This is a genomic window from Pantoea alfalfae, from assembly GCF_019880205.1.
Lineage (GTDB): Bacteria > Pseudomonadota > Gammaproteobacteria > Enterobacterales > Enterobacteriaceae > Pantoea > Pantoea alfalfae.
In genome coordinates, this window is record NZ_CP082292.1 from 1,663,130 (window position 1) to 1,720,800 (window position 57,671).

The window sequence follows — 57,671 nt, forward strand, 5'->3', positions numbered from 1 at the left end:
ACTCGAAACGGATCTACGGTTAATCAAGAATGCCGTAGGTATTTTACTGGCGATGACCGAAACCGATCAGAACGATAAATTTCGTAATGAGATTAATCGGCTGATCTCAACTCTGGAGGATCGCAGCGATGACAACAATTAACAGCCTTAAGGCTCCTATGTTACAACGGCGCAAAGTTATCCTCGGCTGCATTCTGCTGAGCTGTTCGATGATTTGCATTCTGATGACAATTATTTTTCTCTACGTCAGTAACACGGCAAATAAGCGGGTTGAGGAGATCCGGGCAGATTATCGGGTCATTGCAGCGCGGCGTGATGAGCGGGTGGATTTGCTGACCAGTCAGGTTGCAGCATTACAGCATAAGCTTGATGTGATACCTGATCGCGTCGCCGACAAAACGATCACAAAAGTAAAAGAAGTCGTGATTGAGAATGAGGTGCCATCCGCGAAACCCACCGGGAAACCGTAACTTCCGATTATTCTTAGTGCGGATTCGCTATGATCGACTAGTTTTAAATCTCCGGACGACATTTTGTACCTGAACTGACGTCCGCTGATTGGCCGGTTGATGAACCGCTAAGCCTAAACACTTTTGATAACTGACCAGAAGGAAATTTAGCATGAGCGATTCAACAGAAACCAAAACCAAAAATGACTATCTGCGCGATGTGACTTCGCAGCTTAAAGAGATGCGCCACTACGCGCAGACCAACACCGAAACCCTGTCCAGCCATTGGTTAGCGTTTGATGCTGGTGAGTATAAAGATAAGACGAATGCCGACCGTATCGATGCGTTGCTGAATAAGCAGGGGAAACTGCTGGAAGATCTGGATGCCGCCATTCAGGACATCGAGATTGAAATTAATCACAGTGAGCAGGAGAGCTGATTCATCTCCCGCTGACTGATACGGTGGCCGCTAAGAGATTAGTCGGCCACCAGCCACATTTCCGCTTCGTCGAACATCTCTTCAACAATACGCGCAACTGTCGCCTTATCGTTCTTACTCAAATCAGTATCAATCGCGTTACGTTCCATCGGCTTGACCTTAACTTCGATGTCAGGAAACACCCGATGTACCCGCTTTTCCAGCTCCTCACGAATCATCTCGCGAGCACCCGGTAAACCGGCAACGTTGCGCTTGTCATAAATCAACTCAACAAACATGATGGCAATCCATTCAGGGCAAAATCGCTGATATATAATACTGTAAATAAAAACAGTAGCAAGGCGGTGCGCCTGATTTCGCGTAAATTTTTATCTCGCGAAAACCTCCATCTTCGACTAGCAAAATGCGCACGCATCGCGACATAATGCTGGCTTACTTTTCAGGAGGTCCGCGATGCGACAACTGGTCATTGATATTCTGCTAAAGCTGGCAAAGATGGACGTCGATGCAAAAGAGCTGACGGCGCAGCTTGAAGCGCAGTCCCTGCTGGTTGCAGCGCTGCTGGTGCAGGCGAAACAGGACAACTCGCTGACCATTACAGAAACGGTGCAGGATGCCATCATTACCGCTTCGCAATCGTCGACTGAGTTTCTGCAGTCGGATGTTGATCTGCTGCTGACGCATATCAATCGTCTGCTGGCGGTTGCAAGCTATGTAGAAGTGAAAGGCAAAGCCACGGAAGAGCGAGAGTAGGGCCATTTTTCAATACACCTCCGGAGAGGAAAGCCCGGCAATCTCTCCGGAGGCAGTGCAGTTGCTTTGCCCAAAAGTGCAATCATCACCTGCGGCTTAACGTGAAGGTATCGCGTTTTTGCTTTACTGCTCTATCCGATGCTGTGCGACAGACTGAGAGGTGTCACTTATAGCTCTTCAGTGCAGGGAACGTTACAGCTCGTTTTTGATGCAGAACTCTTCCCAGCTCATTCCCAGCGACTCAGCATGAGATTTGAGATAGGTCTCGATAGCCTCAGCCGCTACCGCTTTATCGGGCTCAGCGAGCTGAATAGAAAAAATCATCCCATCCAGATTCTTCTGCCGTAAAAAGGCCGCATAGATGCGTTCGGCGTGCCATTCACGCAGCTGTCGCAGCGACAGATTAGCGGCACGGGCATCGCTCTCCGTTAACTCATCCAGTGCTGACTGAAAGTCGGGATGCGCGGTAAAAAACATTTCACGTGCCTGGGCATAATAGGCTTCTGGCGTTTTCATATTTATATTCCTGAAAGGCTGATGCAGCGCGTCAGTGTATCGGGTTGTCTTCCGCTTGTCAGGCGTGCCAGAGCCCATTCAGACTGCCAGTAGCCGATTAAAACGCTGACCGATGTCCTGGCTCATGAGTAAATTCTGCTGCAATCGGCCGCTTGCGGGTGTCTGAACAGCCAGATACCTTGCGCTGCGCGGTGAAAAAATTATAACGTAGCCGCCATTGACGCGATCTTAGGGATTAAACATGAAAAAGTGGATGCTGATTGCCGCGCTGGCACTGAGTGGCTGTGCGCAAATCAACGATTATGAAAATGCGGTACAGGCGCCGGCACCGGCTGATCTGCAGGGGAACTGGCAAACCGTCGGCCCACAAAGCAGCCTGATCAGCGGACAGGCAATAGCCAGTCTGATTATCAATGCGGATGGCAGCACGCTGGATTGCCGCCAGTGGATGCGTGTGATTGCGAAGCCAGGCAAGCTGACCCGTCTGAACGGTGACTATGTCAACGTCACGCGAAAGATTCGGGTGATGCCGCTGGTCGTCGATAACAGTGAACTTAAGTATGACGGGCTGACCCTGCGCAAAGTGGCGCGTCCGACACTAGAGTGTCAGCAGGCACTGGAAGAAGTGGCAAAACAGCCGAAAGCTGCTGTCATTCAGAATATTGAACCGCAGCTGTTGCGCACGCCGATTACTGAGCATAACGCGCAGTCCTAACCGCAGCCCATAAAAAAACCGCCCCGGCAGCACGCGAAAGCGTCCGGCAGGGCGGTTATACGCTTATTCAGTCACTTATTCTGCTACTACCCAGACGCTGACGCTGCCACCGTTACAGGCAAAGACGGCTGTACCGTGCTCGTCAGCCGTAATGGTCTCTTCACGGTTCCCCAGATGATCGCGCCAGACCTTACCGGCAAAGCCTTCGCCCATCGGCACACTTTTCTCGCCCGCATCGCCGTTCGACATGATCACCACACAGCCTGGCTGCGTTTCGGTGCCGCTGCGGCTGAACGCCACGCAGTTGGGGTGATCAAAATAGTCGGTCTGCACGCCCCAGCCATACTGCTGACGCGCCCGGATTAATCCTTCCAGTTCAGGAATGACCGGCATCTCAATTTTGTGCGTCTCGCCGTCGCCGCCCTCATCTTCATAAGTCGCCCCGAACAGGTCAGGATAGAAAATGGTTGGCACGCCCTGCTCACGCAGCAGGATCAGCGCATAGGCCAGCGGTTTGAACCAGGCCTCAACCGGCGCTTCGAGCGACTGCAGCGGCTGGGTGTCATGGTTAGCCACGATGGTCACGGCATGCCACGGCTCCGCCACCACCAGCGAGTTAGCAAAAATCTGGCTCATATCGTAGGCGCTGCCTGCGGTTGAGGCCTGATGGAAGTTCATGTGCAGTGGCGCATCAAACAGCATAGTTTTGCCTTCCACCTGATGCACATACTCCTGCAGCTTCTCGGTTTCAAACGACCAGTACTCCGCGACGATAAACATCGGCTCTTCAGCGACGTCCTGAATATGATCGATCCACTCTTTATAGAACCAGGCCGGAATATGTTTTACCGCATCCAGACGGAAGCCGGTGCAGGGCACCTGTTCCATCACCCAGCGTGCCCAGTATTTCAGCTCTTCCCTGACCGCATTGTTGCGGAAATCGATGTTGGCACCCATCAGATAGTCGAAGTTGCCCAGCTCGTTATCGACCTGATCGTTCCAGCCTTCGGCGGTGTAGTCGTTGATGATTTTGAATACGCCGTTCTCGTCCGGGTTTTCGATGTGGTCTACGCCGCTAAAACATTTGTGGTCCCAGACAAATTTCGAATACTCACCTTTCCGCGCCGGAAAGGTGAATTTCGTCCAGGCTTCACATTCGACGACCTCATCATAAATTTCATCTCGGTTGTCCGGATTGACGCGGTTAACGCTGATCGCCTCTTTCTCGTCCGCGCCCATTTTGTGGTTCAGCACCACATCCAGCAGCACCCCAACGTTGTGGCTACGCAGGGCTTCCATGGCAGCCAGTAACTGCGCTTTATCACCATATTTGGTGGCAACGCCGCCTTTCTGATCAAATTCCCCCAGGTCGAACAGATCGTAGCTGTCGTAACCCACTGAATAGCCCCCCGACCCCCCTTTGTAGCAGGGTGGCAGCCATGCCATAGTGATACCAATTTCGCTGAGCCAGGCCGCGCGATCGGCGACTTCCGGCCACAATTTGCTGCCATCCGGGTAATACCAATGGAAAAACTGTAATAACGTTGGGTTTTGCATGTACCACACTCCAGGGGGATGATGAAAATCAAGTATGGAGTAAGCGGCAGAAAAGAGACGCCGCGCAGAAAAATAAATCTGGCGGCGTAGCAGAGCAGGGGATCAGGAGAGGGTTTCGCGCGGTACCATCACAATGCCGCCCTGGTTGGCATAGGCGGACATCACCGATTTCTGACGGCTGTTCTGACCGACCAGCGAGGCCAGCTCATCCATCCGCGCCTGCAGCAGGCGTTTTACTTCGCTTTCGTTGTCGAGAATACGGCGCAGTACCGGACGTAACTGCTCCTGCGTCTGTGATGAAGGCGATACTGCCTCTGTCGACTGGGCTAAGTCCTGCACCGCATTGACATACTCCATCTCCCGGCTGATCAATTCATCCCATTCGCCCTGTGCGGCATGACGCAGCATTCCCTGGCTGAGATCGAGTAACTGTTGGTAAACGGCAATCAGATGCGGTGCAGTAGTCATTAAACGGCGTCCTGAATCAGGTTAGGTTGAACCACTTCTTTCCACGCGTCCGCGATGTTGCGCAGCAGGCCTTCGACCTCCTCGACCGCGGCAACATCATTGTGCAGGTTGGCCTGCAACAGGCGACGCGTCATGTAGTTGTAAAGATCCAGCAGATTGTCTGCCAGCTCATCACCACGGTTTTCAGCCAGGCCCTCTTTCAGACCCGCTTCGATAATATTGATGGCTTTAGAGATGGAGCTGCCTTTGCCTTCGATATTGCCATCCTGCATAAACAGGCGGGCGCGGATTAACGCGCTCAGTGCGCCGTCGAACAGCATCACGACCAGCTGCTGCTGGCTGGCGCTCATCACGGCGCTTTCTACGCCAATTTTTGCATAGGCTTTGGTGCCTGTAGCGCTGTACATGGACACTCCTGTTATTTTTTAGACGAATCTGACGTATCGAACTGCTGTGTCAGATAGGTACTGGTCGAGTTAAGTTTACTGATAGCCATATCCAGTTGGGTAAACTGTGTTTTATAACGCGCAATATCCGCATCGATGCGATCGCTGGTGGTGTTATAAAGGGCGGTTAAGGTATTCAGTGTTTTACTGACGCCATCAGTCGCAGCCTGGACAATCCCTTTGGATGCCAGCCAGTCAGTCAGTTTGCTGTCGATTTTCGCAGTAATGCCAGTTTTACCGTCACCCACGATCATCTCTTTCACGCCCGCCGCATCTTTATCCAGGGCGGCACTCAGCTTGGTCGAATCCAGTTTTAATGAACCGGTGGTGGGATCGGTAGTAACACCAATCTGACCCAGTGATTTATAGGATGATGAGCTTTGCGCGTTGGTCAGCATCGTCTTGAGCTGCGTCTCAATCGTCCGTAACGTACTGTCACCCAGCAGGGCGCCATTACTGGAGTCCTGTGAATCCGTATTGGTATCAACCTTGGTGTATTTGGTCAGGGTGTTGAACTGATCCAGCAAGGTGTTGTATGCATCCACCCAGGCACTGATGGCGCTGGAGGCTTTTGAGGTGTCTTTGGTAATGGTCAGCGTCTGACTGCCAACCGTCTGCGCAGTCAGATTTAACGTAATCCCTTCCAGTGCATCACTGATCTGGTTGCTGCTGTTTTCAATTGCAACGTTGTTTACCGTAAGCTGAGCATTCTGCGCTTTAACGCTTTCTGTCATTACATTGCTGCTGGCGGATGCGTCAAAGCCCACAATTCCCTGCAGCGTGTTGTCACCGGTGACGGCAATCGTTGCCACCGCATTGTCGCTGCCGGTTTTATTGGCGCTCATAGAGAGTCGGAAACTGCCGTCTGACACCTTAATGATACTGGCGGTGATACCCGCATTCGCGCCATTAATAGCGTCACGCATACCGGTCAGCGAGGTCTGATCGGCCGAGAGCGTCACGCTTTTGCTGGTACCATCTTTTAAGGTAATCGCAATGCTGCGGCTGGCGACTGAGCTGTCACCCAGTGCGGTAGTGCTACTGCTCTGCACAGCTGAGGTCAGAACCTGCGCCTGCGCCAGCTGCGTAACGTTAATCGCATATTTACCGGCGACGGTGCTGCTGCCAGAGGTCGTGGCACTGAAGGCCGTGGAGCTGCTGGTTGCGGTCGTTGCGGTAAACAGGTCCGCACTGTTCAGCTTGGTGTTGGCCGTCTGGAATGTTGTCAGAGAACTTTTCAGGGTGGCATAGGCACTGAGTTTGGACGTATAAGCTGACTGCTGTTTTGAAATGGGTGTCAGTGCCGCTTTTTCCGCGGTGGTCAGACTGTCAAGCATGGTACTGAGTGGCAGGCCGGAACCCACACCGAGATTACTGATACTGGCCATGTTAATTCCTTTATAAGGTCGACAGGGAAATTGATACCTGGGTTATCGGCCTTGAATAGGTAAAGTTTAACGTTATTTGCCTTAGGGTAATGAGGTAAATAAGCACTATAGAGAAGGGTAATTCAGTGACTAGAAAATTAATGAATTAAGTCTAAAGAAGTCGGGACGGGTGGCGATAACTTAAAACGTGACAGGCTGAAGCAGAAAAATTCGCCTGGTACTAAAAAAATTCTAAAGGTTGTTAAACGGCAGACGATAACAACTTTGACGGCGCTGAAGCCGGCGGGTTGAAGCCCACACCTTAACCGAAAGACTTGATTAACAGGAAAATTTATCATGGCCCAAGTCATTAATACCAACAGCCTCTCGCTGATCACTCAGAACAACATCAACAAGAACCAGTCAGCTCTGTCTACTTCAATGGAGCGTCTGTCTTCTGGTTTACGTATCAACAGCGCGAAAGATGACGCTGCTGGTCAGGCGATTGCCAACCGTTTCACCTCTAACATCAAGGGTCTGACTCAGGCTGCTCGTAACGCCAACGACGGTATCTCTGCTGCGCAGACGACTGAAGGCGCGCTGTCAGAAATCAACAACAACTTACAGCGTATCCGTGAGCTGACTGTACAGGCTTCAAGCGGTACTAACTCAGATTCTGACAAATCTTCAATCCAGGACGAAATCAAATCACGTCTGGACGAGATTGACCGCGTATCGGGTCAGACTCAGTTCAACGGCGTGAACGTGCTGGCTAAAGACGGAAAAATGAACATCCAGGTTGGCGCTAACGATGGCGAAACCATCACTATCGACCTGAAAAAAATCGACTCCAAGACCCTGGGTCTGGATAGCTTCAACGTGAACGGTCCTGCTGGTACCCCAACTGCAGCTGGCGCAACAGAATTTAAAGCTGCTTACGGTTCTACTACCAACGTAACTGGCGCAACTGTTGCTGAATCAACTGCTAATGCCCTGTCTACCCGTCTGGGTGTGGCCACTTCTGGTGTTGCTGTAGACACCGGTACTGTCTACAAAGATGACAACGGCAAAATGTTTGCTAAAGTCACCGTGACTTCAGGCAGCGATGCTGAAACCAACAACCTGAAGGCAAATGGCTTTGATATCGCCAGCGGCGCAGCCGGCGCGAAAAGCTTCTTCGTAGCGGTTGACCCACAGTCTGCTGATACAGCAACCACTGCTGGCACCGCAGCATTCAAACTGGACACCTCTAATATGAGCCTGTCCAGCCTGACTACGGGTGCATCATCAAGCCCACTGGCTAAACTGGATGAAGCGATTGCGAGCGTGGATAAGTTCCGTTCTTCACTGGGTGCGATTCAGAACCGTCTGAACTCAGCCGTGACTAACCTGAGCAACACCACGACCAACCTGTCAGCTGCACAGTCTCGTATCCAGGATGCTGACTACGCAACTGAAGTTTCAAACATGTCTAAAGCGCAGATCGTACAGCAGGCTGGTAACTCAGTGTTGGCAAAAGCTAACCAGGTTCCACAGCAGGTTCTGTCTCTGCTGCAGGGCTAATCGATTCCCTCAGAATCCACGCAAAAACCCCGCCTCGGCGGGGTTTTTTTATGGCTGGAGAATAGTCCAGCGTTGCCGTTCTGGCAGATTAGGCCCTCTTTGCTGTTTTACTTCTCCGATTGAACCCAGGCACAAAGATTATGCTAAAGCAAAATGTGCGCTGCTCTCAGTCGGTCATGACTCAGAGGAGTCAGTGAGAGAGAGTAAAATGCATCAACATGATCTTGTCAGCATCATCATTACCGCCGGCGCTTCAGCCTGGTTTACAAACGCACTCGACAGTGTGCTCAGCCAGGATTACCCGCAGATTGAAATCATTGTGGCTGATTACAGTGACGCGCCTTTTATTCATAAGAAGCTACAGGGTTATCTTGTCCGATACGGCCATCTTCTCCGCTATTTAAAAATAGATGATGGGACGGTACCGGTTTATCAGGCTGCCGTCAGCGCAGCGCGCGGAAAATATATTAAATTCCTGTCAGATGCCGATCTCCTGAAACCTGCCTGCGTCTCCACATTAGTCTCAGGCCTGATGACACAGCCTGAGTGCCGTGTGGCGGCCTCCCGTCGGGAGCGGGTAGGTCCACAGGGTGAAGTGCTGCCCGAGCTTATCTCAACATCGGCTTTGTACAGTGAAAACAGCATTATCAACGGCCAGGATTTGCTGCGTAATCAGACACTGAAAGCGTACAGTCTGCCGGGAGAAATGACCGCCGCGCTGTTTTACCGCGAAGATCTCACCAGCAGCCTTATCGATCATTCACTGCTCACCACCGGCGATCCGGCATTACAGGCGGTTCCGGCGCTGGTTATTTTTCACCATTTATTGAGGCACAGCCACCTTCTCTGGTTTGCCACGCCGTTGTGTAGCATTCGTGCTTCAGATGTGGAATTTCAGCCTCATCAGCGTGAAAGTAACGATATTTTCAGAGACGGGCGAGAGGCGTTATATGAAAAGATCCGTAACGAAAGCTGGTTTAATGATGTCGACCATGAGCCACATCTGGCGCGCGTTGCTTCCACGGAGCGACCTGATCTGTTTGGCATTAAAAATCTTTCTGAAGAGCAGCAGAAGAACTTTACCTTAGACACGCTTGCGACGTGGAGAGCTTCACGCACCCTGAATCCATTGCAGCATAATATGCTGGTGGATCTTGCCGCGACGCACACGCATCCCGTCAGCGTGCTGGTCGTGATTACGGTTACAGAAGAGACCGTCACCGGTCTGGATATACTTTTGAAATCGATCGGCCAGACAGCGACAGTGGGCATCCGGTTTGAACCGGTTATCGTTGCCATCGACGTAACGCCTGACACGAACGCTGAATGCTATGCCGCAACAGAGCAGAGCCGAATCAGTGTCATCAATCAAATCATCCATGAACGTGAAGACCAGTGGATCATGTTTCTTGAGGCGACCACGATTCTGCACGCCTCCGGTATGATCGCATTGAGCAAAATGCTCCTCGTTCAAAACCATTATTTAGCACTCTATGCGGATGAATTTTTTTATATCGATAATGCACCACTCGGTGCCGCTTTCAGGCCCGATTTTAATCTTGATTTACTGCTCAGTTCGCCCAAAACGATGGCGCAACACTGGTTGTTCCGGCGAGAGCTGCTGTTAGCGGCGGAAGGACTGGATGCCGATTATCCCGCTTCAGCAGAGTTTGATCTCATTATTAAGCTGATTGAATCTCAGGGGTTTGAGGGTATCGGTCACCTCGCTGAGCCGTTGTTAACAGGCCATCTGAAAAGCAGAGATATCCTTGAAGATGTGGCGATCATTGAGCGGCATTTGCATAATCGCGGCTACCCGGATGGACGGGCGGCATTAGATAAATTCTTCAATTACCGTTTACGATACAACCATCCCGATAAGCCGGTGGTTTCAATCATCATTCTGGCTAACTGGGATCTCGCCTCGCTGATTAGTTGCGTCACGACCGTGCTGGAAAAAACCACCTGGCACCAGTACGAGATGATCATCATCTCTGATAACCAGGGGACGACTGAGCGGGATAAATGGTTGTCAGATATTGCAAAAGTTGATCCTGTCCGTATAAAAACGGCAAGCTTTAACGGCGCATTCAGCCACAGTGCTATGGCTAATCTCGCCGCTGAACAGGCTACAGGAGACTATCTGCTTTTCATGCATTGTGAAATGGCGGTCACTGACGGTGAATGGCTCGATAATCTCCTGAATCATGGACTACGGCCTGAAGTCTTTGCTGTGGGTGGAAAGCATCTCTCATCTGACAATAAGATCAGGCATGCGGGTTACGTCCTGGGGGTAAACGGTGCAGTGGGTGAAGTCTTCAGAGGTAATGACGACAAAGACGCCAACTATCTGGGGCGCATGAATGTCGATCAGAACTACAGTGCCGTTTCGGGTGATCTGATGCTGATGCGCAAATCGGTATTCGACGAGCTGGGAGGATTTGATCAGGATAAGCGCTTATATGCTGACGTTGATCTGTGCCTGAAGGCGCGGGAGCAGGGCTATCTGACGGTCTGGACACCTTATGCCCGTCTGCATCGTCCCGCAGCACGCACCAGCCCGTTCCCGGATGAAACCGTGCAGACGTCCAGTAAATTAAAACAGCTGGAAGAAGACAAAATTTATGCTGAATGGATGCCGGTCGTGGCCAGTGACCCTGCGTATAACCCAAACCTTTCAATGCGAAGTCGTCACTTCGAATTACGAAATGACGATGTTAACTGGCTGCCGGTCAGAGCAGAAAATCTGCCCACCTTTCTTGCGCATAATGCCGATATTTACGGTTGCGGACATTACCGTATTACTCAACCGCTTGAGGCGATGATAGCGGAAGGCGTTGCTCAGGGGAAAAGCGGCATGACACTGCTGACATTGAGTGAGATGGGGCAGTTCAGCCCCGATAGTCTGATTATCCAGCGCCGGTATGCACCAGCATTTCATAACTGGATGGAGCGAGTCAGTAAACTTCACAACGTATTTAAGGTGTTTGAACTGGACGATTACATCATCAATCTGCCCATGAAACATCATGGCCGTCACGCTTATAAGCAGGAGACGGCAAAATTAATACGTAAAAGCCTGAGCTTTTTTGACCGCTTTGTGGTCTCTACCGCACCACTGGCCGACGCGATGCGTGATATGCATCCGGATATCGTTGTGATGAAAAATCGCCTTCCTTCAGAGGCCTGGGGCAGCCTTCGCTCACTGCGTCAGCAGGGTAAGAAACCCCGTGTGGGCTGGGCTGGCGGTGTCAGCCATCGGGGCGATCTTGAAATGATTTTCGACATTGTCCGGGAATTTTCTAAAGACGTTGAATGGATCTTTATGGGTATGTGTCCGGATAAACTCCGTCCTTATGTGCACGAAATACACAGTGGCGTTGATCTCACACTTTATCCTGCAGCGCTCGCGTCGCTCAATCTCGATCTGGCGCTGGCACCGGTTGAAGACAATATCTTTAACGCCTGTAAAAGTAATTTGAGGTTACTGGAATACGGTGCCTGCGGAGTGCCCGTTATTTGCAGCAACGTTGCCTGTTATCGGGACGATAATCTGCCAGTTACCCGTGTTAATAACCGGTTCATTGACTGGCGCGAGGCTATCCGGATGCATCTGGCTGACCCGGATGCCAGCGCAAAAATGGGAATGGAATTGCAGGCTGAGATCCGACGTAACTGGATGCTGACCGGTGAGACCCTGCGGCTGTGGGCAAAAGCATGGCAGCCCTGATTCCTTTCGGCAGCTGTTAACCTTTCAGGCTATCTGATCAAAATTTCAGATGGCCTGAAACAGCGCAGAGCACAGAACGGTTAAGTGATTTCATCAACCTGGCGGGCGGAGTTGCAATGTCTGAATTTAAACATCCTTATTATATATTTTCACCTGATTATCGGGAGTCGTCCGGCGGTATTCAGGCTTTGCACAAACTCTGTCATCAAATCAATCTGCATGGCGGCAATGCATGGATGGTAAATAGCGATATCACCAATCCTGCCTGGAATACGCCTAAACTGGATGTTGAAATTTATGATCAGCATAAAAAATCGGAGCTGATCCCCATCGCTGTTTATCCTGAAATTTATTCTGGTAATCCGATTAAGGCTGACGTCTGTGTGCGCTACATGTTGAATCATGAAGCGCTGCTCAATGGTAATCGTCTTAATGAAACAGAAGAGGATCTCTTTTTCTGGTATAGCTCACAGCTGATTGTGAAAGAACCTGACGTTGATTTTTTAACGATGGTAGGCCCGGATTTAGCGATGTTCTCGGATGACGGCAGAGTAAAAACGACAAAACTTCTCTATCTGAATCGGGTACCCGAAGAGAAAGTCGATTTTACTGCTTTACCCGACGATATCACGATTATATCGGTTAAAAATCCTCGTCCTCTGGCAGAGCTGGCAGAAATTTTAAAGTCGGCCACGGTGATGTACACCTTTGAATGGTCCGGAACCTGTAACCTGGCTGCATTGTGTGGGGTGCCGGTGGTTTCTCTGGTCGCCCCGGGTTATGAAAAACTCGCCATCTCCGATGCTTCGATTCGCGATATGGGTGGGGCGGGTGTCTGCTTTAGTGACGATCCCGCGGAACTGGAGAGCACGCGTGCCGGGCTTTATAACGTTCGCGACCACATGCGAAAATTTGAAGCAAATTTCTCGCAGCAGTTAACGCACTTTTTTAGTAAAACGCAGACGGCTGCAGAGAAGAAAAGTGAAGAGAAGTTTGTCTCAACGGAAAACTGGCTGGCCCATTATCCCGTGCCTGAAAAATCTCTGGCTGAAACGGATGGCGGTCTGTCCCTCAGCGTGGTGGTTCTGGATGACAACTCATCGCAGCAGGCACTTGATATTACACTCACCTCACTTCATACGCTGTGCGTGGATATTAACATCTACGCCACTGTGGAAATGAGTGAAAAGGATTCAAAACCGAATCACTTCAGCCGCTGGTTAAGCCAACTGCTGGCTGAAGACCAGAATGAATGGATACTGTTCCTCCATTCTGGCGACAGAATTTTCCCGAATATTTTCAACAGTCTCTCTCTTTTCAGCGAAAAAATCACGACCTCGCTGGCATTTTATACAGACCGTATCTGGCTGGATTCGGATGGGGAGACTTCGTCACTTTTTCTGCCCGATTTTGATCCTGATTACTTTTTAGCGAAGCCAGAGTGCTTTGCCAGGGGGGCTTTCTTCAGACGTGAATTGTGTATGGAGATAATTAAATCACGTGACATTTCACCCCGGACGGTTGAAATCGATTTTTTATTCCCACTGCTCAATGCGCGAATGATGGCTGATATTCAGCATATCCCGCTGCCTGTGTTAGAGATGTTATCAGCAGACAATAATAATGACGAGTTAACGCAGGCTTTACTGGCAGAGCACCTGACGCTGAGAGGGTACAGCACTGCTTCAGTTGAAAAAAATAAGAACGTGTTTGCTATACATTACAATACCTCAGCAATTAAAAAGCTTACCGTCGTTCTTATCGTAGACAATGAAATTGATCAGGTTAAGCGGACGCTGTCGACGTTTGTCGACACCGTCACTGATACAGCCTATGAAATCATTTTTATCGATAATCTGTCAGAAGACGAGAGCGTCAGAGCATGGCTATCTTCACTCTCAGAAATAAATGAAGATATCTTCAGAGTCTATTTCGTTGATGAGAAAATCAGCAGCGTCAGTGCGCTGAATTATGCTCTCTCTGTGGCGCGCGGTGAATTTACACTTTATCTTTCCTGTGGGGTTTATTTTAATAATAAAGCCTGGCTGAACGCATTGCTGAACCATTGCGGGCGTTCTGAACTCCTCGCCTGTGCGCCATTTTTAACTGATAAACGTCACCACCTCTACTCCCCGGGCATTATTGATGGGACGGTACGCTGCCACTATGATCAGTTCAACGCAGCAGACGGGACGTACAGCCCGGAACAGATTGTTCCGCAACGCTATTTACTGCTCAGCAGCGAATGTATCATGTTGAGAACCGCAGCCTGCCATCAGGCAGGAGGGCTTAATGAAAAGTTCACTACCGTCCATGAGGCAGTCAGCGATCTGCTGTTAAGGGCGTCAGAAAAAGAATCTGTCATGTTAGCCGTTCCTCAGTCACGGGTATGTTGCGATGAAATCATGTCAGAAGCAGAACTTATCCCCGGCACTGCGCTCTTTACAGCCCAGTGGATCGACCGGTTAGCCCGTGACCCTGTTATGAATCCTAATCTCTCCTGGAGTGGTGAGCGTTTTGTACGGGAAAATAATAGCGCGCTGATAGCGGCCCGGCTGGGCTTAAAATCCGATTCGCTATTTTTGTCTGATCCCGAAGACTGCGAGGAAATTCAGCGTGTCAAAGATCGTCATCAGGCGATTACCCACTCCGCAAGCGGCTTACACACTCTGGTCACTCATCGTTTATCTGCTGGTGAACTTTACAGACTAAAACCTGAGTATGTTGTGCTGAGCGATGTGATGGCCAACAGACAGGTGCGGCTGTTACAGAACCGGCATCTTTTCCCTGACACCCGTTTCATTGTTGACATAACCCGGGCGTCGTTTAGCACGAACAGTCATCAGCGTGATCGTGATGCGATTATGCAGGGCGCGGACATGCTGGTGGTCAGGAATGCCGCTGCGCTGAAACTTTTCAGCCACAAAAACATGCTCCTTCAGGAGGATAAGCTCGGCACGGACTGGCAGGGACTCGTTCAGCCTGATTATCGTTCAGCCGAAAATGACGCAAAGCCCAGAGTGGGCATCGTGCTGACGGATTTGCACCCGGAAGACTGGCGGCACATTGAGGTGCTTATCAAGGAGATGTGTGAAGATGTCTGCTGGATTGTTTACGGAGCCTGTCCTGAAGCATGGAAAGCCTCTATCCATGAATATCATCGCAAAGTGCCGCAAAACAGGCTTGCGCCGTTGTTTCAGTCCTTAAATTTAAACCTTGCGCTTGCACCTCTCTCAGATTCGTTACTCAACCAGGCGGAAGGGCATCGTGTTATCGCGCAGTTAGGTGCCTGCGGTTACCCGGTGCTGGCCAGCGATCACGATGCTTATAAAGAGATAATGAGCGTTGAGCGTATTAAAAATAAAACGTCGCAGTGGCGATTTATGATTAACAAAATGATCCGCAATCCGCTTTTAATGCAAAGCCTCGGTGAAAACCTCTATCAGGAAGTTAACAGACGCTGGATTTACCAGTCGGGAGAACTGCCGGTATGGCTTGCCCGTAAAGATCGCTGATACCGGGAAGATGGGTACGTATACGTACCCATTCGGTGCATGGATTTCCACAGCCTGGCACACTCAGCCAGATAATGACGATCATCCCTTCCGTTACAGTTCCCCTCCAGCCTGCCGATAACTCCTCACAGAACAACATCATTTTTTGATTTTAACTTTGTGGAGTGTCTATGCGCTTCAATTATGACCTGTTACCGGGCGAGCGGCTGACCTTCGAGGAGATCGCCCGGCGTTATGCGCTGCAATATCCTGATGATAAAGAGCTGACGGCGCGCGCCTTGCTTAGCCCGTCTACCGGCCTGCGCACGCTGAAAATCCGTGCGGTGTTCGCACGCGAAGAGAGCAACAGTCCGCTGGAAGATCTGCTGTTCATCTCCCATGACAACGAGCGTAAAAATTATCTGCGCCGCTTTGAGCACTACCTTAAGCAGAATCTCTCATTCCTCTATTTTCGTCGCAGCGACAACGAGAAGCGCGACAATCTGTGGAAAGTGATGGGCAGCAGTCAGGTCTTCGCAATGATCGATCCACAATCGGCCACGGCACAGAATCTGTTAAACAGTCGCGGCTATAAACTGGTGCTGATGCATCAGGATGATGAGGACATCTACTGGCAGCTCTTTAATCCGCAGGCGGACCCCTGTTTTCCGCAGTCGCAGCGTATTCAGTTCATCGTGGTGCTCAGTACGCCGCAGCACAAGGTCCCTGCAGCGGTGATGCCGGGTACTGAAGTCGGCCGTCGCGTCAAAGCACGGGTGCTGCAGCGTGCCAGCCAGGCGGAATTCAGCGCCGGTGTCAAAGCCCGCTACGGTGCCTGCGTGATGACCGGCACCGAGCTGACCGAACGGCACAACTGGCCGTGGGTGGAAGCCTGCCATATCGACACGCAGGAAGGCGATGATGGCGTCCTGGCGGACAACAGCATCGATAACGGCCTGTTTTTACGCAGCGATCTGCAGCGGCTATTTATTAACCGACTGATTAGCATTGATGCTGAATCAGGCGCGATTCAGGTGCATCCCGGCGAGGAGGCGCGGCAGCACATTGCGCCCTGGTATCAGGAGCTGGAGGGGCGTATCTGCAGTTTGTGGGCCGCGGTGCCGCCCGCAACGCGGCAACGGCTGCGCGCCCGTCGTTAATTCCAGGAGGCGTGCAGAAATAACTGCACGCTGACTTAACAAAAATCAAATAGCCTCGTTTTACCCCGCCTATTCAGCCAATCGAAAACGCTACAGAATTGGATAATCATGCCGATAACTTCATTAACGCAGGGTAGTCAACGTGAACGATTTCTATACCGCCGAAGGCGTGATGGACAAGCATTCGCTCTGGCAGCGCTACGTGCCGCTGGTGCGCCATGAAGCGTTGCGTCTGCAGGTTCGCCTGCCGGCCAGCGTTGAGCTTGACGACTTGCTGCAGGCGGGTGGGATAGGGCTGTTAAATGCCGTAGAGCGTTACGACGCGCTCCAGGGCACAGCTTTTACCACCTACGCCGTGCAGCGTATTCGTGGCGCAATGCTCGACGAGCTTCGCAGTCGGGACTGGGCACCACGCAGCGTGCGTCGTAACGCACGTGAAGTGGCGGGCGCAATGCACAGAGTGGAACAGTCGCTGGGGCGTTCTGCTTCCGAGCAGGAAGTGGCGCAGCAGCTGAATGTTTCCATGGAGGAGTACCGGCAGATCCTGCTGGACACCAACAATAGTCAACTTTTCTCCTACGACGAGTATCGGGAAGAGCACGGCGACAGCGCGGAACTGGTGACGGAAGGCCATGAAGAGGCTAATCCGCTTCACCAGTTGCTTGAAGGGAGTCTGCGTGAGCGCGTCATTGAAGCGATCGAAGCGTTACCCGATCGTGAAAAGATGGTGCTGACACTGTACTACCAGGAAGAACTGAACCTGAAAGAGATTGGTGCGGTACTTGATGTGGGTGAATCCCGTGTCAGCCAGCTGCACAGTCAGGCGATTAAACGCCTGCGGGCCCGACTTGCGGGAGCGCGCTAGCAGTATCAGTTCCTGGCGATTCAAAATTATAAGAAACCGGGGACTCAGTAATGGGAGCCAAGACCAAGGCCAGACCGTTAAGTCGTTATCTTAAAGACTATAAGCACAGCCAGAGCAACTGTTCACACTGTGGCAAGATATTAGATCGAATGGCGCTCGTTTTTCGTGGCCAGATCATCAATAAAGAGGCCATCGCACGGATGGACCAGATGATTGATGAGCAGCTGTGGCTGAAACTTCAGCCCGAACTGACCGCGCTTTGTCGTTTTTGTAGTGATATTTTTTGTAATACCCATCCTAATTACTTCGACATTATGGCGTTTAAACAATATTTGTTTGAACAGACAGAGATGAGCCCTAGCACGATTCGTGAATATGTGGTGCGTCTGCGTCGACTGGATGAGATGCTAAAAGCCAAAAATTTCCCGGCCGACAGGCTTAAAGGAAATAGCTGGCATCAGTGTCTGGAAAGCGATCTGCCCGATGCCGGTAATAACAATTACCGTATTGCGCTGCGCAAGTACGATCAGTTTTTAGGCTGGCAGCAGGCGTAAGCCTGTTCTGCACCGATTGCTCCCCCGCGTGCCTGCCGCACGTTCTCCCTTACCTGCCCGCCAGGGAAAAGGGAAGGGGGAGCACGGCGCTTCTTTCTTCTCACCTCTATTACCACATCTGCGGACACCGGAATCAGGGTGATCCTTTGCGCATCTTCTGCAACACTGTAAGGATAATTTTCATGCCCGACCGGAGGCAGCATTGTCTTTACATCTGTTACATCAATTCCCGCGTCTTGAACTGCTTGGCGCACCGACGCCGTTAGAACATCTGCCACGGCTTTCCGACTATCTGGGTCGCGATATTTTCATCAAACGTGATGACTTCACACCAGTGGCGATGGGCGGCAATAAGCTGCGCAAACTCGAATTCCTGGCAGCCGATGCGCTGCGCGAAGGTGCAGACGTGCTGCTGACCGCGGGCGCAATCCAGTCTAATCATGTGCGTCAGACGGCGGCCGTCGCGGCCCGGCTTGGCCTGAAGTGTGTGGCGCTGCTGGAAAACCCGATTGGCACCCATGCTGAAAACTACCTGAGCAACGGTAACCGTCTGTTACTGGACCTGATGGACGCGGAAGTGATTAGGGTGGATGCGTTGCACAACCCCACTGAACAGCTGGCTGAAGAGGCCACGCGTCTGGAAGCCCAGGGATTCCGCCCTTACATCGTGCCGGTCGGCGGCTCAAATGCGCTGGGTGCACTAGGCTATGTAGAGTGCGCGCAGGAGATCGCCCATCAGAGCGAAGGCGTAGTCGATTTCGCCGCCGTGGTTGTCGCCTCGGGCAGTGCCGGCACCCATGCAGGACTGGCGGTAGGTCTGGAGCATCTGCTGCCGGAAACTGAGCTGGTCGGCGTCACCGTTTCACGCCAGGTCGACGCGCAGTTGCCGCTGGTTGAGCGGCTGCGTCAGTCGCTGGCAGAGACGCTGGAAGTGGAGGCTAAGGCACCGATCACGCTGTGGGATGACTATTTTGCGCCGCGCTACGGCGAGCCGAATGATGAAGGCATGGCGGCGGTGAAACTGCTGGCGCAGCTGGAAGGCATTCTGCTCGACCCGGTGTATACCGGCAAGGCGATGGCCGGATTGCTGGATGGCATCAGCCAGAATCGTTTCCGTCGTGAAGGCCCGTTGCTGTTTATTCATACGGGCGGCGCACCGGCGTTATTTGCTTATCATCCTTCGGTCTGAGACAAGCGAATAAAACAGTTTATACTCCGTGCGTTATCATTCTGGACTGGCAGCAGCTCGCGGTGCTGCCCTTATAAGAACACACACACAATACTGTCAATAATGGGGTGAATATGTCCTTTTCTCGTGCAGGTCGTCAGATGGTGATGGGCGTCATGGCTGTGGCGCTGATCGCAGGCGTCAACGTTAAAACCTTTGCAGCCGAAAACCTGCTGAACAAAATTAAAGAACGCGGTACGCTGCTGGTGGGGCTGGAAGGCACCTATCCGCCATTCAGTTTCCAGGATGAAAAGGGCAAGCTGACCGGCTTTGAAGTGGAGTTCGCGGAACAGCTGGCGCAGCACATGGGCGTTAAGGCGAGCCTGAAACCGACCAAGTGGGACGGCATGCTGGCCTCACTCGACGCGAAGCGTATTGATGTCGTCATCAACCAGGTCACCATCTCTGATGAGCGTAAGAAGAAGTATGACTTCTCCACGCCATACACGGTCTCCGGTATTCAGGCGCTGACGATGAAAGCCAATGCGAACACCATCACTAAACCAGCCGACCTGGCGGGCAAGAAAGTGGGCGTGGGTCTGGGCACCAACTATGAACAGTGGCTGCGTGAGAACGTGAAGGGTGTGGACATCCGTACCTATGATGATGACCCGACAAAATATCAGGATCTGCGCTCTGGGCGTCTGAATGCCATTCTGGTTGACCGTCTGGCTGCGCTGGATCTGGTCAAGAAAACCGGCGATACCATGGCGGTTGCGGGTGATGCCTTCTCACGTCAGGAATCGGGCGTGGCAGTGCGTAAAGGCAACGACGATCTGCTGAAAGCGATTGACCAGGCGATTGCTGACATGCAGAAAGATGGCTCGCTGAGCAAGCTGTCTCAGAAATGGTTTGGCGCGGACGTGACGAAATAATGCAGGAAAGTCTTCAACTGGTGCTGGATTCAGCACCTTTTTTATTAAAAGGCGCGCTGTTCACGCTGCAGCTCAGCATCGGCGGCATGTTCTTTGGTCTGCTGCTGGGCTTTATTCTGGCGCTGATGCGTCTGTCGCGCTTCTGGCCGGTTCGCTGGCTGGCGCGGATCTATGTCTCGATTTTCCGTGGCACGCCGCTGATCGCCCAGCTGTTTATGATCTACTACGGCCTGCCGCAGTTTGGCATCGAGCTTGATCCAATCCCCTCCGCGATGATTGGTCTTTCCCTGAATACCGCCGCGTATGCTTCAGAGTCACTGCGCGGCGCGATTGCATCGATTGAACGCGGACAGTGGGAAGCGGCGGCGAGTATCGGTATGACCCGCTGGCAGACCCTGCGCCGGGTGATCCTGCCGCAGGCGGCCCGCACCGCGCTGCCTCCGCTGGGCAACAGCTTTATCAGCCTGGTGAAGGATACCTCGCTGGCGGCGACCATTCAGGTGCCGGAACTGTTCCGTCAGGCGCAGCTGATCACCTCACGTACGCTGGAAGTCTTCACCATGTATCTGGCCGCCTCGCTGATTTACTGGGTGATGGCAACGGTGTTATCTGCGCTGCAGAACCGGCTGGAACAGCATGTTAATCGTCAGGATTCGGAGTCGAAATGAGCGCCATCGAAGTCAGAAAGCTGGTGAAATCGTTTAACGGCCAGAGGGTGCTGCACGACATTGACCTTGATGTGGCCGCCGGTGAAGTGGTGGCAATTATCGGTCCCAGCGGCTCGGGTAAAACCACGCTGCTGCGCAGTATCAACCTGCTGGAAGTGCCGGACAGCGGCACCATCCGCGTTGGAGAGATCATCGTAGATGCGGCGCTGGCACAAAGTAAGCAGAAAGAGCAGGTGCGTCGTCTGCGTCAGCAGGTCGGGTTTGTCTTCCAGAACTTCAATCTGTTTCCGCACCGTTCGGTGATGGAGAATATCATTGAAGGACCGGTCATCGTTAAAGGCGAACCGAAAGCGGATGCGGTAGCCCGCGCCCGTACGCTGCTGGAGAAGGTCGGTCTGCATGGTAAAGAGGAGAGCTATCCGCGTCGTCTGTCGGGTGGACAGCAACAGCGCGTGGCGATTGCGCGTGCGCTGGCAATGCGACCTGAAGTGATCCTGTTTGATGAACCGACCTCGGCGCTGGATCCGGAGCTGGTGGGTGAAGTGCTCAGCACTATTCGCGCGCTGGCCGAAGAGAAACGCACCATGGTCATTGTGACACATGAGATGAGCTTTGCCCGCGACGTCGCTGACCGCGCTATTTTTATGGATCAGGGGCGCATTGTGGAGCAGGGCGAGGCGAAAGCGTTGTTCAGTAATCCTCAGCAGCCGCGTACCCGTCAGTTCCTCGATAAGTTTCTCAGTCAGTAACCTCACTGCCTTCCCGGGAAGGCAGTTTTAACCGACTCAATGGCCTCACTTTTTAACGATAACGGGCGGCTGTCAGCATAATGCGTGCCGTAATAGCACAACCCATTATTCAGCTGTTAAACCTTTTGCCACATCTGACAAATCTTTTCCTTTCATCGGATATTTAATGGTTTTTCCCGATACCGCTTTCTCTTATTTATATTCCCTGCAATATGAAACATTATTATCATTTATCCTGGCTGTGGCGCTGATAATTAGCGTATTTGCATGTTGATTAATAAGTGTAAGGAAACGTTCTGCAGAGTAAATAACTGTGGCATCAGGGCCACCCGGCGGCTTTTAAGAGTTTCGCTACATTCATCATCGGCTCAATGGCGAATAATCGCTGGATAATCATAAAAGCAATACTAATTTCCTCGCTTTTACTTTCCAGCATTCTGACCTACATAGCAGGAGTCATTGAATGAGCCAGACTAAGTCAGACCAGATCCTGTGGGTAGATACCCTTAAGGGCGCCTGCATATTGCTGGTGGTCCTGTATCACACGGTATTACCGGGTTTTGAAGGGACGATGAAATACCTCACTGCCGGATGGATCCCCGCCGAAATATGGATACAGTTTAATACGGTCCTGTCGCCGCTGCGTATGCCCGCCTTTTTCTTTGTGTCAGGATTGCTGGCGACCAATGGCATTATTAACCGGCCCTGGAAACAGGTGTTTACCAGTCGCATCACTAATCTCTTTTATCTCTATATTCTGTGGGGATTTATTCAGTGGTGGTCCATCATTGGCATCTCAACTGAAATTACCGGCCAGCGGATTTCGCAGAATCTGAATGCCGCCTATGCCGGTTCGCTGTTTGAATTTCTCAAGCTGACCTTTATGGCCATGAGTACCTCGTGGTATCTCTACGGGCTGGGACTCTATTTCCTCTGTGCCAAAGTTTTTCGCCAATATAAGCTGGCCCTGGTGGCGGTGGCGATTCTGCTGAATTATCTGGCGGTCGAAAAAGTGATCCCGTTCTGGGGTCCGCAGAGTCTGGCGCAATATTTCCTGTTCTTCCTGTTAGGTGCGTTCTGGAGCCAGACCATGCTGCGCCTGAGTGAATGGCGGCGAGAGAATCTGATGCCCTGGGCGCTACTTGCTGCGGTCGCCGGTATTCATGTGATATTCGGTCTGGATAAGAGTCTGTTCCTGTGTGTGCTGGCGGTGTTGTTCAGTATTGCTGCATGCCGTTGGCTGAATCAGCATTTCAGCATGCGCTATCTCAACTGGGTGGGCCGCAATACGCTGCAGATTTACGTCATTCACCGTATTTTCATCGAGTTCTTTGGGATGTCCGCGATTCTGTTCGCGCAGCGGCATCATCTGTTCGAGCAGGCATGGTTTTCGTTTCTTTGGGCCTGTTTCTATCCGGTGGCCATCGTGGGTCTCTGTTCGGTCTGTTCAGTGGCGATCTGGTCGCTGACCAATCGCGGGGTGGGGCAGTCGCTGTTTGTGTTTCCGACGCTGATGAAGAGGGTGCCTGGCGGCGGGTGAGGGGCGCTTTGCAGTGGGAAGAGGACGCTGTGCAGCGGGCGGGCACTGAGAAGATTTCGCCCGCCAGGTGATGGGGAGTTTCAGGTTGCCTGTGCAGGCGGACGCGTTAAGGGGCGGATGCCCGCCCCTTAACAATCCCGGCGTCCGGCAGCCTGCGCGCCCCGCTCTGCGGGGTACCTTCGTCACGCCCTGCGGCCAGCGAACCGTCCTTTCGCCGACGTCCTGTCGGCTCATCCTGGCCTCCGGTTGTTCCTCAGCGCTTCGGATGCCTCTGGCAAACCCCCGCCTGTTATCTCTTTTGTTTTCTCTGGTGCTGTATTGTCTGCTGACCTGAAAAGCCAAAGCCAAAGCCAAAGCCAAAGCCAAAGCCAAAGCCAAAGCCAAAGCCAAAGCCAAAGCCAAAGCCAAAGCCAAAGCCAAAGCCAATCCCGGAAACGTAAAGCGATAAAGTAACCAACACAGAAAGAAGAAATAACAGCGAGGGGTCAGGGAGGCCATCTGAACCGCTGAGCGGATGAGGGATTTCAGGACGAGCGACAGGGATGTCGCGAAGAGGCGGGTTCGCGCCAGGGATGGCGCGTCCCGGTGGTCCGTGAGAAATCCGGAAGAAGCGAAGGGACCGCGAAGCGGCGGTGAAGCAGGCCGGAGCCGGGGGGCAAGGGGCGCGGCGACTGGCGCCCCTTGTCGGTCGCCTGCAGAGGCGATACTGAAACTGCCCAACTGCTCAGGCGAACGAAACCCTTCTCAGAGCCCGTTCGCGCAGCGAACCACCCCAGCTTTAGCGCATGCATCCGCCAGGCGAACGAAACCCCTCTCAGAGCCCGTTCGCGCAGCGAACAACCCACAGCAACAGCTCAGCTGTAAGCCCGTTCGCGCAGCGAACAAGCCCCTTAAGCTTCAGCGCTACCCAATGGTCATCAGACTCGCATTACCACCCGCCGCCGCGGTATTCACACTCAGCGAGCGCTCAATCAGCAGACGCTCAAGCAGCAGATTGGTTTCGCCACGGGCAAAGCCCTGCACCGAGACAATCGCGCCGTCACGCGCTGCAATCTGCTCGCACAGCGTACGCAGCTGATCGGCATCGCCGTGATAGATCACCGCATCAAACTCTGCCGCTAACGGATCACGTGCCAGCGTGATGCGCGCTTTCACGGCATCAGGCAGCGAGGCGCGCAGGGCGCGATGCAGCTCATCATCCTGCCACAGCGCTTTACTGCCCACGCTGGTGACCGCAGCCAGCTGGATCAACGCATCCTGCTCATTATCCGCCAGACAAAGCACCTGATCACGCGGCAGCAGCGAGAAGGTATTGCGCTCGCCGGTCGGGCCAGGCAGCAGACGGACCACGCCCGCCTGGGCCAGCTCGTCATAGTGCTGGCAGAGTTCAGCCAGTTCAGGCTTATCTTTCGCCCAGTTGCTCAGCGCCTGATGCGGTGCCAGCAGAGACTGACGCAGCGTGCTGTCTGCCGGACGCTCGGCATCCTGACGATCAAAGGTCAGACGCAGCGCGCCATCCGGACGACTGGCCAGCAGGCGGTAGAGATAGAGCGGACCGCCCGCTTTCGGACCCGTTCCGGATAAGCCTTCCCCACCAAACGGCTGCACACCGACCACTGCACCGACCATGTTGCGGTTAACGTAGAGGTTACCGACACGGGCGTTGGCCGTAACCTGTGCGATGGTCTCGTCGATGCGGGTATGCACACCCAGCGTCAGGCCATAGCCGGAGGCGTTGATCTGCTCAACCAGCTTCGGCAGGTTATTGCGGGTGAAGCGCACTACATGCAGCACCGGTCCAAAAATCTCTTTATCCAGATCGCTGACCTGATTCAGCTCAATCAGCGTCGGTTTGACAAAGGTGCCGCTGGTCCACTCTTTGCTGTCCTGCGGGTTATCCTGTACCGCCTGGTAAACCGTGAAGCCCTTGTTGCGCATCACCTGAATATGGCGATCGATATTGGCTTTTGCCTCAGCATCAATCACCGGGCCGATGTCGGTTGAGAAGCGCTCCGGATTGCCCATGCGGCACTCCGCCATCGCGCCGCGCAGCATCTTCAGCGTATGGTCAGCGACATCTTCCTGAATGCAAAGCAGACGCAGGGCAGAACAGCGCTGTCCGGCACTGTCGAAGGCCGATGCGACGATATCGATCACCACCTGCTCAGTCAGCGCGGAAGAGTCGACAATCATTGCATTCATCCCGCCGGTTTCAGCAATCAGCGGCACCGGACGACCATGCTGGTCAAGGCGACCGGCCAGATTACGCTGCAGCAGGGTTGCGACCGCGGTTGAGCCGGTAAACATCACGCCGCGCACCCGATTGTCACCGGTCAGCTGTGCGCCCACCGTTTCTCCCTGACCCGGCAGCAGTTGCAGTACGCCTGGTGGCACACCCGCATCCAGCAGGATCTGAACTGCCTGTGCAGCAATCAGCGGTGTCTGCTCAGCCGGTTTAGCCAGCACGCTGTTGCCTGCTGCCAGTGCAGCCGCAATCTGGCCGGTAAAGATCGCCAGCGGGAAGTTCCATGGGCTGATGCAGACCACCGGACCCAGTGGACGATGCGTTTCATTGTCGAAATCGTCACGCACCATACCGGCGTAGTAATAGAGGAAATCAACCGCTTCGCGCACTTCCGCGATGGCGTTGTTATACGTTTTGCCTGCTTCACGCACCAGGATGCCAAGCAGCTGCTGCATCTGGCCTTCCATAATCTGTGCGGCGCGTTCCAGTATCGCCGCGCGCTCCTGCGGTGGGGTGGCAAACCAGATCGGTCCGCTGTTCACGGCAGCATCCAGCGCCACAGAGACTTCCTGTTCTGTGGCTTCACGCACCTGACCCACACGATCGCCCGGTGCGGCCGGGTTCAGAATATCGCGCAACTCACCCGCACCCGCTTCACCGTCGATCATCGGCTCGGCCAGGCAGGGCTGTGCAGCGCTGCTCAGCAGGGCGCTGGAGAGTGAGGCGAGACGGTGCTCGTTAGCCATATCCAGACCCGCTGAGTTCACGCGGTTCTCGCCATACAGCTCACGCGGCAGGGGGATCTTCGGATGCGGCAGGCCAATGGCGCCTTCGCTGGCACCCAGTTTCTCGACGGCAGTTACCGGATCGGCTACCAGCTCATCAATCGGCAGCGAGGTATCGGCAATGCGGTTAACGAAGGAGGTGTTGGCCCCGTTCTCCAGCAGTCGACGAACCAGATAGGCCAGCAGGGTTTCATGGGTGCCGACCGGCGCATAGATGCGGCAGGGACGGTTAAGCTTGCCGTCCGCCACTTTGCCGACGACCTGCTCATACAGCGGTTCACCCATGCCGTGCAGACACTGGAACTCATACTGCCCCGGATAGTAGTTGTTGCCTGCCAGCTGATAAATCGCGGCCAGGGTGTGGGCATTGTGCGTAGCAAACTGCGGATAGATCAGGCTGGGAACAGAAAGCAGTTTGCGGGCGCAGGCCAGGTAAGAGATATCGGTGTAAACCTTACGGGTGTAAACCGGGTAGCCTTCCAGACCTTCCATCTGGGCGCGCTTGATTTCGCTGTCCCAGTACGCGCCTTTCACCAGACGGATCATCAGACGACGGCGGCTGCGCTGCGCCAGATCGATTAGCTCATCGATCACAAACGGACAGCGTTTCATGTAGGCCTGAATCACGAAGCCGATGCCGTTCCAGCCTTCCAGCTCTGGTTCGAAACAGAGCTTTTCCAGTAAATCCAGCGACAGTTCCAGGCGGTCAGCTTCTTCTGCGTCGATGTTGATGCCGATGTCATAGGAGCGAGCCAGCAGCGTCAGTGATTTCAGAATAGGGTAGAGCTCTTCCATCACGCGCTCATACTGTGCGCGGCTGTAGCGGGGATGCAGGGCTGAGAGCTTGATGGAGATGCCCGGGCCTTCATAAATGCCACGACCATTCGACGCTTTACCGATGGCGTGGATCGCCTGCTGATAAGAGAGCAGATAGGCTTTAGCATCGCCTGCGGTCAGGGCCGCTTCGCCCAGCATATCGTAAGAGTAACGGAAGCCTTTCTCTTCCAGCTTGCGGGCATTGGCCAGCGCTTCAGCAATGGTTTCACCGGTGACGAACTGCTCACCCATCAGACGCATCGCCATATCCACGCCTTTGCGGATCAGGGGCTCGCCGCCCTTACCGATGATGCGGTTGAGCGAGCTGGAAAGATTCGCCTCGTTGTGGGTCGAGACCAGACGGCCGGTAAACAGCAGGCCCCAGGTCGCGGCGTTGACAAACAGCGATGGGCTGCGTCCCAGGTGAGACTGCCAGTTACCGTTGCTAATCTTGTCGCGGATGAGCGCATCGCGTGTCGGCTTGTCAGGAATACGCAACAGCGCTTCCGCCAGACACATTAACGCCACACCTTCATGTGAAGAAAGCGAGAACTCCTGCAGCAGGCTTTGCACCATGCCAGCGCGTCCGGTTGCACCTTTCTGGTGCCGCAGCCTGTCGGCAAGCTGGTAAGCCAGCTGATGCGTTTTCTCTGCCAGCGCCGCGGGTAACCGTGCCTGCTCCAGCATCATCGGTACCGCATCGGTCTCCGGGCGACGCCAGGCGGCAGTCACCGCTGAACGCGTCACGGACTGAGGTAAAATCTGCTCTGCGAAGTCAAGGAACGGCTGGTGCGTCTCCTCTGACTGGATGTCGTCAGATTCCGCGGCTGCCTGGGCAGAAAGCGGGATCTCCGGCACGGCGTCGCCGCTCTCCAGCTGGCTCAGATAGTTAAAGACCGCCTGTTTAATCAGCCAGTGTGGCGTGCGATCAATTCGCTGCGCAGCCAGTTTGATGCGCTCGCGTGTCGCGTCATCCAGTTTTACACCCATGGTGGTTGTAGCCATGACTCCAGAGCTCCTTAATAGTGGTTCAGTACGGCGTTGGCTGCACTATCACTTAAGTTGCAACTTTGTGCAACCGTGTTAAATGTGAGCCAGTTAACACCCTTCTTACATCAGCAATTGTTAAATCCCGCAATGCGGCACGGATATTGCTGCAAGATCCTCGCCAGGTCGGCAGGCCCGATAAAAAGCGGGTTTACGGCCGGTTATACAGAGGTACAACCGGATAACTGTGAGCGAGTGCAACCTATCAGCACGTTTTCACAAACGGTTAGTGAAATAACTGTAACGCCTGTGTTAAATCCATTGTGCGCGGAACGCCTTTCCGGCAGGATACCGCGCCGCTGGGAAATGACTGACGCCCTGACGAAGAAAATCGACCCGCTTTGCCCCGTTCCGGCAGGCGGGTAGCTGGCGATTTCTCTGGGATATCAAATAATAAGTGGAGAGACAGATGAGTGTAAGTACACCGATGCTGGTGACCTTTGTGGTTTATATTCTTGGGATGGTATTAATCGGTTTTGCGGCTTATCGCTCGACCAAAAACTTCGATGATTACATCCTCGGTGGCCGCAGTCTGGGTAGCGTGGTCACGGCACTCTCTGCCGGTGCATCCGATATGAGCGGCTGGCTGCTGATGGGCTTACCGGGAGCCATTTTCATTTCCGGCATCTCTGAGAGCTGGATTGCGATTGGCCTGACTATCGGTGCCTGGCTGAACTGGAAAATCGTGGCCGGTCGCCTGCGTGTTCAGACCGAACATCACAATAACGCGCTGACCCTGCCGGACTTCTTTACCAGCCGCTTTGAAGACCACAGTAAAATTCTGCGCGTCATCTCCGCTATTGTGATTCTGGTATTCTTCACCATCTACTGCGCCTCGGGCGTGGTGGCCGGTGCGCGTCTGTTTGAAAGCACCTTTGGTATGGACTACCAGACGGCTCTGTGGGCGGGTGCAGCAGCGACCATTCTCTATACGCTGGTGGGCGGTTTCCTGGCGGTGAGCTGGACCGATACCGTTCAGGCAAGCCTGATGATTTTTGCGCTGATCCTGACCCCGGTGTTTGTCATTATCGCAGTAGGCGGCTGGTCCGATTCGCTGACGGTGATTGAGGCGAAAAGCCTTGAAAACCTCGATATGCTCAAAGGGCTGAACTTCGTCGCGGTCATCTCCCTGCTCGGCTGGGGTCTGGGCTACTTCGGGCAACCCCATATTCTGGCGCGCTTTATGGCGGCAGATTCGCATCGCTCTATCCGCACCGCACGCCGTATCGGTATGGCGTGGATGGTGCTCTGTCTGGCGGGCGCGGTGGCCGTCGGTTTCTTCGGTATCGCCTACTTCCAGAACAACCCGACCCTGGCAACCGGCGTCAATGACAACGCTGAGCGCGTCTTTATCGAGCTGGCACGCATTCTCTTCAACCCGTGGATTGCCGGTATTCTGCTGTCAGCGATTCTGGCAGCCGTGATGTCCACGCTGAGCTGTCAGCTGCTGGTCTGCTCCAGCGCCCTGACCGAAGACCTCTATAAAGGCTTCCTGCGCAAAAATGCCAGTCAGAAAGAGCTGGTATGGGTAGGGCGTCTGATGGTGCTGCTGGTGGCGTTGATTGCGATTGCGCTGGCGTCAAACCCGGAAAACCGTGTGCTGGGCCTGGTAAGCTACGCATGGGCGGGTTTTGGTGCGGCGTTTGGTCCGGTAGTGCTGTTTGGCGTCTGCTGGAAGCGTATGAACCGCAACGGTGCGCTGGCGGGGATGATCATCGGTGCGCTGACCGTGCTGGTATGGAAACAGTATGGCTGGCTGGGACTGTATGAAATCATTCCTGGCTTCATCTTCGCCAGCATCGCGATTGTAGTCTTCAGCCTGATGGGACGTGAACCTTCAGCCGAAGCGCAGCAGCGCTTTGCTGCCGCAGAAGCGGAGTTCCAGACCAAATAAGCGAAGCGTTAGTCATGAGAGCCCGCCCCGTAAGGAGCGGGCTTTTTTTGTTACAAAGATAAATCACCCAAAGATGAAATTATCTCCGCCAGTAACTTGTTTTTTTCGCAGCGATAATGATAATCGGTATCGTTTACACTTTACCTGATTTTACTGTTCATTGACGCTGCTTAACATTCAAGAGGTTGGCGATGTTTGTTCCATTTCTCATCATGCTGCGCGAAGGGCTTGAAGCCGCGCTGATAGTCAGCCTGATAGCCAGCTATCTCAAGCGCACCCAGCGCACCCAATGGTTTCCGGCAATGTGGGCTGGCGTGTTTATCGCCGCTGCGCTCTGTCTGGGTCTGGGTCTGTTTATCAATGCCACTACCGGTGAATTCCCGCAAAAAGAGCAGGAGCTGTTTGAGGGCATCGTGGCGGTGATTGCGGTGGTGATCCTGACCTCAATGGTGTTCTGGATGCGCAAAGTCGCCCGAAACATCCGGGTCGAACTTGAGCAGGCGGTCGATCAGGCGCTGCAACGTTCCGGTCGGGGCGGTCTGGCGCTGGTGCTGATGGTATTTCTTGCCGTGGCACGTGAAGGGCTGGAGTCGGTGTTCTTCCTGCTGGCGGCCTTTACGCAGGATGTCGGTTATGCGCCGCCGATCGGCGCGGTACTGGGTCTGGCAACCGCCGTGGTGCTGGGCATGCTGCTTTACTGGGGCGGTATACGCCTGAACATGGCGCATTTCTTCCGCTGGACCAGCGTCTTCATCCTGTTTGTCGCAGCGGGCCTGGCAGCCGGTGCGATTCGCGCCTTCCACGAAGCAGGATTGTGGAATCGCTTTCAGGATGTGGCCTTCGATCTCAGCAATACCTTATCGACCCATTCGCTGTTCGGTACGCTGCTGGAAGGCATTCTGGGTTATCAGGAGACGCCAAGCGTGAGTGAAGTGACGATTTACTTCGTCTATCTGATCCCGGCGCTGATTCTGTTCTTTATGCCTGCGCGGCCTGCAGCGTCGGCAACGGTCTAATCAGACATTTTTAGGCGCGCCCGTCGCGCCTGCAACTTAACAGGGAATATCGAGATGACAATGCGTTTCCGCCGCAAGGCGCTGCTGCTTCCTCTGCTGGCAATCTCCGCATCGGCTACCGCAGCGATTCCTCAGGTTACCGTAAGCGTCAATGACAGGCAGTGTGAGCCGATGAACCTGACGGTCAAGGCTGGCAAAACCCAGTTCCTGATTAAAAATAACAGCCAGAAAGCGCTGGAGTGGGAGATCCTCAAAGGCGTGCTGGTGGTGGAAGAGCGTGAAAATATCGCACCGGGCTTCAGTCAGAAGCTGACCGCTAATCTGGAAGCGGGTGAATATGAGATGACCTGTGGCCTGCTGAGCAATCCAAAAGGCAAGCTGATTGTAAAAGGTGAGGGCGCAGCGACAAACAGCACTTCCGCACGTATGCAGCTCGAAGGGCCGATCACCGAATATAAAGCTTATGTGACGGAGCAGGTGAACCAGCTGGTGAGCAGCACTCAGGTATTCACGGACGCGGTTAAAGCGGGCGATGTGGAAAAAGCCAAAGCGCTGTTTGCCCCAACGCGTCAGTACTATGAGCGCATTGAGCCGATTGCTGAGCTGTTCTCCGATCTCGACGGCAGCATTGATGCCCGCGAAGATGACTACGAAAAGAAATCAGCCGATCCGAAGTTCACCGGTTTCCACCGTCTGGAGAAAGCGCTGTTTGCTGATAACAGCACCAAAGGCATGGCGGACTACGCTGAGCAGCTGAATAAAGATGTGAAAGATCTGCAGGTGCGCATCAGTGAGCTGGCCTTTCCGCCAGCCAAAGTGGTCGGCGGCGCAGCCGGTCTGATTGAAGAAGTGGCCTCCAGCAAGATTTCCGGCGAAGAAGATCGCTACAGCCGCACCGACCTGTGGGATTTCCAGGCCAATATCGATGGCGCACAGAAAATCGTTGAGCTGCTGCGCCCTCTGGTGAGCAAAGCGAATCCGCAACTGCTGGCCAAAGTTGACGCCAACTTTAAAAAAGTGGATGCGATCCTGAGCAAGTACCGCACCCAGACCGGTTTCGAATCCTATGAGAAGCTGACCAGCGCCGACCGTAACGCGCTGAAAGGGCCGATCACCGCGCTGGCGGAAGATCTTTCATTACTTCGTGGCACTCTGGGTCTGGATTAATCATGAGTCGTAAGGAAGATGACGCGCAGCCTGCGCGCCGTCGTTTACTGAAAGGACTGGGTCTGCTGGGCGGGGCTGCGGCTATCGGCGGCGGCTGTCCGTTCCATACCGCTGCCGCTGACAGCTTTTCGCCAGGTACGGTGACGCCGCAGGCGCGACAGCAGACGCAGCCGTTTTATGGTCAGCATCAGGCGGGGATCACGACGCCCCAGCAGGCATCAATGATGCTGGTGGCGTTTGACCTGCTCAGCAGCGATAAAGCCGAACTGAAGCGTCTGTTTCAGCTGCTGACCCAGCGTATCGCCTTTCTCACGACGGGCGGTCCGGCACCTGCGGTCACCAATCCGCAACTGCCACCGATGGATTCCGGCATTCTGGGGGCGACGATCGCGCCGGATAATCTGACGATTACCGTATCGGTCGGGCATTCGCTGTTTGATGAACGCTTTGGTCTGGCGCCGCGTAAGCCGAAAAAATTGCAGCCGATGACGCGCTTCCCCAATGATTCGCTGGATGCCAGCCAGTGTCATGGGGACCTGCTGTTGCAGATTTGTGCCAATACGCAGGATACGGTGATTCATGCCCTGCGTGACATCATCAAGCATACGCCCGATCTGCTGGGTGTACGCTGGCGGCGTGAAGGCTTTATCTCCGACCACGCGGCACGCAGTCAGGGGCAGGAGACGCCGATCAATCTGCTGGGCTTTAAAGATGGCACCGCGAATCCGGATACTCACGATTCTGCGTTAATGAAACAGCTGCTTTGGGTGACCGCGGACCAGGATGAACCTGCCTGGGCACGCAACGGCAGCTATCAGGCCGTGCGGCTTATCCGCTTTCACGTCGAAATGTGGGACCGCACGCCGCTGGGTGAGCAGCAGACTATCTTTGGACGCGAGAAGCTGAGCGGCGCGCCGCTGGGGATGAAGCATGAGCGTGACGTTCCGGATTACGCCCGTGATCCGGACGGCGATGTGATTGCACTGGATGCGCATATCCGTCTTGCTAACCCTCGTACACCTGAGACGGCCAGCAGCCTGATGCTGCGACGTGGCTACAGTTACTCGGCGGGTATCTCCGCATCCGGCCAGCTGGAGATGGGGCTGCTGTTCGTCTGCTACCAGCACGATCTGGAACGTGGGTTTCTGACCGTGCAGCAGCGTCTGAACGGTGAAGCGCTGGAAGAATATATCCGGCCTTTTGGCGGCGGTTACTTTTTCGTTTTACCCGGTGTCCCCGACGCCAGCCATTATTTAGCACAGTCGTTGCTGGAAGCCTGATTAAAATTTAACCATCGCAGGCGGCTTATCCTCAACCGCCTGCCTTTTAGGTTTCAACGCTTTGCTTACTGAGTTTTAGCTGAGATTAAGCCATGCTCTGGCATATATCAAATAAGCTAATTCACTGTAATCTATGGATTTTACATTTCGCCTTAAAAGAAATAGTTACGTGTGATTAGCAATTCCTTTGCCAGCAGGTAAAATTACTATTGCAAAGGTCCAACGAAATGATGCACTTTATTCAACAGGCGTAATCGGATGTGTCGATGTATCACACTGGAGTTCGCGCATGGGTCGAGTCTTTTATGGAACGTTACTGTCACTGAATAAATTGCGCCTGACCGCGAGGGCAATTCTGCCTCGTTATTTCTCCCTTCCTTCAACCATTTCTTTCGTCTTAGCACAGCCTGTTTTATCCGGTGTTCAGCCACGCTATTGCGCTGCTGTATACCCACTATCCTGTCCTGTCATGGCTCAAAAGGAAGCCAACTGAAACCTCTAAAGCGTTCACGTAATCGCAACGGGCCACCGGCCTGCGCGGGAAATGAAACCAACTGAAAGGTGCCACTATGGGAAGACAGAAAGCAGTGATCAAAGCGCGTCGTGAAGCAAGAAGAGTGCTTCGTAATGACTCCCGGAGTCATCGTCAGCGTGAAGAAGAGTCGGTCACTTCGCTGGTGCATATGAGCGGACTGGATGCCATTGGCATGGCGCGCGATACGCGTGACCGGTTGCCGATTGAAGCCCGTAATGAAGCTCAGGCGCACTATCTTAACGCCATAGAGAGAAAACAGCTGATCTTCGCAACCGGTGAAGCCGGGTGCGGTAAAACCTGGATCAGTGCTGCGAAAGCGGCTGAAGCCCTGATTAATAAGGATATCGACAGGATTATCGTTACGCGCCCGGTACTTCAGGCAGATGAGGATTTGGGATTCCTGCCCGGTGATATTTCTGAGAAATTCGCCCCTTATTTTCGCCCGGTTTATGACATTCTGGTTAAACGTCTTGGCACATCATTTATGCAATATTGTCTGCGTCCGGAAATTGCCAAGGTAGAGATTGCGCCCTTCGCCTATATGCGAGGCCGCACCTTTGAAAATGCTGTGGTGATTCTGGACGAGGCGCAGAACGTGACCGCCGCGCAGATGAAAATGTTCCTGACCCGACTGGGCGAAAACGTCACGGTCATTGTTAACGGCGATATTACCCAGTGCGACTTGCCCGCTGGGGTGCCTTCCGGTCTCGCGGACGCGCTGGCGCGTTTTGAAGAGGACGAGATGGTTGGCATTGTGCGCTTTGGCAAAGAGGATTGTGTGCGTTCTGCGCTTTGTCAGCGCACCCTGCACGCATATAGCTAGCGTTCGATTGAGTAGAAGTGTAGCGCCCAAACCCGGCTCCGGCCGGGTTTTCTTTTGTCTGTTTAGGTTAGGGCGCCAGGACGGAGTGGATGTCAGAATAACAGGTGACGTCGTTAATGATGGCACCGCAGACTTTGATATAAAAAAGCTGAGGCAATGGATGTTGCCTGACGGACTTAATAACAGGCTGATGCTGATAAGTCAGGCATTAAAGGCTTAATCATGACTTCGTATTAATGCAGGCTGGCATTCAAAGGTACGCCCTGCATAGCGTTATGCAGGAAACTTTCGTGCAGTTTAACCACAATGCTGGCTGTTATTTACCGCGGATGACCAGAATTTTTTCGGTATAAACAACGCTATTGTCCGGGATGCTTTTATTGATAAATGACATCGCGCCGATAGTCACGTTACTTCCTATGACCAGGTCGTCCCCAATGATGCAACTTCCGGCACCCACTTCAACGTTATCGCCAATAACGATGCGGGCGGATGTGCTGTTATCTGTGCGGCCGGGGATGCCGATCGTGGAGTTCTGACGGATTTTGAAATTACGGCCAATAACGGTGCATTCATTTATCACCACCGATAAGAAGTGGCTGACGGTCAGTCCCGGTCCGATTTGGGTGCCGGGCTGGATTTCAGTGTTGTACTTCTGAATTAATTTGCGATTAATTTTCTTCGCGAGCATCTTTGAGGTTTTACTCTCGGAATGGTACAGAAATGAGACAATCCGCCACCAGAAGTTAAATCGCCTGTCCGGACACTTTAAGGCTTTATGAAGCGTACGTGTCCAGCTAAAAGGTTTCTCACTCATCATCACTTCGAAGCGTAAACATTCATACAGGTGTTTTTTTAATTCATCTTTTTTCATCGTTCATTATCAGCGTCTTGCAAATTTTTAGCCGCGTATAGTAACAGGCTATAGCAGATGCCTTTTGAGGCAGGTCACTTAATGTGTCGCAGAATTAAATATAAACTTTCCAGTTTGAGAATTACGTAAATTTAATTAATGGCCTCAAATAAGAATAATGAGCAAAGGATAGGAAAATTAAAGAAGAGAACATCAGCGAAGAGAGGAATTCGCTCAGCATGCGATCGTTTCCACTGTGGGGCTTCTCACCCCCTCTCGTAGTGCAATATGCAAAAAAAAAAAGCCTGAACGTTTGTTCAGGCTCTTCTTCAGAATGTGGCGGTGAGAGGGGGATGGATTCGCTGCGCTCACCCTGCGGGCAGCGTCGCAGGCTCCGCTGTCCAGCAGGTTTCACCTGCTGTCGAACCCCGGCGAGGGTTCTCACCCCCTCTCGCAGTGCAATATGCAAAAAAAAAGCCTGAACATTTGTTCAGGCTCTTCTTCAGAATGTGGCGGTGAGAGGGGGATGGATTCGCTGCGCTCACTCTGCGGGCAGCGTCGCAGGCTCCGCTGTCCAGCAGGTTTCACCTGCTGTCGAACCCCGGCGGGGGTTCTCACCCCCTCTCGCTGTGCAATATGCAAAAAAAAGCCTGAACGTTTGTTCAGGCTCTTCTTCAGAATGTGGCGGTGAGAGGGGATGGATTCGCTGCGCTCACCCTGCGGGCAGCGTCGCAGGCTCCGCTGTCCAGCAGCTTTCACCTGCTGTCGAACCCCGGCGGGGGTTCTCACCCCCTCTCGCAGTGCAATAGGCAAAAAAAAAGCCTGAACGTTTGTTCAGGCTCTTCTTCAGAATGTGGCGGTGAGAGGGGGATGGATTCGCTGCGCTCACCCTGCGGGCAGCGTCGCAGGCTCCGCTGTCCAGCAGGTTTCACCTGCTGTCGAACCCCGGCGGGGGTTCTCACCCCCTCTCGCAGTGCAATATGCAAAAAAAAAGCCTGAACATTTGTTCAGGCTCTTCTTCAGAATGTGGCGGTGAGAGGGGGATGGATTCGCTGCGCTCACCCTGCGGGCAGCGTCGCAGGCTCCGCTGTCCAGCAGCTTTCACCTGCTGTCGAACCCCGGCGGGGCTTCTCACCCCCTCTCGTAGTGCAATAGGCAAAAAAAAAAGCCTGAACGTTTGTTCAGGCTCTTCTTCAGAATGTGGCGGTGAGAGGGGGATGGATTCGCTGCGCTCACCCTGCGGGCAGCGTCGCAGGCTCCGCTGTCCAGCAGGTTTCACCTGCTGTCGAACCCCGGCGGGGGTTCTCACCCCCTCTCGCAGTGCAATATGCAAAAAAAAAGCCTGAACATTTGTTCAGGCTCTTCTTCAGAATGTGGCGGTGAGAGGGGGATGGATTCGCTGCGCTCACCCTGCGGGCAGCGTCGCAGGCTCCGCTGTCCAGCAGGTTTCACCTGCTGTCGAACCCCGGCGGGGGTTCTCACCCTCTCGCAGTGCAATATGCAAAAAAAAAGCCTGAACATTTGTTCAGGCTCTTCTTCAGAATGTGGCGGTGAGAGGGGGATGGATTCGCTGCGCTCACCCTGCGGGCAGCGTCGCAGGCTCCGCTGTCCAGCAGGTTTCACCTGCTGTCGAACCCCGGCGGGGGTTCTCACCCCCTCTCGCAGTGCAATAGGCAAAAAAAAAGCCTGAACATTTGTTCAGGCTCTTCTTCAGAATGTGGCGGTGAGAGGGGGATTCGAACCCCCGATACGTTGCCGTATACACACTTTCCAGGCGTGCTCCTTCAGCCACTCGGACACCTCACCACATTTACTTCGCTGACCGCGCTGGGTCAACGGGGCGCTACTATAGGGAGTCGGCTGAAAAGGGTCAAGCACTATTTTTTTCTTTCGATCTATTCGCTTAAGCTCTGAACGAATCGATTTACTGCGGCTTAAAACCGGCCGTTTATGCGCAATATTCCACAGTAACAAAGAAGCAGACCGGGTCATTTTCAGGGCTGCGTTACGACTGAAATAACCCGGTGCGGCGTCCGGGCCTGTATCCCAGCCGGGCGCCGCACCGTCAGACGCTAAATCAGCTCTTCACCCGATTAGCGAAGCTCTTGCGCAGCTTCTGCAGTTTCGGTGGGATCACGGCCATGCAGTAGCCGTTGCGCTGGCCCGCGCCTTCCCAGTAATCCTGATGATAAGCCTCGGCGGGATACCACTCTTTCAGCGGCTCAATCGTGGTGACCACGGGCACATCATGGTCGGCCTGGGCGCGTTCAATGGCGGCACGCGCTTCTGCTTCCTGTTCTGCATTCGCCGGGAAAATGGCGGAGCGATACTGGGTGCCGATATCATTGCCCTGACGGTTAAGCTGGGTCGGATCATGCGTGACAAAGCTGATATCCAGCAGATCGCCGTAGGTTACCTGCTCCGGATCAAAGCCAATGCGGATCGCTTCTGCATGACCGGTTGCACCGCTGCAGACCTGCTCATAGGTCGGATTAGGACGGGCTCCGCCGGTATAGCCGCTTTCAACCGACTCTACGCCGATCACGTCCTTAAATACCGCTTCGGTACACCAGAAACAGCCGCCAGCGATAACTGCGTATTCGATTGCCATAATAATTTACTCCTGTCAGGTCGAAAGAGGTGAATGGGGGCGCAGCAGAGCGCTTTCAACTAGATGAGCATCTCCGGTTTAAAATCTCCGCTTTTATCCAGCATTTTGTCGCCCATCACGCTGAAGCGGCCTTCACCGGTATAGTGCAGGGTAGCGGGATATTCGGGCTCCCCGACGACATGCGCTTTGACGATCTCAAAAATAAACAGGTTGTAGCGGGCGACCATAGAATCGTCATAAAGCTGACATTCAAAGCTGGCAAAACATTCGGCAATCATTGGCGCAACCACTACCTGAGCCGGTTCCGGCGTCAGGCCAAACGCCTCAAACTTATCAATACTGTCACCGTGGCTGTTGCCGACAGCCACCACTTCATTAATCAGCGAGGCAGAAGGGATATTCAGCACGCACTGACCGCTGTTGCGGATCAGCTCGTGGCTGTGATTCATGCCGGCAATCATGCAGCCGACCAGTGACGGAGAGAACTCCAGCACCGTGTGCCAGCCGAGCGTCATAATGTCATGCTGATCCTGATACTGCGAACTGAGCAGCAATACCGGTCCGGGCTCAAGATATTTACGGGCTTTGCTGACCGGAAAAGCATATTTGTGCATGCGTTGGCTCATGGCGTAGCTCCTTTAACGGAATGGTGCCATTAAGTGTAGAGCACCCTGCGGGTGCGGCAGGAAGGTTAGCGGGCATAAAGGGGGCCATGGGAGAAACAGGACAGAGCAGACATTTTCACCGATCGTCTCGCGAGCTTAAGGTTTCCTTAATATGCAGGCGCGATACTGCCTGCTTTAACGGAGGAGAATACTATGAAAACTGCCCCTGCTACCCTGGCTGTCACTCCGACACGTCCGATGAGCGAATATACGGCTCTGCTGATTGCCGCAGCAACGGTTGTACTGTTCCTGTTTGCCTGGTTTACCGCTTAAAACTTAATGACGGCCCGGCAACCGCTCCGGTCGCGACGGTTCTCTAAGAAAAACTGAAAACGGTGTAACTGGACGATGCGGCTGACAATGCTCAGCCCGAGTCCGATACCGCCATAGCGACTGTCCATCCGGATAAACGCTTTACTCAGCTCACCACTTTTACTTTCATCAATTCCCGGTCCCTCATCTTCCACCACCATCATGGGCTGTGGCACAGACAGCAGCTGCACGCTGATAGTACTGTTATCCGGGCTGTAGCGATGGGCGTTCTCCACCAGGTTACGCAGCAGCATCTTCAGCAGGGTGGCATCACCACGCACAAACTGCGCCTGCGGCAGATCCAGAACCAGCGTCTGCTGATGCGCCTCCAGCATGATACTCAGCTCCGCTTCCATCGGCAGGATCACATCTTCGATCAGCCCGACGTTCTGATAGGTGCCTGAGGTAAATGACTGTCCGGCGCGCGCCAGATTCAGCAGCTGCGATACGCTGTGGGTCATCTGATCCAGGCGTTGCACCAGCGGCTGAACTTTGACATCGCTGTTGCGTTCGATTAACTCCAGGTGGAGCCGTAATCCCGCCAGCGGCGTGCGCAACTCATGCGCCACGTCGGCGGTAAACAATCTTTCGCGCTCCAGACTGCTGTTGAGGCGGGCGACCAGCTGGTTTATCGCCTGAGTTACCGCATCGATCTCATGAACCTGACTGTGACAGGTGACGGGATCGAGATTCTCTTCGCTGCGGCTTTCCAGTTCCCGCTGCAGCTGATACAGCGGTCGGGTGACCCATTTCACCGCCTGATAGCAAAGCAGCAGCGTCAGCGTAATCATCACCAGACTCGGCACCGCCAGGCTGGCCACTGCTTCGTGGATTTCACGCTTCACGTGGCTGTCCATGTTGCGCTTCTGCAACTGCGCTTCCACCAGAAACTGAATCTGCTCTTTACTCTCATGCCACAGCCAGACCACGCTGATCACCTGGAATACCAGCAGGATCAGACCAATAGTCAGGATCAGGCGAAAGCGCATACTGCGGTGATCGAAACGTTTTATCATGTGGCCTCGCGAACGCCATCCTGCGTCACCAGCGCATAACCAAATCCGCGCACGGTACGAATGGCGCTTTTGCCAATTTTGTCGCGCAGATTATGGATATGCACTTCCAGCGTATTAGTAGAAGGCTCGGTCTCCCAGTTATAGATGTCCTGGTAGAGAATTTCACGGTGAACCGGATTGCCGGCCTTCAGCATCAGTCGTGACAGAATCGCAAACTCTTTGGGCGTCAGATCCAGCAGCATATCGCCGAGGGTGATCTGACGATGGGTCATATCCAGCGCCAGCGAGCCGACTCTCACCTGGCTGTCGCCCTGATTGACGTGACGGCGAATCAGGGCGCGGATGCGCGCCAGCAGCTCATCCAGCGAAAACGGTTTAATCAGATAGTCATCAGCACCCGCGTCGAGCCCGGCAATGCGCTCGCTGATGGTGTCGCGCGCGGTCAGGATCAGCACCGGTGTCATCTTCTTCTGCCGCCGCAGGCGTATCAAGAAGTGCAATCCATCTTCATCCGGCAAGCCCAGGTCCAGCACCACCAGACTATAGAGACCGCTGGCGAAATGCGCTTCTGCATCGCGTACCCGTTTCACGCCATCGCAGACATAGCCTTCGCCCTCCAGCGCCAGCATAAGGCCCTGCAGCAGCAGAGCATCATCTTCAACAATCAGTATCTTCATTAAGGTTGGCTCCGACACGGCGTCAAAATATCATCCGCAGGCACATATTCGTGGGTCGCGGTGCCGGTTAATCCCAGCATGGTTGAAAAGAGATTATCCTGTGAAAAATCATCTGTCGCCGCCCGTTTGTTCAGACAGCCGCGATTAACCGCATAACGTTTCTGATAATCATCAGAGAGCCAGATCAGCATCGGCACATGTTTCTGCGTATCCGGGGCAATAGCATAGGGCAGACCATGCAGGTAAGCCCCATTTTCACCCAGCGATTCACCATGATCAGAAAGATAGACCAGGCTGGTGGTGAAGCGATCCTGATGCGCGCGCAGGACATTGATGGCCTTATCGACAATATGATCCACATTGACCAGCGTGTTGTCATAGGTGTTGATCAGCTGTTGTTGCGAACAGTCCTGAATCTGATTAGTGTCACAGGTCGGTTCAAACTGACGGAACTGTGGGGGATAGCGATGGCTGTAGGTCGGGCCATGACTGCCAATGGTGTGCAGGACAATGACCCCGTTACCTTTCAGCTGGCTGATGTAGTCGTCCAGACCGTGGAACAGCACCTCGTCATAACATTCACCATTAATACACATGCCGGGCAGGTTCAGGCTGGTCATGTCCTGATGCGGCACCCGGTCACAGGCACCTTTGCAGCCACCATCATTTTCATTCCATAACACGCTGATGCCGGCGCGCTGAATAATATCCAGCAGTCCCTCCTGATGGGCAGCCAGCACATCATCATAATGCGCGCGCGGCATGTTGGAGAACATACAGGGCACAGAAACCGCCGTCGCCGTGCCGCACGAGGTCGTGTGCGGGAAGTAGATCACATCGTCTTTCGCCAGTAGAGGATTGGTCAGACGACGGTAACCGCCCAGCGAGAAGTTTTGCGCGCGCGACGTCTCTCCCAGCACCAGAATGGTCAGATTCGGCTTACCGCTGCTGCGGCTGGGCTGCAGATGGGCATCTTCACCAATGCGTACCAGCGGCACATTCTGCAACTGCTCATGCTTATACCAGGAGAGCGTTGCCGCAATGCTGTTAGAAGGGCTGAGCGCTTTAACCAGCTCGCGGTTATTGCGAAACAGCGAAGCGTAATCTTTATAGAAGAGCAGGGCAACCAGCACGATCAGCGCGGCGGAAAGCAGCACGCTGAGCAGTCGCGCCAGCACGCCACGCCACTGCTGCCGTTTTATGCGCGGCCAGAAAACCAGTAACGCCATCAGCACGCCCGAGGTGAGCAGGGTGAAGAGCAGCTGCGGCGTAATCAGCGCAAAGGATTCGGAAGCTGTGGTATCCATCATGTTGGTGATCATTGAGCGATCGACCACGATGTTATAAGTCTGAATAAAAAACTGTGCCGACGCAGAGAGCAGAATAAACAGTGCGGCCAGCAGCCGATCCAGCCAGACAAATGAGGCCAGCGTAATCACGATGTTAATCACGCTAAAGGCAACGAATGGCATTGATAAAAACACCAGCGTGGTATGCAGGTTGTTCAGCGGCATTACCGCCAGCACCTGACGGTAATAAGCAATATTAAGTAAAACCGCGATATAAACCGCAGCCAGGATCAGCAAGCTTAGGCGGCTAATTAGCGGCCTCTTCAGGGTAAACACCATGTGAGCAGGAACCAGAGTAATAAAAGTGTCACGAGATTGCGCTTTCTATATTAGGAATACCTTAAGAAACTTAAGCTTTGAAGAATGTCATTTGTTCCGGGTGAGTAACCAGCATCACTCCAGCCTGATGCGGACCGATACCGCTACGATTATTAAAAAAGGAACAGATGTGAATGGCGCTTTTCTGCTGACTTAACCGCAGCGGCTGGCATGAAAAGTGCATATTTCTGGCATAACCCCTGTTAATGACTACACTTATTGTGAAGATGTTCTCAGTTAGCCAGTATTGTCAGCAATGCGCTTGCAAGTTTGAGGAGAGTGACCTATCCAATCACCGCGTTTTACCCCTCAATCACCGCTTTATCAGAATTTCCCGCTTGCTGACCTGACTGCGTCAGGACATTCTTGTTTTAACTCAATGTTTTGTTAAATTTGATTTTCAGGAGAAGTAACGTGACCCAAGCGGCAGACACCCATGCCAGGTACCCGACATTAAGCAGCGGGCAGTACGCCTTCTTTTTTGATGTCGACGGCACGCTGGCAGCGATACAGTCCCGTCCCGAAGCGGTATTTATTCCTGAGCAGGTCATCGCACAACTTCAACAGCTCTCTGCGCTTTCTCAGGGCGCACTGGCGCTGGTCTCCGGCAGACCCATCGAACAACTGGATGCGCTGGCTGCGCCGTGGCACGGCCCGGCGGCGGGCGTGCATGGTGCTGAGCGTCGTGATGCAGAGGGTAATGTGCAGCGCATCAGCCTGCCTGTTGAGGTTGAACAAAATCTCAGGAAGGAATTGCAGGATGCGATGGCTTGCTGGCCTGGCACTCAGCTTGAGGTGAAAGGCATGGCCTTTGCACTTCATTACCGCCAGGCGATGCAGCATGAGCAGGATGTGTTGCGACTGGCTGAACAGTCAGTGAAGCGTTTCCCGGGACTGGCGCTTCAGCCAGGGAAATGTGTCGTTGAGATTAAACCTGCAGGCATCGATAAAGGCGCGGCAATCAGCGACTTTATGCAGCAGCCCCCTTTTGCCGGGCGTACGCCAGTCTTTATTGGCGACGATCTGACGGATGAGAAGGGCTTTCTGGCCGTTAATGAACGACAGGGCGTCTCAGTTAAAGTCGGCGAAGGGGCAAGCCAGGCCAATTATCGACTCAACGATGTCGATGACGTTTACGGCTGGCTGGAAAAAACATTATTACTATTAGATCAAGACAACGTCGGTAAGGAGTTTAGGTTATGAGTCGTTTAGTGGTTGTATCTAACCGTGTCGCCATGCCAGATGGGTCTAAAACCAGCGCTGGTGGCCTGGCCGTCGGCATTCTCGATGCATTGAAAAGCACCGGTGGAATGTGGTTTGGCTGGAACGGTGAAATCAGCGAGTTCACAGGCGAAGACGTTGAAGACGTTAAGGTTCAGGAGCATGAGGGTATCGAGTATGCCTCGTTCCCGCTGAGTCAGAACGATTACGATCTCTATTATTGCCAGTTCTCTAATACAGTTATCTGGCCCGCCTTCCATTACCGCCTCGACCTGGTACAGTTCCAGCGTGAAGCGTGGGAAGGGTATTGCGACGTCAATGATTCGGTGGCGCAGCGTTTAAAACCACTGATCAAGCCTGATGATATTGTCTGGATCCACGATTATCACTTTTTACCTTTTGCCGCCGCACTGCGTCGGGCCGGTATTAATAACCGCATCGGTTTCTTCCTGCATATTCCATTCCCGACGCCTGAAATCTTCAACGCATTGCCTCCGCACAAAGAGCTGCTGGAAATGCTGTGTGAATATGACCTGCTGGGCTTCCAGACTGAATCCGATCGGGTGGCGTTCCTGGACAGCGTCAGTCAGCTTACGCAGCTACAGAATAAAGGCGACAAAAAGCATCGCGCGTTTGGCAACACCTTTATGACTGAGGTTTATCCCATCGGGATTGAGCCAGACAGTATTAAAGAGATGGCAGAAGGGCCGCTACCGCCAAAAATGGCGGCTATGAAGAAAGAGCTGGGCGATGCACGCAACATTATTGCCTGTGAACGTCTCGACTATTCCAAAGGTCTGCCTGAGCGTTTTCTTGCTTATGAAGCGCTGCTGGAGAACTTCCCGGAGCATCGCGGTAAGATCCGCTATTCGCAGATCGCACCCACCTCACGTGGCGATGTGCAGGCCTATCAGGACATCCGTCATCAGCTGGAGACTGAAGCAGGGCGCATCAACGGTAAGTACGGTACGCTGGGCTGGACCCCGCTCTACTATCTCAACCAGCATTTCGACCGTCGTCTGCTGATGAAGATCTTCCGGCTGACCGATGTGGGGCTGGTGACGCCGCTGCGTGACGGCATGAACCTGGTCGCGAAAGAGTATGTCGCAGCGCAAGACCCGGACGATCCGGGTGTACTGGTGTTGTCGCGCTTTGCCGGCGCCGCCAACGAACTGACCTCAGCGCTGATAGTGAACCCGTATGACCGCGATGAAGTGGCCGCTGCGCTGGATAAGGCGATTACCATGCCGCGTACCGAAAGGATTTCACGCTACAACGATATGATGGCGGTACTGCGCAAAAACGACATTACCGCCTGGCGTGAGAGCTTCCTGAAGGACCTTGAGCGCATTGACCCACGCAGTGTTGACCACAGTACCGTTAATAAGGTGGCGACCTTCCCGAAACTCGCCTGACCTGAGCCTTTAGGGCAATAATGGAAGCAGCGATACTATGACGGTATCGCTGCTTTTTTTTAAGCCCAGCTCACAGAAAACTCGCCCGCTATCTGTTAACGACTCTGCGTTGCGATTTTGTGCCGATGACCTCAGTAGCGGCTGAGTGTGGCCGGATCTATGCAATGACCCCCGAAAACCCTGTCATACCACTGCCTGCCGCTTTCTTTAGCTACTTTGCTAAAGTTCTTCTTCAGACTGCCGATAGTGATAGTGCCAACGCATAACCTGCCGTTAATTCATTCGTCTTTCTTATGTAACCCCTTGTTACATTGGGTTTCGGAGCCTGAACGTCCCGCTGTCGCTGTTAACACCAGGTTGCCAGAATCCCCCCTTACTGCCGTAGAAACCTTAACGATTTCATTACTCACACCCTGCGACACTCCCCTTAAGTAACTAATTTAACAGCAAATAACGCCCCACCTTACCAGCATAATATCCTGATAACCTTCGTTTAGGTGGTTCTAAATAGGGTGTTAAAACGATTAACACCCGATAATCATTCCGGACTGCGCAAAGCGACGAATAGCGATGCTTTTACCCCCTATTAAACCTTTCTCAGGACGAATTGGACTTAAAAACACACTTTTTTGTTCAAAAAACGACCAGTCAGTAAGCAATCGTAAAGGATTGCTGAAGAAATTTGCGTTAAAAGTGTGATCTGCGTCACACTTTATCTAAAATTTCATCCGGCTGTCGTTGTATGTCGAAATCAGACGATATAGATTTGCGTTGTTTTCGGAATAGTCCTAAAAAATGTAAGAAGACGTCACGGAAGATGTCCGGAACTTGAAAATAGAATGGCATGGATTTTCGACCTTCAGTGGGTCTGAAACCCGCGAAAATAGAAGGCGAAAAACAGTGACATTAAAATTATGTGAAGTTTTTTTTGCCATCTTTTGATTTAACAAACAGCAGCTCGAACCGCAGATTTTAATCTGCGATACAGTTACGTCGCATCTCTCAGGATGGAAAAATAATGGGCAACTCTGAAGTACTGAAACATATTTATGATCTCAACTTGTCTTATTTACTGCTCGCGCAGCGTTTAATTAACCAGGATAAAGCTTCTGCAATGTTTCGCCTCGGCATTGACGAGAAGATGGCGAACGCATTATCTGAATTAACATTGCCTGAGATGGTGAAAATGGCGGAAACCAATCAGCTGGTTTGCCACTTCCGTTTTACCGATAGCAGCACTATTAATCGCCTGACGCAGGAATCACGCGTGGATGATTTACAACAAATCCACACCGGCATTTTATTATCGAGCCGTTTACTGCGTAATGCGTCTAAAGATGAAGCGCCTGCTAAAAAGAGAGCAATGTCATGAGTGAGAAAAGTATCGTTCAGGAAGCACGTGATATTCAGCTCGCTATGGAGCTCATCACTTTAGGTGCGCGCTTACAGATGTTAGAGAGTGAAACTCAGCTGAGCCGTGGTCGTCTGATCAAGCTCTATAAAGAATTACGTGGCAGTCCGCCGCCAAAAGGCATGCTGCCGTTCTCCACGGACTGGTTTATGACATGGGAGCAGAACATTCATGCTTCTATGTTCTGTAACGCCTGGAAATTTTTACTGAAAACTGGCCTGTGCAGCGGTGTAGATGCCGTAATCAAAGCCTACCGCCTGTATCTTGAACAGTGTCCTCAATCGGACGAGGGCCCGCTGTTGGCGCTGACTCGTGCCTGGACCCTGGTCCGATTCGTTGATAGCGGTATGCTGGAGCTGGCGGATTGCAAATGCTGCAACGGCAGCTTTATTAATCATGCGCATCAGCCGGTTGGGAGCTTTACCTGCAGCCTGTGCCAGCCGCCATCACGTGCCGTAAAAAGACGTAAACTTTCTGCAGAACCTGCCGATATGTTTCCACAACTGCTGGATGAACAGGTTAAACACGCCGTTTAAGTTTGTTCGCATTGTGGAAGCCATCCAGCAGCGGTTAATACCGCTGCTTTTTTTTTGCTTGCGGTTCAGGAATAACACCTGCTGCTCTCTGGCTAAATTTCCACCAACACGTTACGGACGTAAGGATTTTTTTGTGCTGATAATTATAGGTTACCTGATTGTTTTAGGCTCCGTGTTGGGCGGATATGCGCTGGTAGGTGGCCATCTGGGCGCGCTTTATCAGCCAGCCGAATTATTAATGATCGGCGGTGCCGGTGCCGGTGCTTTTTTAGTCGGTAACAATGGCAAGTCGATTAAAAAAACGCTGAAGGCGCTGCCAAAGTTATTTCGCGGCTCCAAATACAACAAAGCCGTTTACATGGATTTGATGGCGCTGCTTTATCGCCTGATGGCGAAGTCGCGTCAGCAGGGGATGTTATCGCTGGAACGCGATATTGAAGATCCCAGTCAGAGTGAAATTTTTGCTAATTATCCCCGCATCCTTGCCGATAAACAGTTAGTAGATTTTATTACTGACTATTTGCGCCTGATGGTCAGCGGCAACATGAACGCCTTTGAAATCGAAGCGTTGATGGATGAAGAGATTGAGACTTACGAACACGAGTGTGACGTACCAGCGCAAAGTATTTCTGCAGTAGGCGATGGTCTTCCGGCATTCGGTATCGTCGCCGCGGTAATGGGCGTGGTCCATGCGCTGGCTTCAGCCGACCGTCCGGCTGCTGAACTCGGTGCGCTGGTGGCCCATGCGATGGTGGGAACCTTCCTTGGCATTTTACTGGCCTACGGATTCGTTTCTCCACTGGCGTCAGTACTGCGTCAGAAATGTGCAGAAACCACCAAGATGATGCAGTGCATCAAGGTGACATTGCTGTCGAGCCTGAACGGATATGCGCCGCAGATTGCAGTGGAGTTTGGTCGTAAGACGCTCTACTCCGCCGAGCGCCCATCGTTCAGCGAACTGGAAGAGCATGTACGTAACGCTAAGAACCCGGCTAAACAGACTTCAGACGAGGCTTCATGAAACACGGCAATCGCCCAATTGTGCTGATCAAAAAGCGCAAACATAAAGGCCATGAAGGCAGCCACGGATCGTGGAAGATTGCCTACGCCGACTTTATGACGGCGATGATGGCCTTTTTTATGGTGATGTGGCTGCTGTCGATCGCCAACCCGCAGGAGCTGGTGCAGATTGCGGACTACTTCAAAACGCCGCTTAAAGTCGCAATTACCGGCGGCGCGCGCAGCAGCGACAGCGATAGCCCGATCCCTGGCGGCGGTGACGATCCGACCAAAAAGATTGGCGAAGTGAACAAAGTCGTCGATATGGACGCCCAGAAACGCAAGCTGGATGAGATTCGCCTTAACCGGCTGCGTGAAAAGCTCGACCAGATGATTGAAGCGGATCCGCGTCTGAAAGCGCTGCGGCCGCATCTGATCATCAACATGGTGGAAGAGGGGCTGCGTATTCAGATTATCGATAGCCAGAATCGCCCGATGTTTAAGACCGGTCGGGCGGAGGTGGAGCCTTATATGCGCGATATTCTGCGTGCCATCGCGCCGATCCTTAACGATATTCCGAACCGCATCAGCCTGGCCGGACATACCGATGATTTTCAGTATGCCAGCGGTGACAAGGGCTACAGCAACTGGGAACTCTCTACCGACCGCGCTAACGCTTCACGCCGGGAACTGGTGATGGGCGGCCTGGATAGCGGCAAAGTTTTACGGGTGTTAGGTATGGCCGACACCATGCGCCTGAAAAATCGTGGCGGTAACGACGCAGTTAATCGCCGCATCAGCCTGCTGGTGTTGAACCACGACACCGAAGCAGCAATAGAAAAAGAGAACGCAGAAAGTGATGCCGTCCAGATCAGCGATCCGGCGGCCATTGAACAGATTACCGCACCTGCAACACCAGGCAGCGCGGTGAATACAGCAGCCCCCTCACAGCCGAGGTGATTCCCGTGAGTATGGACATCAGCGATTTTTACCAGACGTTTTTTGATGAAGCCGATGAGCTGTTAGCGGATATGGAACAACACCTGTTGGGCCTGGACCCGCAGGAGCCAGATTCGGAACAGCTTAACGCCATCTTCCGTGCCGCTCACTCCATTAAGGGTGGGGCCGGAACCTTTGGTTTTACGGTATTACAGGAAACGACTCATATCCTGGAAAACATTCTGGATGGTGCTCGTCGCGGCGAGATGCAGCTCAGCACCGACATCATCAACCTGTTTTTGGAAACCAAAGATATTATGCAGGAACAGCTCGATGCTTATAAAACCGCGCAGGAGCCTAACGCGGAGAGCTTCAAATATATCTGTGAAGCGCTGCGCCAGCTGGCGCTCGAGGCCAAAGGTCTGCCGGTTGATGTTCCGGCTACGGTAACCACTGCCAGCGCAGAACCCGCCAGCACCAGCGGCCTGCGGGTACAGCTGATCGACCTCAAAGAGAAAGAAGTCGACCTGATGCTGGAAGAGATGAGCAATCTCGGCACCCTGACCAATGTGCAGAAGGGCAGCACCACGCTGGACGTCTGCATTGATGGCGTCGGTAAAGATGACATCGTGGCGGTGCTTTGCTTCGTCATCGACGAAGCGCAGATCCGTTTCCCGGAGGCTGACGAAGCCGTTGCCGCGCCGGTTGCTGCTGTTGTAGCCTCCGCACCCGAGGCAGAAGAGGTTCACACCGCCAGCGTTACCGAACTGCCCGTGGCAGCGGTGAAGCGTGAAAGTAAGCGCGTCGCGGCACCGGCCAAGTCGAGCGAATCGACCAGCATCCGTGTTGCGGTAGAGAAGGTCGATCAGCTGATCAACCTGGTGGGTGAACTGGTCATTACCCAGTCAATGCTTGCCCAGCGTTCCGGTGAACTCGACCCGGTGGCGCACGGCGACCTGCTAAACAGCATGGGGCAGCTGGAACGTAACGCCCGCGACCTGCAGGAATCGGTGATGTCGATTCGTATGATGCCAATGGAATATGTCTTCAGCCGCTTCCCGCGTCTGGTGCGTGACCTGGCGAGCAAACTCGGCAAAGAGGTCGAACTGACCCTGCTGGGCAGCTCCACCGAACTCGATAAGAGCCTGATTGAGCGTATCATCGATCCATTAACGCACCTGGTGCGTAACAGTCTTGACCACGGTATCGAAACCCCCGAGAAACGTCTGGTGGCCGGTAAAGTGGCCACGGGTAACCTGACGCTTTCCGCGGAACACCAGGGCGGCAACATCTGTATCGAAGTGTCAGATGATGGTGCCGGCCTGAACCGTGAACGTATTCTGGCTAAAGCCCTGTCATCGGGCCTGCCGGTTCACGAGAACATGAGCGACGAAGAGGTCGGCATGCTGATCTTCGCACCGGGCTTCTCTACGGCGGAGCAGGTGACGGATGTTTCAGGACGCGGCGTCGGAATGGACGTGGTGAAACGAAATATTCAGGAGATGGGCGGTCACGTTGAAATCGCCTCGAAGCAGGGCAAAGGCACCACTATTCGTATCCTGCTGCCACTGACGCTGGCCATCCTTGATGGCATGTCTGTTCGCGTGGCTGATGAAGTCTTTATTCTGCCGCTGAATGCGGTGATGGAATCACTGCAACCGCGTGCCGAAGAGCTGAAACCGCTGGCGGGAGGCGAGTGCGTGCTGGAAGTGCGTGGTGAATATCTGCCACTGGTCGAGTTGTGGAACGTCTTTGATGTACAGGGTGCCAAAACCGAGGCCACGCAGGGCATCGTGGTGATCCTGCAGAGCGCGGGCAAACGTTACGCGCTGCTGGTCGATCAGCTGATTGGTCAGCATCAGGTGGTGGTGAAGAACCTGGAAAGTAACTATCGCAAAGTGCCGGGCATCTCCGCCGCGACCATTCTTGGCGATGGTAGCGTAGCGCTGATTGTTGATGTATCAGCACTGCAGTCACTTAACCGCGAAAAACGTGTGGCCGGCGCTGCCGCCTGACAGATAACGAAAGGGTAAATAACATGAATGGAATGGCAACCGTGACAAAAATTGCTGGCGAAACTGTGGGTCAGGAGTTTCTGGTCTTCACGCTGGGCGACGAAGAGTACGGCATCGATATCCTCAAAGTTCAGGAAATTCGCGGTTACGATCAGGTAACGCGTATTGCGAATACCCCTGAATTCATCCGCGGCGTCACGAACCTGCGCGGCGTAATCGTGCCGATTATCGATCTGCGCGTAAAGTTTGCGCAGCCTGACGTTGAGTACAATGACAACACCGTGGTCATCGTGCTGAATCTGGAAAATCGCGTGGTCGGTATCGTGGTCGATGGCGTTTCTGACGTGCTGTCACTGACCCAGGATCAGATCCGTCCTTCACCAGAGTTCGCGGTAACCATGTCTACCGAGTACCTGACTGGTCTGGGTGCGCTGGGCGAGCGCATGCTGATTCTGGTCGACATTGAGAAGCTGCTGAGCAGCGACGAGATGGCGCTGGTGGATAACCTGCGTACCGCGTAATTGCATCATCACGGGCTGGCTTCGGCTGGTCCGTGATAGTTACAATATGTAATGGTTTCGTTTGAATTCATATATTTAAAACCGCACTTCCCCCTAATTTCCTGCTGTCACCTGCCGATAATCTCACTGTCACTTTTAAATTACCTACATTTTTCAGGGTTACTCATGTTAACGAAAATCCGTGTGGTCACCAGCCTGCTACTGGTGTTGCTGGTGTTCGGGCTGTTACAGGCCTTCTCCGGTTCTGTTTTCTACTCCGCATTAAGCCACGACAAGCAGAGCTTTGCCGTGTCGCAGCTGGCGATGCAAAACACCCAGGCGCTTAATGACGCCTATATGAGCCTTAACCAGAGTCGTGTGTTGCTGACCCGCATTCAGCTGCGTATCGCCACCAGTAAACTGGAAGGTAAAACGGCCGATATCGCCTCGCTGTTTGAGGAAAGTCAGCGTTTCCAGCAGGCTGCAGCGGGTTTCTACAAGACGTTCAAAGAGACGCCAGATACCCCAGGGCAGGATGAGCAGCTTAACAATCAGCTTGACCAGCGCTTCAGTGATTATGCGGGCGCGCTGAACAGCCTGCAGAGTGCGCTGCAGGTCAATGATATGGCCGCAGCCGCAAAAGCCCCGGTGGCCCCGAGCCAGAGTGCGTTTCTGACGCTTTACCGCGAATGGCGCGCCGATCAGAGTCGCCTGACCACGCTGGGCGTGGCCGAGAACAGTAACGCTTACAGCCGTATGATGTGGATTCTTGCCGCCATTATGGTCGTTGTGATCGCCGTGATCGTGCTCTGCTGGTTTGGCCTGCGCAAAATCGTGATGACACCACTCAACAACAGCATTAATCACATTCAGCATATTGCCCAGGGCGATTTAACCCAGCCGATCGCGGTGGAAGGGCGTAACGAGATGACGCAACTCGCCGCCAGCCTGCATGAAATGCAGCAGTCGCTGGTCCGCACCGTGACCAATGTGCGTGACGGATCGGATGCGATTTTCACCGGTGCCAGTGAGATCTCTGCCGGAAACAATGATCTTTCCGCCCGCACCGAACAACAGGCGGCATCACTGGAGCAGACGGCGGCCAGTATGGAGCAGCTCACCGCCACCGTGAAACAGAACGCCGAGAACGCCCGCCAGGCGTCACAGCTGGCACTCAGCGCGTCCGAAACCGCAGAAAAAGGCGGTAATGTGGTGGCTGGCGTGGTGAAAACCATGAGCGAAATCGCCGGCAGTTCGAAGAAGATTGCTGACATCACCAGCGTGATTGATGGCATCGCGTTCCAGACGAATATTCTGGCGCTCAACGCCGCCGTTGAAGCGGCGCGTGCCGGTGAACAGGGGCGCGGTTTTGCGGTGGTCGCAGGCGAGGTGCGTAGTCTGGCGCAGCGCAGCGCCCAGGCCGCCAAAGAGATCAAAGGACTGATCGACGATTCAGTCAACCGCGTCAGCGTGGGTTCGCAACTGGTCGGTACCGCCGGGGAAACCATGAGCGATATCGTCAGTGCGGTCACGCGCGTCACCGATATCATGGGCGAAATCGCCTCGGCGTCGGATGAGCAGAGTCGCGGTATCGATCAGGTCGGGCAGGCCGTCACCGAGATGGATCGCGTCACCCAGCAGAACGCCTCGCTGGTGGAAGAGTCCGCGGCAGCGGCCGCTTCGCTGGAAGATCAGGCCAGCCGGTTAAGCCAGTCAGTCTCGGTCTTTAAAATCAAACGTGAAGCCAGGCAGACGCTGACAAAGCATTTGCCGATTGCCGCGCCCGCCACGGCGCCGCTGGCACCGCGCAAAGCCCTGACGGCCCCGGTCAGTGATACGCACTGGGAAACCTTCTGATGTAAAGCTGCGCATCCTGTGGGATGCGCAGCCACCCCCTTTATTCCTCTGCTTAAAGCCAAACTCAGCAGCTCCTGCTAATAAAATTAATTACAAAAGCCACTTCTCTTCTGAAAGCGCTGAAAAGCGTTAATTAATCCTATAAACACGCCGATATAGCCGCTGCACCTAAATTAACCTGCAGGGGAACGAGATGTTAAAAAAAATAAAAGTGGTGACCAGTTTAATCGCAGTCCTGGTTATCTTTGGCGCGCTCCAGTTAGTGGCTGGCAGCCTTTTCTGGTCAGCGCTTAATAAAGACAAAGAGTCCTTTGCACTGTCACAGGTCTCTAACCGCAATGTCACCGAGATGACAGACGCTTATATTTCATTAAATAACAGCCGTACCACGCTGAACCGCGGCATGCTGCGCTTACAGACCAGCATGGCATCGCAGATGAACGGCGGTCAGCTTGATGAGCTGATCACCAAAGCCAATAAGCAGCTGGCGGAAGCCGATCGCCACTTTAAAATTTATTACCATCTGCCAACTACGCCGGGCCTTGATGAAACCATGGGCGACAAGCTGGAAGCCGATTACGCTAATTACGAAAACGGCCTGAAAGCGATGGTGAAAAGTTTACAGGCGCGTGACCTGGAAGGAATGTTTAAACAGAATATTGAGCAGAAGCAGGTGGCGATGCAGGAGAGTTACAACCAATGGCGGGCGCGTCAGACCGAACTCTCCGATAAAGGTATGGAACAGAATCAGACAGCCTTTAAGCAGATGATGTGGCTGCTGGCTATCATTGGCGTTGCGGTGCTCGCGGTGATTATTACGTGCTGGTTTGGCCTGCGTCAGGTTCTGATTCAGCCGCTGCAACAGCTGCTGGCGCAGATTCGCGCTATCGCCTCCGGCGATTTGACCCAGCCAATTGTGGTTGAAGGACGCAATGAGATGAGCCAGCTGGCGGCCGGCATCCAGGAGATGCAGCAATCGCTGGTGATGACGGTCGGTAATGTGCGTGACGGCTCTGATGCCATCTTTACCGGTGCCAGCGAAATCGCCGCCGGTAACAACGACCTGTCAGCCCGCACCGAAGAGCAGGCCGCCTCACTCGAGCAGACTGCAGCCAGCATGGAGCAGCTCACCGCCACGGTGAAGCAGAATGCTGACAACGCCCGTCAGGCCTCGCAGCTGGCGCTGACCGCCTCGGAAACCGCGCAGCAGGGCGGCAAAGTGGTGAACGGCGTGGTGACGACCATGAAAGAGATTGCGGGCAGCTCGAAGAAGATCGCAGATATCATCAGCGTGATCGACGGTATCGCCTTCCAGACCAACATCCTGGCGCTGAATGCCGCGGTTGAAGCGGCGCGTGCCGGGGAACAGGGGCGCGGTTTTGCGGTAGTGGCCGGTGAAGTGCGCAGCCTGGCACAGCGCAGTGCTCAGGCCGCCAAAGAGATCAAAGGCCTGATTGAGGACTCGGTGTCTCGCGTCAACAGCGGTTCACTGCAGGTTGAAAGCGCCGGCAGCACCATGAATGAGATTGTGGGTGCCGTGACCCGCGTAACCGATATCATGGGCGAGATCGCCTCTGCATCAGACGAGCAGAGCCGCGGTATTGAGCAGGTCGGTCTGGCCGTCACCGAAATGGATCGCGTGACCCAGCAGAACGCCTCGCTGGTGGAGGAGTCTGCCGCTGCCGCTGCCGCACTGGAGCAGCAGGCCAGCGTCCTCACCCAGGCTGTCTCGGTTTTCAAAATTTCCCGCGCCTGATTTTCTGCCTTTCAGCGTGGTGGCGGTTTAAAGCCGTTGCCACGCATAAAGTTCCCCCCGACGCCGCCGATAAATAAACACGAATCGCCAACCAATGAGGTGTTTATGTTTAGTCGAGTGCGCGTTGTTTCCGGCCTGCTGAGTGTGCTGGCGCTGTTTGCGCTGCTGCAGCTGTTTTCCGGCGGAATGTTTTTCAAAACTGTCAGTTCAGATAAAGAGAATTTTGCCTACAACCAGCGTCTGAATACGTTGCAACAGGCGATGGGCACCTCATGGGTTTCGCTGGTTCAGGCGCGCAATACCCTTAACCGCGCCGGTATCCGTTTTCTGCAGGATGCGCAGATGTCGGGATCGGGCGCCAGCGTAAAAGAGCTGGTCGCACTGGCGGGCGAGGAGCTGAAACAGGCTGAAGTCAACTATCAGATTTTCAACGATAACCTGTCAGAACAGGGCAAAACGGCTGAAAACGTTCTGGCGTTGCAGGCGAACTACAAGGCCTATCACGATGCGCTGGCAGAACTGATGGTGTTCTTCACCACCGGCAACTTCAAAGGCTTTGTGGATCAGCCAACGCAGAGTTTCCAGGACAAGTTCCAGAAAGATTACAGTGCCTGGCTTGAGAACAACAAAGCACTGTCACAGCAGGGTGTGGAAGCCAACCAGCAGGCTTACAGCCGCTCCATCACTATCGTCATCGCCACGCTGGCCGTGACGTTGCTGATGATTATCCTGGTGTGGAACGTCATGCGCTCGGTGCTGATCCGTCCTCTGCGTCAGAGCATTGAGCACATTCAGCACATCGCACGCGGCGATCTGACTCAGCCGGTTGAGATTACCGTACGCAACGAAATTGGTGAGTTACTGACGTCACTGCAGCATATGCAGCAGGAGCTGGCACGCACTGTCCGCACCGTCCGTGACGGCTCGGAAGCCATCTATACCGGTGCCAGCGAAATCTCCATCGGCAATAACGATCTCTCTTCGCGTACCGAACAGCAGGCCGCCTCGCTGGAGCAGACTGCTGCCAGCATGGAGCAGCTCACCGCGACCGTGAAGCAGAATGCCGAAAACGCCCGTCAGGCGTCGAAGCTGGCGCTGACCGCCTCTGAAACCGCACAGCAGGGCGGCAAAGTGGTGGATGGCGTGGTCACCACCATGAAAGAGATTGCGGGCAGCTCTAAGAAAATTGCCGATATCACCAGTGTGATCGACGGCATCGCCTTCCAGACCAACATCCTGGCACTGAATGCGGCGGTTGAAGCAGCCCGTGCCGGTGAGCAGGGCCGCGGCTTTGCCGTGGTGGCGGGTGAAGTACGCAGTCTGGCGCAGCGCAGCGCCCAGGCCGCCAAAGAGATTAAAGGTCTCATCGAAGATTCCGTTAGCCGCGTTAATACCGGCTCGGTGCTGGTAGAGAGCGCCGGTGACACCATGAGCAACATCGTCAGCGCGGTCACACGCGTCACTGACATCATGGGCGAGATCGCCTCTGCGTCAGACGAACAGAGCCGTGGCATTGACCAGGTGGGCCTTGCGGTGACCGAGATGGATCGCGTCACGCAGCAGAACGCCTCACTGGTTGAAGAGTCAGCGGCAGCAGCTGCAGCGCTCGAAGATCAGGCAAGTCACTTAAAACAAGCGGTATCAGTGTTCAATATTGGTAAAGAATTTGTCGCTCAGGCCGTTAACAAGACAACGGCGACAAAAACGCTCCAGTCAGATGCACCGTTAGCCGTTGGTCGTTCGTCTGCGGTACGCAGCGACGACAACTGGGAAACCTTTTAATCGCCCGTGGCCCGGCCGCCATTTAGCCGCCGGGCATCGCAGCAGAAAAATAATATATTCAGTTCGGGCCAGGTGCAGAGATGAAAAAATCGACAATTTTAGATCAAAGTGAGACGACAACGCTGCTGTCGCAGATGGTGCAGCGTTTACCGCTCTCCGATACGCATTTTCGTCGTATCAGCCAGCTGATCTATCAGCGTGCCGGTATCGTACTGGCCGATCACAAGCGTGAGATGGTCTACAACCGCCTGGTTCGTCGCCTGCGTACGCTGAATATCGATGATTTCGGTCGCTACCTGGCGCTGCTGGAGTCCGATCCGAACAGTGCCGAGTGGCAGGCGTTTATCAACGCCCTGACCACCAACCTGACCGCGTTCTTCCGCGAAGCGCATCACTTCCCGATTCTGGCGGAGCATGCACGTAAGCGCCAGGGCAATTTCAGCGTCTGGAGTACCGCGGCGTCAACCGGCGAAGAGCCTTATTCCATCGCGATGACACTGGCGGAAACGCTGGGTACCGGACCGGGCAAGTTCCAGGTTCATGCCAGCGATATTGATACCCAGGTACTGGAAAAAGCGGTATCGGGTGTTTATCGCCAGGAAGAGCTGCGCACGCTGTCACCCGCGCAAATGCAGCGCTTCTTCCTGCGCGGCACCGGTCCACACGCCGGAATGGTGCGGGCGCGTCCTGAGCTG

47 protein-coding genes, 1 tRNA gene and 3 other RNA genes (2 of these 51 running past the window's edge) are annotated in these 57,671 nt (G+C 53.7%); 33 read left to right on the forward strand and 18 right to left on the reverse strand.

Annotated features, from left to right (window positions below; all coding sequences use genetic code 11):
* The 3 genes from K6R05_RS07740 to K6R05_RS07750 all read left to right on the forward strand — a co-directional run.
* Positions 1-142 carry the end of a hypothetical protein gene (locus tag K6R05_RS07740; protein WP_161736521.1) on the forward strand. The gene continues 242 nt to the left of window position 1, outside the view, so the window shows 142 of its 384 coding nt (coding positions 243-384); its start codon lies off the left edge, out of view; its stop codon occupies positions 140-142.
* A gap of 82 nt (positions 143-224) precedes the next feature.
* Positions 225-470, forward strand: coding sequence for a hypothetical protein (locus tag K6R05_RS07745; protein ID WP_237566756.1), 246 nt, complete (start codon positions 225-227; stop codon positions 468-470).
* A 151-nt stretch (positions 471-621) separates the two neighbouring features.
* Positions 622-888, forward strand: a complete 267-nt coding sequence (locus K6R05_RS07750) for a hypothetical protein (RefSeq protein WP_013358265.1) — start codon at positions 622-624, stop codon at positions 886-888.
* Positions 889-926: 38 nt separating this feature from the next.
* Here the strand turns inward: K6R05_RS07750 and K6R05_RS07755 are convergent, their stop codons facing one another.
* Complete coding sequence (locus K6R05_RS07755) at positions 927-1,166, reverse strand: DinI-like family protein (RefSeq protein WP_003854508.1); 240 nt, start codon at positions 1,164-1,166, stop codon at positions 927-929.
* A gap of 175 nt (positions 1,167-1,341) precedes the next feature.
* Here K6R05_RS07755 and iraP point away from each other — a divergent pair, with 175 nt between their 5' ends.
* Positions 1,342-1,641: an anti-adapter protein IraP gene (iraP, locus tag K6R05_RS07760; RefSeq protein ID WP_013358264.1), complete on the forward strand. Its 300-nt coding sequence runs from the start codon at positions 1,342-1,344 to the stop codon at positions 1,639-1,641.
* A gap of 192 nt (positions 1,642-1,833) precedes the next feature.
* On the opposite strand, the gene K6R05_RS07765 is transcribed toward iraP, so the two are convergent.
* Positions 1,834-2,157 carry a DUF6388 family protein gene (locus tag K6R05_RS07765; RefSeq protein ID WP_008926858.1) on the reverse strand — a complete coding sequence of 108 codons (324 nt, stop codon included), beginning with the start codon at positions 2,155-2,157 and terminating at the stop codon, positions 1,834-1,836.
* 241 nt (positions 2,158-2,398) lie between these two features.
* Between K6R05_RS07765 and yedD the strand changes: the two genes are divergently transcribed.
* The gene (yedD, locus tag K6R05_RS07770; RefSeq protein WP_222925350.1) at positions 2,399-2,872 is read left to right on the forward strand and encodes a lipoprotein YedD; all 474 of its coding nucleotides are present in this window, start codon (positions 2,399-2,401) and stop codon (positions 2,870-2,872) included.
* Positions 2,873-2,947: 75 nt separating this feature from the next.
* Here yedD and amyA read toward each other — a convergent pair whose 3' ends face one another.
* The 4 genes from amyA to fliD all read right to left on the reverse strand — a co-directional run bounded on the left by amyA (position 2,948) and on the right by fliD (position 6,731).
* Positions 2,948-4,429, reverse strand: coding sequence for an alpha-amylase (gene amyA / locus K6R05_RS07775; RefSeq protein ID WP_222925351.1), 1,482 nt, complete (start codon positions 4,427-4,429; stop codon positions 2,948-2,950).
* 102 nt (positions 4,430-4,531) lie between these two features.
* A complete protein-coding gene (gene fliT / locus K6R05_RS07780) occupies positions 4,532-4,897 on the reverse strand; it encodes a flagella biosynthesis regulatory protein FliT (protein ID WP_161736517.1) in 366 nt (121 codons plus the stop codon).
* Positions 4,897-5,304 (reverse strand): flagellar export chaperone FliS, encoded by a 408-nt coding sequence (gene fliS, locus K6R05_RS07785; protein WP_110330520.1) that lies wholly within the window; start codon positions 5,302-5,304, stop codon positions 4,897-4,899. Before fliS ends, fliT begins: the two co-directional genes overlap by 1 nt.
* Positions 5,305-5,315: 11 nt before the next feature.
* Positions 5,316-6,731, reverse strand: a complete 1,416-nt coding sequence (gene fliD, locus K6R05_RS07790; RefSeq protein ID WP_222925352.1) for a flagellar filament capping protein FliD — start codon at positions 6,729-6,731, stop codon at positions 5,316-5,318.
* Positions 6,732-7,067: 336 nt separating this feature from the next.
* Here fliD and K6R05_RS07795 point away from each other — a divergent pair, with 336 nt between their 5' ends.
* From K6R05_RS07795 to K6R05_RS07845, 11 genes are all read left to right on the forward strand, one after another.
* Positions 7,068-8,273, forward strand: coding sequence for a FliC/FljB family flagellin (locus tag K6R05_RS07795; RefSeq protein ID WP_222925353.1), 1,206 nt, complete (start codon positions 7,068-7,070; stop codon positions 8,271-8,273).
* Positions 8,274-8,481: 208 nt separating this feature from the next.
* Complete coding sequence (locus K6R05_RS07800) at positions 8,482-12,003, forward strand: glycosyltransferase (RefSeq protein WP_222925354.1); 3,522 nt, start codon at positions 8,482-8,484, stop codon at positions 12,001-12,003.
* A 116-nt stretch (positions 12,004-12,119) separates the two neighbouring features.
* On the forward strand, positions 12,120-15,518 hold the full coding sequence (locus K6R05_RS07805) for a glycosyltransferase family 2 protein (RefSeq protein WP_222925355.1): 3,399 nt from the start codon (positions 12,120-12,122) through the stop codon (positions 15,516-15,518).
* Positions 15,519-15,688: 170 nt separating this feature from the next.
* Positions 15,689-16,657 carry an HNH endonuclease signature motif containing protein gene (locus K6R05_RS07810; protein WP_161736513.1) on the forward strand — a complete coding sequence of 323 codons (969 nt, stop codon included), beginning with the start codon at positions 15,689-15,691 and terminating at the stop codon, positions 16,655-16,657.
* Positions 16,658-16,799: 142 nt separating this feature from the next.
* A complete protein-coding gene (locus tag K6R05_RS07815; protein WP_003854529.1) occupies positions 16,800-17,522 on the forward strand; it encodes an RNA polymerase sigma factor FliA in 723 nt (240 codons plus the stop codon).
* Between the two features lie 50 nt (positions 17,523-17,572).
* Positions 17,573-18,076: a flagella biosynthesis regulatory protein FliZ gene (gene fliZ / locus K6R05_RS07820; protein WP_222925356.1), complete on the forward strand. Its 504-nt coding sequence runs from the start codon at positions 17,573-17,575 to the stop codon at positions 18,074-18,076.
* A 202-nt stretch (positions 18,077-18,278) separates the two neighbouring features.
* Entirely contained in the window at positions 18,279-19,265 is a 987-nt protein-coding gene (locus K6R05_RS07825; protein WP_161736969.1) for a D-cysteine desulfhydrase, read from the forward strand.
* Positions 19,266-19,378: 113 nt separating this feature from the next.
* On the forward strand, positions 19,379-20,179 hold the full coding sequence (gene tcyJ / locus K6R05_RS07830) for a cystine ABC transporter substrate-binding protein (protein ID WP_031593429.1): 801 nt from the start codon (positions 19,379-19,381) through the stop codon (positions 20,177-20,179).
* Positions 20,179-20,847 (forward strand): cystine ABC transporter permease, encoded by a 669-nt coding sequence (gene tcyL / locus K6R05_RS07835; RefSeq protein ID WP_013358251.1) that lies wholly within the window; start codon positions 20,179-20,181, stop codon positions 20,845-20,847. The genes tcyJ and tcyL overlap by 1 nt, the downstream gene beginning before the upstream one ends.
* Positions 20,844-21,596 (forward strand): L-cystine ABC transporter ATP-binding protein TcyN, encoded by a 753-nt coding sequence (gene tcyN / locus K6R05_RS07840; RefSeq protein WP_161736968.1) that lies wholly within the window; start codon positions 20,844-20,846, stop codon positions 21,594-21,596. The genes tcyL and tcyN overlap by 4 nt, the downstream gene beginning before the upstream one ends.
* Before the next feature lie 463 nt (positions 21,597-22,059).
* Positions 22,060-23,136 carry an acyltransferase family protein gene (locus K6R05_RS07845; protein WP_161736967.1) on the forward strand — a complete coding sequence of 359 codons (1,077 nt, stop codon included), beginning with the start codon at positions 22,060-22,062 and terminating at the stop codon, positions 23,134-23,136.
* Between the two features lie 289 nt (positions 23,137-23,425).
* On the opposite strand, the gene K6R05_RS07850 is transcribed toward K6R05_RS07845, so the two are convergent.
* Both K6R05_RS07850 and putA read right to left on the reverse strand, forming a co-directional pair.
* Positions 23,426-23,596, reverse strand: a complete 171-nt coding sequence (locus K6R05_RS07850) for a hypothetical protein (RefSeq protein ID WP_222925357.1) — start codon at positions 23,594-23,596, stop codon at positions 23,426-23,428.
* A 443-nt stretch (positions 23,597-24,039) separates the two neighbouring features.
* Positions 24,040-27,987: a trifunctional transcriptional regulator/proline dehydrogenase/L-glutamate gamma-semialdehyde dehydrogenase gene (gene putA / locus K6R05_RS07855; protein ID WP_222925358.1), complete on the reverse strand. Its 3,948-nt coding sequence runs from the start codon at positions 27,985-27,987 to the stop codon at positions 24,040-24,042.
* A gap of 451 nt (positions 27,988-28,438) precedes the next feature.
* Between putA and putP the strand changes: the two genes are divergently transcribed.
* The 5 genes from putP to phoH all read left to right on the forward strand — a co-directional run bounded on the left by putP (position 28,439) and on the right by phoH (position 34,744).
* Complete coding sequence (gene putP, locus K6R05_RS07860) at positions 28,439-29,923, forward strand: sodium/proline symporter PutP (RefSeq protein WP_033732967.1); 1,485 nt, start codon at positions 28,439-28,441, stop codon at positions 29,921-29,923.
* A 191-nt stretch (positions 29,924-30,114) separates the two neighbouring features.
* The gene (gene efeU, locus K6R05_RS07865; protein WP_033783356.1) at positions 30,115-30,939 is read left to right on the forward strand and encodes an iron uptake transporter permease EfeU; all 825 of its coding nucleotides are present in this window, start codon (positions 30,115-30,117) and stop codon (positions 30,937-30,939) included.
* 54 nt (positions 30,940-30,993) lie between these two features.
* The gene (gene efeO / locus K6R05_RS07870) at positions 30,994-32,106 is read left to right on the forward strand and encodes an iron uptake system protein EfeO (RefSeq protein WP_222925359.1); all 1,113 of its coding nucleotides are present in this window, start codon (positions 30,994-30,996) and stop codon (positions 32,104-32,106) included.
* Between the two features lie 2 nt (positions 32,107-32,108).
* Positions 32,109-33,386: an iron uptake transporter deferrochelatase/peroxidase subunit gene (efeB, locus tag K6R05_RS07875; protein ID WP_161735994.1), complete on the forward strand. Its 1,278-nt coding sequence runs from the start codon at positions 32,109-32,111 to the stop codon at positions 33,384-33,386.
* Positions 33,387-33,955: 569 nt separating this feature from the next.
* A complete protein-coding gene (gene phoH, locus K6R05_RS07880) occupies positions 33,956-34,744 on the forward strand; it encodes a phosphate starvation-inducible protein PhoH (RefSeq protein WP_161735993.1) in 789 nt (262 codons plus the stop codon).
* 316 nt (positions 34,745-35,060) lie between these two features.
* Here the strand turns inward: phoH and K6R05_RS07885 are convergent, their stop codons facing one another.
* The 10 genes from K6R05_RS07885 to eptA form a co-directional block, all read right to left on the reverse strand.
* Positions 35,061-35,618, reverse strand: a complete 558-nt coding sequence (locus K6R05_RS07885; protein ID WP_222925360.1) for a serine acetyltransferase — start codon at positions 35,616-35,618, stop codon at positions 35,061-35,063.
* 316 nt (positions 35,619-35,934) lie between these two features.
* Positions 35,935-36,062, reverse strand: a non-coding RNA gene (locus tag K6R05_RS07890) — RtT sRNA.
* Between the two features lie 389 nt (positions 36,063-36,451).
* Positions 36,452-36,579, reverse strand: a non-coding RNA gene (locus K6R05_RS22460) — RtT sRNA.
* 219 nt (positions 36,580-36,798) lie between these two features.
* A non-coding RNA gene (locus tag K6R05_RS22465) (RtT sRNA) lies at positions 36,799-36,926 on the reverse strand.
* Between the two features lie 389 nt (positions 36,927-37,315).
* Positions 37,316-37,403 (reverse strand) — tRNA-Ser (locus K6R05_RS07895).
* Between the two features lie 271 nt (positions 37,404-37,674).
* Entirely contained in the window at positions 37,675-38,208 is a 534-nt protein-coding gene (msrA, locus tag K6R05_RS07900) for a peptide-methionine (S)-S-oxide reductase MsrA (RefSeq protein ID WP_013358241.1), read from the reverse strand.
* 59 nt (positions 38,209-38,267) lie between these two features.
* The gene (locus K6R05_RS07905; RefSeq protein ID WP_202604897.1) at positions 38,268-38,834 is read right to left on the reverse strand and encodes a flavin reductase family protein; all 567 of its coding nucleotides are present in this window, start codon (positions 38,832-38,834) and stop codon (positions 38,268-38,270) included.
* A 308-nt stretch (positions 38,835-39,142) separates the two neighbouring features.
* Positions 39,143-40,201 carry a two-component system sensor histidine kinase PmrB gene (pmrB, locus tag K6R05_RS07910; RefSeq protein ID WP_161733181.1) on the reverse strand — a complete coding sequence of 353 codons (1,059 nt, stop codon included), beginning with the start codon at positions 40,199-40,201 and terminating at the stop codon, positions 39,143-39,145.
* Positions 40,198-40,878 carry a two-component system response regulator PmrA gene (gene pmrA / locus K6R05_RS07915; protein WP_161733179.1) on the reverse strand — a complete coding sequence of 227 codons (681 nt, stop codon included), beginning with the start codon at positions 40,876-40,878 and terminating at the stop codon, positions 40,198-40,200. Before pmrA ends, pmrB begins: the two co-directional genes overlap by 4 nt.
* Positions 40,878-42,506: a phosphoethanolamine transferase EptA gene (eptA, locus tag K6R05_RS07920; RefSeq protein WP_222925361.1), complete on the reverse strand. Its 1,629-nt coding sequence runs from the start codon at positions 42,504-42,506 to the stop codon at positions 40,878-40,880. Before eptA ends, pmrA begins: the two co-directional genes overlap by 1 nt.
* Before the next feature lie 453 nt (positions 42,507-42,959).
* On the opposite strand from eptA, the gene otsB reads away from it, so the two are divergent.
* The 12 genes from otsB to cheR form a co-directional block, all read left to right on the forward strand.
* Entirely contained in the window at positions 42,960-43,748 is a 789-nt protein-coding gene (gene otsB / locus K6R05_RS07925) for a trehalose-phosphatase (protein WP_222925362.1), read from the forward strand.
* On the forward strand, positions 43,745-45,181 hold the full coding sequence (otsA, locus tag K6R05_RS07930; protein ID WP_222925363.1) for an alpha,alpha-trehalose-phosphate synthase: 1,437 nt from the start codon (positions 43,745-43,747) through the stop codon (positions 45,179-45,181). The genes otsB and otsA overlap by 4 nt, the downstream gene beginning before the upstream one ends.
* 1,018 nt (positions 45,182-46,199) lie before the next feature.
* Positions 46,200-46,553 (forward strand): flagellar transcriptional regulator FlhD, encoded by a 354-nt coding sequence (flhD, locus tag K6R05_RS07935; RefSeq protein WP_161733171.1) that lies wholly within the window; start codon positions 46,200-46,202, stop codon positions 46,551-46,553.
* Positions 46,550-47,128, forward strand: a complete 579-nt coding sequence (flhC, locus tag K6R05_RS07940; RefSeq protein ID WP_033732951.1) for a flagellar transcriptional regulator FlhC — start codon at positions 46,550-46,552, stop codon at positions 47,126-47,128. The genes flhD and flhC overlap by 4 nt, the downstream gene beginning before the upstream one ends.
* Before the next feature lie 133 nt (positions 47,129-47,261).
* Entirely contained in the window at positions 47,262-48,149 is an 888-nt protein-coding gene (gene motA / locus K6R05_RS07945) for a flagellar motor stator protein MotA (RefSeq protein ID WP_161733169.1), read from the forward strand.
* The gene (motB, locus tag K6R05_RS07950) at positions 48,146-49,087 is read left to right on the forward strand and encodes a flagellar motor protein MotB (protein WP_161733167.1); all 942 of its coding nucleotides are present in this window, start codon (positions 48,146-48,148) and stop codon (positions 49,085-49,087) included. The genes motA and motB overlap by 4 nt, the downstream gene beginning before the upstream one ends.
* Positions 49,088-49,098: 11 nt before the next feature.
* Complete coding sequence (cheA, locus tag K6R05_RS07955; protein WP_222925474.1) at positions 49,099-51,081, forward strand: chemotaxis protein CheA; 1,983 nt, start codon at positions 49,099-49,101, stop codon at positions 51,079-51,081.
* A gap of 23 nt (positions 51,082-51,104) precedes the next feature.
* Positions 51,105-51,602, forward strand: a complete 498-nt coding sequence (gene cheW, locus K6R05_RS07960) for a chemotaxis protein CheW (protein WP_150015287.1) — start codon at positions 51,105-51,107, stop codon at positions 51,600-51,602.
* Between the two features lie 165 nt (positions 51,603-51,767).
* On the forward strand, positions 51,768-53,438 hold the full coding sequence (locus K6R05_RS07965; protein WP_161733163.1) for a methyl-accepting chemotaxis protein: 1,671 nt from the start codon (positions 51,768-51,770) through the stop codon (positions 53,436-53,438).
* Between the two features lie 193 nt (positions 53,439-53,631).
* Positions 53,632-55,194 (forward strand): methyl-accepting chemotaxis protein, encoded by a 1,563-nt coding sequence (locus tag K6R05_RS07970; protein WP_222925364.1) that lies wholly within the window; start codon positions 53,632-53,634, stop codon positions 55,192-55,194.
* A gap of 105 nt (positions 55,195-55,299) precedes the next feature.
* Positions 55,300-56,976 (forward strand): methyl-accepting chemotaxis protein, encoded by a 1,677-nt coding sequence (locus tag K6R05_RS07975; RefSeq protein ID WP_222925365.1) that lies wholly within the window; start codon positions 55,300-55,302, stop codon positions 56,974-56,976.
* 80 nt (positions 56,977-57,056) lie between these two features.
* Positions 57,057-57,671, forward strand: the 5' portion of a protein-coding gene (gene cheR / locus K6R05_RS07980) for a protein-glutamate O-methyltransferase CheR (RefSeq protein ID WP_161733157.1). The gene runs 258 nt beyond the window's last position; 615 of the gene's 873 nt are visible here — the first part of the coding sequence; its start codon is at positions 57,057-57,059; its stop codon lies beyond the right edge, outside the window.

What these genes read in the sequence shown, in the direction of transcription:
- iraP (WP_013358264.1), top strand. Translation starts at nt 1,342, where the DNA reads ATGCGACAACTGGTCATTGATATTCTGCTAAAGCTGGCAAAGATGGAC.
- fliZ (WP_222925356.1), top strand. Translation starts at nt 17,573, where the DNA reads ATGGGAGCCAAGACCAAGGCCAGACCGTTAAGTCGTTATCTTAAAGAC.
- K6R05_RS07810 (WP_161736513.1), top strand. Translation starts at nt 15,689, where the DNA reads ATGCGCTTCAATTATGACCTGTTACCGGGCGAGCGGCTGACCTTCGAG.
- motB (WP_161733167.1), top strand. Translation starts at nt 48,146, where the DNA reads ATGAAACACGGCAATCGCCCAATTGTGCTGATCAAAAAGCGCAAACAT.
- cheA (WP_222925474.1), top strand. Translation starts at nt 49,099, where the DNA reads ATGGACATCAGCGATTTTTACCAGACGTTTTTTGATGAAGCCGATGAG.
- fliS (WP_110330520.1), bottom strand. Translation starts at nt 5,304, where the DNA reads ATGTACAGCGCTACAGGCACCAAAGCCTATGCAAAAATTGGCGTAGAA.
- K6R05_RS07745 (WP_237566756.1), top strand. Translation starts at nt 225, where the DNA reads ATGACAATTATTTTTCTCTACGTCAGTAACACGGCAAATAAGCGGGTT.
- pmrA (WP_161733179.1), bottom strand. Translation starts at nt 40,878, where the DNA reads ATGAAGATACTGATTGTTGAAGATGATGCTCTGCTGCTGCAGGGCCTT.
- flhD (WP_161733171.1), top strand. Translation starts at nt 46,200, where the DNA reads ATGGGCAACTCTGAAGTACTGAAACATATTTATGATCTCAACTTGTCT.
- K6R05_RS07905 (WP_202604897.1), bottom strand. Translation starts at nt 38,834, where the DNA reads ATGAGCCAACGCATGCACAAATATGCTTTTCCGGTCAGCAAAGCCCGT.
- flhC (WP_033732951.1), top strand. Translation starts at nt 46,550, where the DNA reads ATGAGTGAGAAAAGTATCGTTCAGGAAGCACGTGATATTCAGCTCGCT.
- tcyL (WP_013358251.1), top strand. Translation starts at nt 20,179, where the DNA reads ATGCAGGAAAGTCTTCAACTGGTGCTGGATTCAGCACCTTTTTTATTA.
- msrA (WP_013358241.1), bottom strand. Translation starts at nt 38,208, where the DNA reads ATGGCAATCGAATACGCAGTTATCGCTGGCGGCTGTTTCTGGTGTACC.
- putP (WP_033732967.1), top strand. Translation starts at nt 28,439, where the DNA reads ATGAGTGTAAGTACACCGATGCTGGTGACCTTTGTGGTTTATATTCTT.
- otsA (WP_222925363.1), top strand. Translation starts at nt 43,745, where the DNA reads ATGAGTCGTTTAGTGGTTGTATCTAACCGTGTCGCCATGCCAGATGGG.
- K6R05_RS07970 (WP_222925364.1), top strand. Translation starts at nt 53,632, where the DNA reads ATGTTAAAAAAAATAAAAGTGGTGACCAGTTTAATCGCAGTCCTGGTT.
- tcyN (WP_161736968.1), top strand. Translation starts at nt 20,844, where the DNA reads ATGAGCGCCATCGAAGTCAGAAAGCTGGTGAAATCGTTTAACGGCCAG.
- K6R05_RS07845 (WP_161736967.1), top strand. Translation starts at nt 22,060, where the DNA reads ATGAGCCAGACTAAGTCAGACCAGATCCTGTGGGTAGATACCCTTAAG.
- amyA (WP_222925351.1), bottom strand. Translation starts at nt 4,429, where the DNA reads ATGCAAAACCCAACGTTATTACAGTTTTTCCATTGGTATTACCCGGAT.
- cheW (WP_150015287.1), top strand. Translation starts at nt 51,105, where the DNA reads ATGAATGGAATGGCAACCGTGACAAAAATTGCTGGCGAAACTGTGGGT.
- tcyJ (WP_031593429.1), top strand. Translation starts at nt 19,379, where the DNA reads ATGTCCTTTTCTCGTGCAGGTCGTCAGATGGTGATGGGCGTCATGGCT.
- K6R05_RS07765 (WP_008926858.1), bottom strand. Translation starts at nt 2,157, where the DNA reads ATGAAAACGCCAGAAGCCTATTATGCCCAGGCACGTGAAATGTTTTTT.
- efeB (WP_161735994.1), top strand. Translation starts at nt 32,109, where the DNA reads ATGAGTCGTAAGGAAGATGACGCGCAGCCTGCGCGCCGTCGTTTACTG.
- K6R05_RS07965 (WP_161733163.1), top strand. Translation starts at nt 51,768, where the DNA reads ATGTTAACGAAAATCCGTGTGGTCACCAGCCTGCTACTGGTGTTGCTG.
- K6R05_RS07755 (WP_003854508.1), bottom strand. Translation starts at nt 1,166, where the DNA reads ATGTTTGTTGAGTTGATTTATGACAAGCGCAACGTTGCCGGTTTACCG.
- K6R05_RS07975 (WP_222925365.1), top strand. Translation starts at nt 55,300, where the DNA reads ATGTTTAGTCGAGTGCGCGTTGTTTCCGGCCTGCTGAGTGTGCTGGCG.
- putA (WP_222925358.1), bottom strand. Translation starts at nt 27,987, where the DNA reads ATGGCTACAACCACCATGGGTGTAAAACTGGATGACGCGACACGCGAG.
- K6R05_RS07805 (WP_222925355.1), top strand. Translation starts at nt 12,120, where the DNA reads ATGTCTGAATTTAAACATCCTTATTATATATTTTCACCTGATTATCGG.
- eptA (WP_222925361.1), bottom strand. Translation starts at nt 42,506, where the DNA reads ATGGTGTTTACCCTGAAGAGGCCGCTAATTAGCCGCCTAAGCTTGCTG.
- fliT (WP_161736517.1), bottom strand. Translation starts at nt 4,897, where the DNA reads ATGACTACTGCACCGCATCTGATTGCCGTTTACCAACAGTTACTCGAT.
- yedD (WP_222925350.1), top strand. Translation starts at nt 2,399, where the DNA reads ATGAAAAAGTGGATGCTGATTGCCGCGCTGGCACTGAGTGGCTGTGCG.
- K6R05_RS07885 (WP_222925360.1), bottom strand. Translation starts at nt 35,618, where the DNA reads ATGAAAAAAGATGAATTAAAAAAACACCTGTATGAATGTTTACGCTTC.
- efeU (WP_033783356.1), top strand. Translation starts at nt 30,115, where the DNA reads ATGTTTGTTCCATTTCTCATCATGCTGCGCGAAGGGCTTGAAGCCGCG.
- phoH (WP_161735993.1), top strand. Translation starts at nt 33,956, where the DNA reads ATGGGAAGACAGAAAGCAGTGATCAAAGCGCGTCGTGAAGCAAGAAGA.
- pmrB (WP_161733181.1), bottom strand. Translation starts at nt 40,201, where the DNA reads ATGATAAAACGTTTCGATCACCGCAGTATGCGCTTTCGCCTGATCCTG.
- efeO (WP_222925359.1), top strand. Translation starts at nt 30,994, where the DNA reads ATGACAATGCGTTTCCGCCGCAAGGCGCTGCTGCTTCCTCTGCTGGCA.
- K6R05_RS07795 (WP_222925353.1), top strand. Translation starts at nt 7,068, where the DNA reads ATGGCCCAAGTCATTAATACCAACAGCCTCTCGCTGATCACTCAGAAC.
- fliD (WP_222925352.1), bottom strand. Translation starts at nt 6,731, where the DNA reads ATGGCCAGTATCAGTAATCTCGGTGTGGGTTCCGGCCTGCCACTCAGT.
- K6R05_RS07800 (WP_222925354.1), top strand. Translation starts at nt 8,482, where the DNA reads ATGCATCAACATGATCTTGTCAGCATCATCATTACCGCCGGCGCTTCA.
- K6R05_RS07750 (WP_013358265.1), top strand. Translation starts at nt 622, where the DNA reads ATGAGCGATTCAACAGAAACCAAAACCAAAAATGACTATCTGCGCGAT.